Raw genomic sequence first — 57,181 nt, forward strand, 5'->3', positions numbered from 1 at the left:
ATCCCCAGGGGCTCCGCCCCTTCGACCCCGCCAAGGGGGCTCCGCCCCCTGGACCCCCGCTCCTCAAACGCCGGAGGGGCTGAATTTGCCCGGCCGGGGCTGGATTTCCAGCCCGTCCGGCGTTTGAGGACGAGGCCGCTCAGGCCGAACGGGGGTCTGGGAGCGGCAGCCCCCAGGGAAGGGATGGGACGGGTAGGGGCGGCGGGGGCGATCACTTGCGCGGTGGAGCCGCGTCCTCCGCGCCGCCCTCCAGCGGCGGAGCCGTCACGCAGCAGTGCGTGTGGCACTGGGCCTGACGGCACTCCGGCACGGGCCGCCGCACCGTCGCGTAGGCGAGGACCGCGCCCACCACGAGGACACCCGCGCACAGCGGCATCGCACGCCGGAAGGCGGAGCCGAAGGCGTCCGCCGAGCGGTAGGCCTCCGAGCCCATGCCGGTGAGCAGGGGCAACGCGGCCACGGCGAGGAGACTGGCCGCGCGGGCCGCCGCGTTGTTGACGCCGCTCGCGAGCCCCGCGTGCTCGGTGTCGACGGAGGCCAGGACCGTGGCGGTGAGGGGAGCGACCAGGGTGACCATGCCGAGGCCCAGGACCAGCAGCGCGGGCAGGACGTCCGTGACGTACGAGGCGTGCGGCCCCACCCGCAGCATCAGCAGCAGGCCCAGCGCGCACACCAGCGGTCCGACCGTGAGCGGGATGCGCGGGCCGATCCGTTCGCCCAGCTCGCCCGAGCGCGCCGACAGCAGGAGCATCAGCACGGTGACGGGCAGCAGGGCCGTACCGGCGCCGAGGGCCGAGTAGCCCGACACCACCTGGAGCTGGACCGCCGCCAGGAAGAAGAAGCCGCCGAAGGCCGCGTACACGCACAGGGTGACCAGGTTGACCGCGGTGAACTGCCGGGAGGAGAAGATCTCCAGCGGCATCATCGGGTCCGGGCGCCGGCGCTCGACGTACACGAAGCCCACCCCGGCCGCCAGCCCCGCCACGGCGATCACGGTCAGGAGCACCGCGCTCCGCTGCCCGGCCTCGATCAGCGCATACGTCACCAGGGCCAGGCACAGGGCGCCGAGAGCGGCGCCGAGGACGTCGAAGCGGCCGTGGGCCCGCGGGTCCGCGGACTCCGGTACGTGACGGACGGCGACCGGCACGCACAGGGCCGCGAGCGGCACGTTCAGCAGGAACACCCAGCGCCAGCCCGGCCCGTCCACCAGCCAGCCACCCAGGAACGGGCCGATCGCCGCGCCGATCCCGCCGAAGCCGGACCACAGGCCCACGGCCCGCCCCCGGTCGTCGGGGTGGAAGGAGGCCTGGATGAGGGCCAGCGAGCCGGGGGTGAGGAGGGCACCGCCGATGCCCTGGAGGGCGCGGGCGACGATGAGCACACCCGCGCTGGGGGCGATCCCGCACAGCAGCGACGCGGCCGCGAACCACACCACGCCCAGCACGAAGATCCGCCGCCGCCCGAACCGGTCGCCCAGGGCACCGCCGAGGAGGATGAGCCCGGCCAGCGTCACCATGTACGCGTTGACCGTCCACTGCAAGGCGGCCAGGTCGGCGTTCAGGTCGCGCCCGATCCACGGCAGCGCGACGTTGACCACGGTCGAGTCCAGCAACGCCATGCTGGAGCCGAGCACCGTGGTCAGCAGGATCCACTTCCCCCGCGGGGAGGCGAGCCTGACAGCCGTGTTCTCGCTGTTCGCGCTCGACGGCGCTGCCATGCTTCGGAGCATACGGAAGAGCCCGGCACCACAGGAGGTGCCGGGCCCGACCGAAGCGGACCGAATTACCCAGTCCGCTTACTTGATCGCTGCTTACCTGATCTTCGCTTACTTGATCTTCGTGCCCGTCGAGCGCAGGTTCTGGCAGGCCTCGACGACGCGCCGGGCCATCGACGCCTCGGCGACCTTGCCCCAGGTGCGCGGGTCGTACGTCTTCTTCGAACCGACCTCGCCGTCGACCTTCAGGACGCCGTCGTAGTTCTTGAACATGTGGTCGGCGACCGGGCGCGTGAAGGCGTACTGCGTGTCCGTGTCGATGTTCATCTTGACGACGCCGTTCTCCAGCGCGGTCTGGATCTCCTGCTCGGTGGAGCCGGAGCCGCCGTGGAAGACGAAGTCGAACGGCGACTCCTTGCCGAACCGGGCGGCGACGCCCTCGTTCAGCTCCTTCAGCAGCTCGGGACGCAGGACGACGTTGCCCGGCTTGTAGACACCGTGGACGTTGCCGAAGGAGGCGGCCAGCAGGTAGCGCCCCTTCTCGCCGAGGCCGAGGGCCTCGGCCGTACGGATGGCGTCGTCGACGGTCGTGTAGAGGGAGTCGTTGATCTCGTGCGAGACGCCGTCCTCCTCGCCGCCCGTCGGAGTGATCTCGACCTCAAGGATGATCTTCGCGGCGGCGGCACGGGCGAGCAGCTCCTGCCCGATCGCCAGGTTGTCGGCCAGGGTCTCGGCGGAGCCGTCCCACATGTGCGACTGGAAGAGGGGGTTCTCGCCGCGGGCGACCCGCTCCTCCGACACCGTCAGCAGCGGCCGCACATACCCGTCGAGCTTGTCCTTCGGGCAGTGGTCCGTGTGCAGGGCGACGGTGATGTCGTACTTCTTGGCGACGATGTGCGCGAACTCGGCCAGGGCGACGGCGCCGGTGACCATGTCCTTGCTGTGCTGGCCGCCGAGGAACTCCGCACCACCCGTGGAGATCTGGATGATGCCGTCGCTCTCCGCCTCCGCGAAGCCGCGCAGCGCCGCGTGCAGGGTCTGGGAAGAGGTCACGTTGATGGCCGGGTAGGCGAACCTGCCTGCCTTCGCCCGGTCGAGCATCTCGTTGTAGACCTCGGGAGTTGCGATGGGCATGTCCGCTCCTCTATGTGCGGGTCGCGTACTGCTTGTCCAGCTGTACGGCTCTTCTGCTGCTTACGGCCCTGACCTGGACCTGGGGAACCTGGCGAACTTGGGGATGCGACGTCCTCGTCCCATCTTTCCAGACGTGGCCGGACGCTCCGGCCAAGGCGTCCCGATGTGTCCGCCGCCCTCGGCGCCCGCCGTCCGCGACGCCTTTCAGTCCAGGCCCAACTCGTCCTTGGAGTAGGCGAAGAGGTACGGAACCCCGGCGCCCTCCTGGATCTTCTCGGCGGCGCCGGTGGCCCGGTCGACGATGGTCGCGACGGCCACGACCTCGGCGCCCGCCTCGCGCACGGCCTCGACGGCGGTGAGCGGGGAGCCGCCGGTGGTGGAGGTGTCCTCGACGACGAGCACGCGCCGCCCCGCGATCTCGGGCCCTTCGACCCGCCTCTGCAGCCCGTGGGCCTTGGCCGCCTTGCGCACGACGAAGGCGTCCAGCCGCCGACCGCGTGCCGCGGCGGCGTGCAGCATGGCGGCGGCCACCGGGTCGGCGCCCATGGTGAGCCCGCCGACCGCGTCGAAGTCGAGACCTGCGGTCAGGTCGAGCAGCACCTCTCCCACGAGCGGCGCGGCCTCGCCGTCCAGGGTGACGCGGCGCAGGTCCACGTAGTAGTCGGCCTCAAGACCCGACGACAGGGTCACCTTGCCGTGCACGACGGCCTTGTCCTTGATCTGCCGCAGCAGCGTGCCGCGTGTGCCCTGCGGCGTTACTTCGTCGACCTCACTCATGCGGCTCAGCTTACGAGCCACCTCACAGCCGCTGCCACGTCCAGGTGGTGGCGGCTTCGAGGGGCTCGATGGGGGTGACCAGGCGCGGAAGGGTGTTCAGACCGTTGGGCGGGCCCGTCTGCGGCTCGACGCACACGGCCTCGGGCTGTTCGTCGTAGACCACGACCCACTCCTCACGGCTGGTGACCTTCAGCTGGAGTTGTCCGGGCCAGGTGAGGGTGACGTCGACGCCGCCGGGCATGCCGAAGCAGTCGTCCCAGGGGCCGGGCTTGGGGTCGATGCGGTTGCCGGTGGGGAGGTGGTCGTCGCCGCGCTCCTCCTGCCAGGCGGCCGCGAAGTCGACCCGTACGTCCTGTCCGCCGCCGCCCAGGTTCCGGTTGAACCAGGGGTGCCAGCCGATCTGCGCCGGGAAGGACGAGTCGTACGTCTCCACCGACATGGTGAGGGTGAGGGCGTCCTCGGTGAGGTTGAAGACCTGGGTGACGCGGCCGGAGTAGGGCCAGGGCTCCACCAGGTCGTACGTGATGACGGCCTCGTCCCCGGTCACGCGGGCGGTGTGCCAGGCGCCGTCGCGGGCGGTGCCGTGGATCGCGTGCGGTGCGGCGTTGAGCGGCATCTGCTGGACGGCGCCCCCGCTCAGGAACCGGCCGTTCCTCGTCCGGCCGCACCACGGGACCATCGGGAAGCAGCCGAACCGTTCGCCCTGCCGGAGCAGTTCGGTCCCGGCGACCCGCAGCCCGCTCACCCGCCCGCCGTTGCCCGGCGCCAGGACAACCTCCGCGTCTCCCGCGGCCAACGTGATGTGTTCGTTACTCACGGCACGACCCTACGGGGTGCTCCCGACTCTGGGAACGCAGCCCCTCCGGCGTTCGAGGGGGAGGAGTGGGAGGCGGAGTGGATGAGGAGTGGGAGGAGGAGTTCAGCGGCGTCTGCGGAGGGCCCGCACCACGACGATGGCCGAGGCGACAGCGAGCGCGGCGGCCGGCGCGGCCCAGCGGAGCGCGGGGCCGGTCACGAGGGACTCGGGCGCCGGCACGGGAGCGTACCGGCCACGCGGCGGCGCGTGGTCCACCTCCTCCGCGCTGCGGCCGATCATCGTGCGCCGCGCGTGGGCGGCCTCGGCCGGGGGCTCCTCATCGGCGAAGGCCCCGGCCACGGCCCCGGCCACGACGTCCTCCTCGGCCGGGAGAGCGTCCTCCATGCGGGGGGCTGGGGTCGGCGGAGCGTCTTCCTTGGGCTCCTGCTCGGGTTTCTCCCCAGGTTCCTGCTCGGGTTTCTGCTCGGGCTCCTGCTCGGGCTCCTGCTCGCGCTCTGCCGGGGCCGACTCCCCCAGTCTCTGCGCGAAGCGGGTCAGGAGGCGCGTGGCCGCGGTGGTCACCGCCTCGTCGGCCAGTTCCGTGATGCGGCCGTCGGCCGTCGCCGTGCCGCCGAAGGCGATCGTCGTGCCGCCCTCCGCCGGAGCGAGCCGTACCGAGAGGGCCAGCTTCACCGTGCCGCTGCCCCGGGCCTCCGCGGCGTCGCCCTCGATCGCGTAGGAGCCGTCGTCCTGTCCGGCGACGCGGAGCGAGCCACGGTAGGTGATGGTGTGGCCGGCGACGCGTACCTTCAGGCGCCCGGCCACCGGCGCCGTACCCGCGTCCTGCTGGAGACCGGGCACCGCCCGGGCCACCCGTTCCGGGTCGGACAGGGCCGCCCTGAGCTGCTCGACGGGAACCGGAACGAACACCTCATGCTCCATGTCAGCCGAGCCTACCCACGGGCCGCCCGGTCGCACCCGTACATACGCGTTTTCCTCCCGCGAGCGTCGGCGTCGGCGTCGGCATGGGCCTCAGTCGCCGTACCGCGGGTGCACCAGCGTCGACGGCGGCAGACCGTCGATACGGGTGGCGTCGGCCCGTCGCTCGGCCGCCAAGAGGTCCGCGGCGGTGAAGCGCCCCGTATGGGTGAGGGGAGCCGTGGCCGTGGCCGGGGCCGGGGCCGACGCCAGGATGAAGCCCCAGTCGCGCGGGCCCCGGGAGGCGCCCGACGTACGGTCCGGTCCCGCCGCGAAGGACGGGGCGCGGCCGTCCACGCAGTACGGCGTCGTGTGCAGCCCGGCCGCCCGTACCGTCGCGTCGACCGTCCAGAAGACGCGTGGCCGCGACGTCACCGGCCCCGCGTGCACCACCAGGCGCCCGCCGTCCGCGAGGACCTTGCGGGCGAGGCCGTAGAACTCCTGCGAGTACAGCTTCGTGCTGGCCGTGATGCCCGGGTCGGGCAGGTCGGCGACCACGACGTCGTAGGCCGCCGGGCGGGCCTTCCGCAGCCAGTCGAAGGCGTCGGCCGTGAGGACCCGCACGCGGGGGTCGTCGTAGGCGTGGTCGTTGAGGGCGGACAGGGCGGGGTCGGTGCGCGCCAGGCGGACCACGCCCGCGTCGGGTTCGACGACGTCCACGCGGCGCACGCCCGGGTGGCGCAGCACCTCGCGTGCGGTGAGGCCCTCGCCTCCGCCGAGGACGAGGACGCGCGCCTGGGGGCCGTTCATCGCGGGGTGGACGAGGGCCTCGTGGTAGCGGCGCTCGTCGCGGCCGCTGAACCGCAGGCGGCCGTCGAGGAAGAGGCCGAGGGGGCGGCCCTGGGCGCCGCCGGTGAGGACCACCTCCTGCACGCCGGTGTGCAGCGCGACCCGTACGTCCTCGCCGTACAGCGCCTGCCGCGCGGCCCGTTCGAAGTCGTGGACCAGTACGGCGGCGGTGGCGAGGAGTCCGAGGACGACGGCGTTCGCGAGGAGCAGGAGCCAGCGGCCGCGGCGGCTCAGGTCGCCGCGGAACAGGCCGAGGACGAGGGCGCCGCCGGCCACCGCGTTCACCGCGCCGGTGAGCACCGCGCTGGACAGCTGGCCCAGCCAGGGCAGCAGCAGGAAGGGGAACGCCAGGCCGCCGACCAGGGCGCCCACGTAGTCGGCGGCGAAGAGGTCCGCGACCGCGCCGCCCGCGTCCTGGCGGCGGATGCGCTGGATCAGCTCCATGAGCAGGGGGACTTCGGCGCCGATGAGCAGGCCGATGGCGAGGGAGAAGGCGACGAGGAGGTGGCGTGGGCCGTCGGCCCACAGTCCACCCCAGTCACCGGTCCAGGCGAACACCGCGTACACCGCCATGGCGCTGCACCCGCCGGTCAGGGCGAGGGCCGCCTCGATGGCGCCGAAGCCGGCCGCGGCGAGCCGGCGGAGCCGTTTCGCGGCGAGGGAGCCGATGCCCATCGCGAACACCATCACGGAGACGACGACGGAGGCCTGGGTGACCGAGTCCCCGGTCAAGTACGAGGCGAGCGCGACGAGTTCGAGTTCGTACACGAGTCCGCAGGCCGCGCAGACGAACACGCACGCCAGGACCAGGAACCGGCCCGTGCCCGTGCGGACCGGCAGCCGTGCCTGACCGCTGTTGCCGCTCCTGGACGGTGGTGCGCCGGGGGGTGCGGGGGCGTGCGGTTCGATCACGCTAGGGAACGCTACGTCACGCCTGCGGCGCGCTTTGTCACCCACACGTGTGGAAGTAGCGCCTGGTGAGGGTGATCGGGTTTGCGTGGCGCTGTGTGGCGGTGGCTGGGGGCTGCCGCCCCCAGACCACCGCTTGCCGGCCGGAATGGCCTCGTCCTCACGCGCCGGACGGGCTGCTGGTTGCCTGGCTGGGCCGAGGAGGTGCTGCCGCCTGCACCCGTACGCCCACCCTCGTCCGCGTCGCCACCAGTTGGCCGTCCTGCGGGTAGGCGTGCCAGGTACGCCAGTGGACCTGTCCCTCGTGCCGCTGGGCGAGCAGCGCGGTGAACGCGTGCGGGCTGCCGGGGAAGACGCCCGCGAGACCGTGGGGGTGGTCGGAGACGAGGGCCAGCAACTCCTGGGCGCGTCCGGCGAAGGAGCCGGGCGAGAGGACCTCCACGCGGGCCGCGAACTCGTACTCCCAGTCGCCGACCCGCTGGGTCACGCCGAGGGGGAGGGGCGCGCTGGAGCCCGCGATGCACGCGACCGTCTCCGAACAGCCGCCCCGCTCCTCTTCCAGGAGCACCTGGTGGGATGCGCCGAGGAGTCTCAACTGGAGCTTGGCCCCTGCGAGTTCCAGATCGAGGGTGGCGAGCGCGGGTAGCGGCTCACGCCCCAGGGCCCAGGCCAGGTCGGCTGCACGTGTGTCGGTGTAGGAGGTGTTCAGGGTCGTGAGCATGGGTCAGCTCCGCAAGCACGCAAAGAAGGAGTGGGGAACGGAGTGGGGGGTTCCGGCGCGCCCCGGCCGGCACCGGGAGACGGGCCCGGTCAGCCGGATCGGATCAGTCAGATCAGGTGAGGACGCCCAAGTCGTGTGTCCGATTCAATCCGATCAGCCCGGTCAGGCCTGTCGGGTGAGGACGTCCGGGGGCTGCGTTGGTGATTTATAGGGAATCATGAACTGTGCCGCTACCACCGCGTCTTTACCCAATTTTGTAGGGTTTCCACCCCACCGAGGGCTGCACAGCTCAACTGTTCAACCCGGCGTACGCCCGGCGCGTACCGAATGCCACGCGCGCTCCCGTGTGGGCGGTGAGCGCCATCGGACGCCGGCATGTCCGCACAGCCACGCACAACGGCGAGCGCCCGCCGGGGGTGTCGTCTCCCGGCGGGCGCTCGTTTCTGGGTCCGGACGCGTGCGCGCCTGCTCGTTGTTCGCCTCAGGGGCGCGCGGAGCTCGGCTGACCCCTGTCAGCTGCCTCCGCCGCACCCGCCTCCGCCCCCACCGCCTCCGCAGGAGGACCCGCCACCGCAGGACGAGCTGCTCCCACAAGAGGAGGAGCTCCCGCAGGAGGAGCGGCTCCCACAGGACGAACCAGCACTGTTCGACGAGCTCGAACCGGTGCCGCCCGCCCACCAGCTCTGGGACGAGCCCGACCGCCGGGTGCGGCTCCGCCGCTTCGCCGCGACCGCCATCACGATGCAGAAGACCGCCAGGATGATGCCGATGAAGGTCACGAGAACCATGGCGCCACCCTCCTTTCATTCCCCCGAAGCGGCCCCCCTTTGCCCCCCGTGGGCTCGGACCGGTCTCCGCTTCTGTCTGCGCTTCTGTCTGCGCTTCTTGTGTGACGGTCCGATTCCCGGCCACTCCACGGGCCAAAGCAGAGTTGAGGAACTTCTGAGGCTCCACTTGCGAGAAAGGCCCCTGAGCTGCGCTTACGGCCCCAGGGCTGCCTAGACCCCTGTCGTCGGACTCCCGTCTGCGCTCCCCGAGCGGCGCCCAGGTGCGGGGGCCGGACGCCGCTCATTGGGTCATTTGCTGGGGCAGACCGCGCTGATCGCCTGCAGGGTCGAGATGTTGTTCTGGAGCCCGTCGGAGGCCGCCAGGGCCGCGATGACGTCAGGGTGAGGGGGGTACTTCACGTTCATCCGTTCGTCGTTCTCGCGCACATCGGCCGCAGTCTTGGCGTCGAGGTCGTCCGCGTGCCGGTTGAGTCTGGATCGAATGTCCGCCTCGGACGCCTCCGTAGCAGCGGCCCTGAGCCCCGAGGTCAACGCCCGGGTCTCTTCCGCCAGTTCGTCGTACGTACGCGTCTTGCCGCCGGTGTCGTACGCCTCCAGCGCCGCGTACGCCGGTTCGCAGCCCGCAGGCATGTCGTTCGCATTCGCCACCACGACTGCCGTGGTCGCCGCCACCACCACAACACCGGCGGCCACGGAGGCACCCGTCTTGGTGGAGACGGTGGCGACGATCTTCCCGAAGAAACCGAGTGCCTTGCCGCTCTCGACCGCGGCCGCCCCGAGCGCCGGGGCGAGCAGCACCGCGGCGGCCGCGGTGGTGCCCGCCTTGTCGCCGTCGAGGAGGTCGCGGATCAGCTTCTCGGCCATGTCGTAGAACTTGACGTCCTTGGTCAGGCCGCCCCGCGCGGCCGCCATCCGCCCCAACACATAGAGCTGGAGCGCCAGTTGACCGCGCCCCTCGGTCAGGGCCCGGGGTCCGGCGACCCGCACGAACCGTGAGGCGAGCGCCCACTGCTCCTCGCGGACCAGGGCGCGGGCGACGGCCAGGAAGAGGTACGTGTCCGGCTCAGGGCCTGACGGTCCGTCCTGCTGCGCGAGCGCCGCAAGCAGGCCCTCCGCCGCGGTGGTCGCCGCGGCCGGAGCCCACTCCTGACTGTGGACGGCCGCGGCGGCGTCCTCGGTGATCCAGTACGTCCCGTCGAAGTGCTTGACCAGGCGCCGGTCGTGCAGCTCCGAAGCGGCGGTGCCGTCCTGTGGATCGCCGGTGACCGGAGCGATCCAGGCAGCAGGGAGCGCCGTGCCGAACGTCGCCAGTGCGATCAGTACACGACGCGCAGGCTCGCTCAGGGCGACGGCCAGCGCTTCCGCCTGGCGTCGTGGACTCAGCAGCGCCGGGTCGACGGGAGCCGGATCGTCCCGCGGTTCGTCGGCCCCGCGGGCGCGCCGCTCCCACTGCTCGGAAGCCTTGATGAACTGGGCGTACTGGCAGATCCGTTGAGGCGAGCCGCCCGACTCGTCCCACACGTGGTCGAACTGGAGCTCCAGCAGCCCCGTCGGGCCGAGCGGGAGCCCCACTTCGGCGCTGAGCAGTTCGATGGCGGCGGTACGCGACAAGGGCCGGACGAGATGGGCCGCGTCGGTGTCAGGCAGCGTCGCGTAGGGAGACGTGAACAGGAACGTGCAGCCGGGGAAGGTCTCAAGGAGCCGCGTCAGATCGCTCTGCGGCAAGGCGCAGTCGACGACGGTGACGTGGGTACCGGAGAAGTCCGCGGCGGCCACGGCCGCACGCAGCTGCGTCTCGTCGACGGCCCGCAGAAAGTGCGTACCGAAGAACGCCCCGGCAAGCCGCCCGTACAGCGCCTGGAGCGACTCCTCCTCGTCCACCCCGGTGCGCGGGTACAGGACGTGGCCCCTACGTCCCTGAGCGGCCAGCTCCCGGTGCACCGCCGCGGCCACGGCCTTCTTCCCGACCCCCGGCTTCCCGTGCAGCTGCGCGCTGGAGCCGCCGATGAGCTGCGCGACCACGTCGTTCACCAGTGCGTCCCTGCCGAACAGCTTGTTCCGGCCCGCGGCCGGCAGCGGTGGCGGCTGCTGCGGGGTGAGGTCGCGGAGGCTGGTGATCTCGACGAGGGCGTTCCCGTCGTAGATGACGTTGATGGTGTGGGAGCCGGTGGTGACGATGCCTTTCACGTCGCCGTGCACGACGACTGCTGTGTGGGCACGGTCGGCCTTGGCGCGGCCACCGGCGGCCTTCGGGGCATCACTCCTGGCCGTCGGCCCGGCGGCGCTGGGTTCGTGCGTCGGGTACGGGGGGACCGCCGGCTTCTCCGGCACCTTGCCGCCGCCCGTCACGGGCGCTGGATGTTCATCGCACCGTCTCCGGTCGAGACGATTCCTGAGACGTTCCCGCTCACCGCCACACTTCCGGCTCCGCTGCTCCGAGCCGGTCCGGGCGCGGGGAGCAGTGCAGCGATCTCGGCGACGAGCGCGGGGTCGGCCGCGAGGGCTCGTCTGATCTGCAGGCGCAACGCGGCCAGCGCGTCCGGATCGTCGGGATCGGCGGCGAGGTCCGTCACGGCCCCGTCGATCGCGGTCGGATCGGCGGCGCCGCCCCGAATACGGGCGAGCAACCGCCGGCCGAGGAGCACGGTGGCTCCTGCCGCCTCGTCCTCGACCCGTCGCAGCACAGCAGCGCCGTACACGGCCACCGCCGCTCCCGCGGCCGGAACGATCTGACCGAGCATGGCTTCGATGTTCGACACGTACACCCCCGTCTGATGACGCGTTCACTGAGTTCTGATGGCGCGGGCACTGAGTGAAGTGGCCCTTGGAATCCATGTGTTCACCAGTACAGCCCCTGGCGCGTCACCGTGCCAGCCGAAACGCCCAACCACAGCGAAGCCACTGCCGACGACCCGCCGCCGCGGCGACGAGCAACGACAACCAACGAACGTTCCCCCGCTGCTCAGCGGCCATGACCTGGATGCCGCCGCAGGTGCTCGTCACCGAAGGAAGTTGAGGAACTCCAGAGCTTCGGCGCAGGATGACGCCCATGACCTCCAGTTCCCGCAGCGCCCGTCCCCCGCTCAACCGCCGACTCGCCGAGTTCGGGACGACGATCTTCGCCGAGATGTCGGCGCTGGCCGTCCGCACCGGGTCGATCAATCTGGGTCAGGGCTTCCCCGACACCGACGGCCCCGACGAGGTCCGGGAAGCGGCGGTGCGGGCGCTGCGGGACGGGCGCGGCAACCAGTACCCGCCGGGCCCCGGGGTCCCCGAGCTGCGCACCGCGATCGCCGCGCACCAGCGGCGGCGGTACGGGCTCACGTACGACCCGGACACGGAGGTACTCGTCACGGCGGGCGCGACCGAGGCCATCGCCGCGGCCCTGCTGGGCCTGCTGGAGCCCGGCGACGAGGTCGTCGCGCTGGAGCCGTACTACGACTCGTACGCGGCCTGCATCGCGATGGCGGGCGGCAGGCGGGTGCCGGTCACCCTGCGGCCGGGCGACGGCTCGTTCCGGCTGGACCTCGACGAACTGCGGGACGCCGTCACCGACCGCACCCGGCTGCTGCTGATCAACACCCCGCACAACCCCACCGGCACCGTCCTCACCCGCCAGGAGCTGACGGCGATCGCCGAACTGGCCGTCGAGCGCGATCTGCTGGTCGTGACGGACGAGGTGTACGAACACCTGGTCTTCGACGACGCCGAGCACCTGCCGCTGGCGACCTTCCCGGGGATGCGGGAGCGCACGGTCACCATCGGCAGCGCGGGGAAGTCGTTCTCGTTCACCGGCTGGAAGGTGGGCTGGGTGACGTCCACACCCGAGCTGGTGTCCGCCGTCCGCTCGGCGAAGCAGTTCCTCACGTACGTCTCGTCGGGGCCGTTCCAGTACGCCGTCGCGGAGGCGCTCGCGCTGCCGGACGCGTACTTCGCGGCGTTCCGCGCGGACATGCTGGCCAAGCGGGACCTGCTGGCGGCCGGGCTCACGGAGGCCGGGTTCGGGGTGTTCCGGACGGCGGGCACCTACTTCATCACCACCGACATCCGGCCCCTCGGTGAGAGCGACGGCTTCGCCTTCTGCCGGGCGCTGCCGGAGCGCGCGGGCGTGGTCGCCATCCCGAACGCCGTCTTCTACGACCACCGCGAGGCGGGTGCGCCCTTTGTACGGTTCGCCTTCTGCAAGCGCGGGGAACTCCTGCAAGAAGCCATTGAGAGGCTGCTTACGCTGCGGAAAGACTGACGCGGGGTGGAGTCTGGGGTCTTCTGCGCACCAGGGCCTGTCCGGCGGATCGTGCCGGACAGGCCCTGGTGCCGAGGCGGGCTCAGCGCTTGAGCGTGAAGGTGAAGTCGCCGGAGAGCTTGCCGCTCAGCCGGACCGCGGAAACGAGTTTCCCGTCCGTGATCAGTCCCTCGACCTCGGCCCGTGAAAGACCGCATCCTTCAGCGATCAGCCGTACCGGCCGGACAGGAATCCGCGCGGCGAAGCGGACCGAGACGTCGATCGCCTCGGTTGCCTCGGTCGCCTCGGTCGCCCCGGTCGCCTCGGCGTCCAGGTGATCCGATCCGCCGGTGTCGAGGCGCCAGGCGTTGTCCCAGTCGAGGGCGATGCGGTTACGGCGCCGCACGACCGGGTCCTGGAGCAGATCGGCTGCCAGGCCGGCGTCGTTGTCATGCAGCCGGTCCAGCAGTTCAGGTCGTACGGAGCGCACGTTCGTCCGCTCCAGGACCGTGAGCTTCGCGGTTTCCCCGCAGGCGGTACAGAGCACGAGGAGCCAGGCGTCGATGAGCTTGTGGTGGGCGTTGACGCGAAATTTTCCGTTCGGCCGGAAGCGCTCGGACGCGCACGTATGGCAACGGCGGAGAACGAGCGGCAGGCAGGTGGGCATGACCACCCAGGTGTCGAGCACAGAAGTACACCGGTTTCAGTGAGAAGTCCGCAGCAAAAAGCAGCGCGGCGCACATGCGCGACGCGCGACAGATCAGCGCTCGGGAGGTCTCACACGGTGTACAACGGCAGGCCCTTCACTGGACGACGTGGTTCGGCAGCACGGTAAGGGCGCACAGCGGCGCTGCTCCACTGGTTTTCCGGAGCCTCACCTGGTTTTCCGGAGCCTCACCGCGCTCCGGGGTCTAAGCTCGCCCGATGACCTTGGAATGGGAACAGGTAATCGTTCACTCGGAAGATCCGGTGGCCTTGGGGCAGTGGTGGGCCGAGGCTCTCGGGTGGGTCGTCGTGCACTCCTCTGACGACGAGTTCGAGATCCGCCCGGAGCCGGATCGCCTGCCGGGGCTGGACTTCGTCCGGCTCGATGAGAGCAAGAAGGCCAAGAGCCGACTGCATCTCGACTTCAGGCCCGATGACCAGGACGCCGAGGTGGCTCGTCTGGTGGCTCATGGCGCCCAGCGTGTGGACATCGGCCAGGGCGATCAGTCGTGGGTCGTGCTGGCCGACCCCGAAGGCAACGAGTTCTGTGTTCTTGGCCAACGGCGTCAGTAGCTCAGTAGCTGAGCACACCGGCTGAGCACACCCACTGAGCACACCAAGGGACATCGGCGAGGCCCTTTGGCCGGACGGGGGGACCTCTGGTGGTGGAATCCGAGACCCACTGGCGTGTAAAGCTGGCAAATCGGATTTAAGGGACGCATGGTTCCGATGTGACCCACGTCAGCACCCTGCCGGCCCCCGCCCAGGAGGGCGGCCGACAGCACCCTCAGGATCGGCACCCCAAGGATCACGTCCGCTCCGCGGCGCGACCGCATCCGGCCGTCCTCGCCCTCGGGCTCTTCCTCGCCGCCCGGCTCGCCGGTGTCGCCGTCCTCACCGCGACCGCCTGGGCCTACGGCAAGAACCCGCTGCGGGTGCTCGGACGGTCCTGGGACTCGGACTGGTACCTGGGGATCGCGGCGCACGGTTACGGACGGATCGAGTACTTCGCGCCCAAGGTCGCCAGCGACTACGCGTTCTTCCCGCTCTACCCGGGGTTCGTACGGGTCGTCACCGAGATCACCCCGCTGAGCGGCGGCGCGGCCGGGCTGCTCGTGTCCTGGACGGCCGCCGGGGCCGCGGCCTGCGGGCTGTACGCGATCGGACACCGGCTGTACGGCCGTGCGGTCGCCACCGCGCTGGTCGTGCTGTGGGGGCTGCTGCCGCACTCCGTCCTGCTGTCCCTGGCGTACACCGAGCCCGTGCTCACCGCCTGCGCCGCCTGGTCGCTGTACGCGGTGCTCACCGGGCGGTGGGTGTGGGCGGGTGTGCTGGCCTCGCTGGCGGGCCTGGCCCGGCCGAACGGGATCGCGGTGGCGGCCGCGGTGCTCGTGGCGGCGGCGTACGAGGTGGTGCGGCGGCGCGGGCGAAACGTTTCCCACAGCCTGTGGACGGGCGCCGCGCTCGCGCCGCTCGGGTGGTGCGGATACGTGCTGTGGGTGGGGTCGCGCACGGGCGATCCGCTCGGCGGGTACTTCGCGGTGCAGCGGCGGTGGGGCTCACGCTTCGACTTCGGGGTGGGCGCCCTGCGCTTCGCCCGGCACCTGGTGCTCCACGGCGGGCGCTTCGTGTTCCCGATGACGTTGCTGCTCGTGGCGGTGGCGGTCGTGCTCTTCGCGTTGCTGGTGGTGGACCGCGCGCCCCTGGTGCTGGTGGTGTACTGCGGCGTCCTGCTGCTGATCACGATCGGCGGCTCGGGGTACTTCGCCTGCAAGCCGCGCTTCCTGCTGCCGGCGTTCCCGCTGCTGCTGCCGCCGGCGCGGGCGCTGGTGCGGACGGCGAGAGCCCGGCCCTGGCACGCGACCGTGGTGGTCACCGCCCTGGCCGGGCTCTCGTTCGTTTACGGCGCGTTCCTGGTCGTGGTCAACCACACGCCTTTGTGACGACTGATCGGCAGACCGTTCGTCCTGCTCGTCTTCCTGATCGTCTTCCTACTCGTCTTCGTCGTCCGGCTTCTCCGCGCCGTCGACCTCCTCCGCGAGGCCGAGCTGCTCCACGAGCCACTTGTCGAACTCGATGGCCGCCCGCACCCAGCTCACGGTCGACGACACGAAGTGCTCCAGGCTGACGCCGGTGCCGATCAGCAGCTGGGCCTCGCCGATGAGACGGACCGTGCCGTCGTCGTGCGTGTGGCTGTACACCTTGGGCCACAGCGTGCGACGGTTCCAGTCGTCGATCGTCTCCAGCAGCGCCGGCTTCTCATTGATCTTGTGCGGCCGGTCGTAGAACGTCCGTACCGAGAAGACCTGCTGATCGCCCTCGCCGCGGAACATGAAGTACGTACGGAACTGCTCCCACGGCGCCGCGAGGTCACCCTCGTCGTCGACGACGTACTTCAGCTCCATCTGGTCGAGGAGCTGCTTCACGAGGTCCTGATCCGGGACGACGGGGCCCGCCGGTCCTTGGGGCTGCGGCTCGGGCTGGCCCCCGAAGTTCGGAATCGAGGACGGGTCGATGGACATACTTGAAGACTCCTGCGGTCGTCTGGCTCGTCCGGCCAACGCTGAGACCAGACGTACACAACCCACCCTCTCTCTCTTGCCCCCCGACCGGCAACCTCTTCGCCCGACGTGCCTGCGCTGTGTGACGGATCAGCCACGTGGGCGCCGCATTCCGGCGCTCCCTGGCGTCCGGGGCGCCGTGTGCCGGCGCCCCGGACGTTCGCTCCGGACGGTCGCTCAGGACGTTCGCTCCGGGCTACAGCGTCTTCCCCGTCGCAGGCCCGACGATCAGGCCCGAGCCGAAGGCGTCGACCCTGACCGTGTCGCCGTCCTTGACCTCGCCCGAGAGGATCTCCTTGGCGAGCCGGTCGCCGATGGCGGTCTGGACGAGACGCCGCAGCGGGCGTGCGCCGTACGCCGGGTCGTTGCCCTCGTCCGCGAGCCAGGCCAGGGCCGCGGGCGTGACCTCCAGGGCGAGCCGGCGCTCGGCGAGCCGCCCGGCGAGGCGCTCGATCTGGAGCTGGGCGATGCGTTCCAGCTCCGCCTTGTGCAGCGCCGAGAACACCACGAGGTCGTCCAGGCGGTTGAGGAACTCCGGCTTGAAGGAGGACCGCACCACCTCCAGCACCTGCTCCTTCTTCTCCTCCTCGGACGTGAGCGGCTCCACGAGGAACTGGCTGCCCAGGTTCGAGGTGAGGATCAGGATGGTGTTGCGGAAGTCGACCGTCCGTCCCTGACCGTCCGTCAGCCGCCCGTCGTCCAGCACCTGGAGGAGGATGTCGAAGACCTCAGGGTGGGCCTTCTCGACCTCGTCGAGCAGGATGACGGAGTACGGCCGCCTGCGCACGGCCTCGGTCAGCTGGCCGCCCTCCTCGTAACCGACGTAGCCGGGCGGGGCGCCGACGAGCCGGGCCACGCTGTGCTTCTCGCTGTACTCCGACATGTCGATGCGGACCATGGCCCGCTCGTCGTCGAAGAGGAAGTCCGCGAGGGCCTTGGCGAGTTCGGTCTTGCCGACACCGGTCGGACCGAGGAAGAGGAAGGAGCCGGTGGGGCGGTCGGGGTCGGAGATGCCGGCACGGGACCGTCGTACGGCGTCACTCACCGCCCGTACGGCCTCGGTCTGCCCGATGAGGCGCTTGCCGATCTCGTCCTCCATGCGCAGCAGTTTCTGCGTCTCGCCCTCCAGCAGGCGTCCGGCGGGGATGCCGGTCCAGGAGGCGACGACGTCGGCGATGTCGTCGGAGCCGACCTCGTCCTTCACCATGGTGTCCTTGGAGGCCTCCTCCTCGGCCTCGGAGGCGGCCTCCAGCTCCTTCTCCAGGGCCGGGATCTCGCCGTACAGCAGCTTGGAGGCGGTGTCGAAGTCACCGTCACGCTGGGCCCTCTCCGCCTGCCCGCGCAGTTCGTCCAGCTTCTCCTTCAGCTCACCGACACGGTTGAGGGACTGCTTCTCCTTCTCCCAGCGCGCGGTGAGCCCCCGCAGGCCCTCCTCCTTGTCGGCGAGATCGCGGCGCAGCTTCTCCAGCCGCTCGCGGGAGGCCGCGTCGGTCTCCTTTTCGAGGGCGAGCTTCTCCATCTCCAGCCGGTCGACGGCGCGCTGGAGTTCATCGATCTCGACCGGTGACGAGTCGATCTCCATACGGAGCCGGGAGGCCGACTCGTCGACGAGGTCGATGGCCTTGTCGGGCAGGAACCGGGAGGTGATGTACCGGTCGGAGAGGGTGGCGGCGGCGACCAGCGCGCTGTCCGCGATCTGTACCTTGTGGTGGGCCTCGTACCGTCCCTTGAGCCCGCGCAGGATGGCGATGGTGTCCTCGACGGTGGGCTCGGCGACCAGCACCTGCTGGAACCGCCGCTCCAGCGCCGGGTCCTTCTCGATCCGCTCGCGGTACTCGTCGAGGGTCGTGGCCCCCACCATGCGCAGCTCACCGCGGGCGAGCATGGGCTTGAGCATGTTGCCGGCGTCCATCGCGGAGTCGCCGCCGGCACCGGCCCCCACGACGGTGTGCAGCTCGTCGATGAAGGTGATGATCTGCCCGTTGGAGTCCTTGATCTCGGCGAGGACGGTCTTCAGCCGCTCCTCGAACTCGCCCCGGTACTTGGCACCGGCGACCATCGCGCCCAGGTCGAGCGCGACGAGCCGCTTGTTCCTGAGGGACTCGGGCACGTCGCCCTTCACGATGCGCTGCGCGAGCCCTTCGACGACGGCGGTCTTGCCGACGCCGGGCTCACCGATCAGCACGGGGTTGTTCTTCGTCCTCCGGCTGAGCACCTGCACGACCCGCCGGATCTCCTGGTCGCGCCCGATGACGGGATCGAGCTTCCCGTCCCGGGCGGCGGAGGTGAGGTCGGTCCCGAACTTCTCCAGGGCCTTGTACTGGCCCTCGGGGTCAGGGGTGGTCACCCGGCGTCCTCCCCTCGTCTTCTGGAAGGCGTCCTGCAACTTCCTGGCGTCCGCTCCCTGCCGCACGAGCACGTCGCCGGCCTGGCCGCCCTTGGCCGCGATCCCGATGAGCAGGTGTTCGGTCGACAGGTACTCGTCACCGAGTTCCCTGGCCCGCTCCTGCGCGTCGGCGACCACGGCGAGGAACTCGCGGTTCGGCTGGGGCGGCGAGACGCTGGACCCGGTCACGCTGGGCAGTCCGGCGAGGACCTTCTCCGCGCCGGCCCGCACGGAGGCCTGGTCGGCGTCGACGACGGCCAGCAGGTCGATGATGTTCTCGTTGTCCTGCCCCTGGAGCAGAGCGAGGAGCAGGTGGGCGGGGGTGAGGTCCGGGTGCCCCTCGGACACGGCCCGGTTACTGGCCGTGTTGATCGCGTCCCGGCTCCTGTTGGTCAGCTCGGCGTCCACGTTCGCTGTCTCCTCCTCGCGTCAGTCAGCCGTCGGCCCGGTGTCAGCCGTCCTCCACACTGACTTGAGCAACGTACACAAAGTTGAGTCTATTCCACTCAAGGCGATGTGCGGGAGGCTTCGGAGCACTGGGTTCACCCTGATGACGGCCCGCCCGGACGACAGCACGGAACGGCAGCACGGACGAGAGCACGCCCATGCTGCCGTTGGCGTTACATACGGTTACATACGATCCCGGGGCGCGACTGACTCGGGGTGATCGCGTTTCGAGGACGCGGGGGCCACCCGACGGAGCGCACAATTCCAGCCACCGTCGGCATCGGCGGATACCCGGAGATTTCACCGTAAACCTGCAGCGGCGTCACCGTGTTCAGGTCACGGTGACGCCGCTGCCGGGGGGAAGCGCCTGAGCGATTTACAACGACGGGGGAATCGCGTCAGGCACTGCGGGGGGTGGCTTGGATGCTCGCGGAGGCCGGAGCCTCCGCTTCGGCCAGCTGGTGGTCACGCTGGTCGAGGTTCACGAAGATCATTCCGTACCGGATGGCACACCGTACGGGCTGCGGCGCACCTCGCGGTCGCCGCAGACACCGGTACGCCCGCACGTCCTCGTCCTCATCGCGGGTGACCACGACCGGCTCACCGAACACGGTCACCATCAACGAGTCACCGCTGTGGGGGATGGCGGTGGCCAGGTCGATGAAATGCCAGCCGGAACGGTAGGCGGTGGCCATCTCCCGGCGGAAGGAGCGGTCGTCGGGAGGGATGCTCATGCGTCCGCGTCCTTCGGCGCTCCGATGGTCCATCCGCTGTCCTCGGCGCCCTCGGCCTGAATCACCGTCCAGCCGCTGTCCGCGGGAGGGCCGGTCCAGCCGCTGTCGGCCTCAATGCTGGTCCAGCCGCTGTCGTCACCGTCCGACTGGGTTGCCCTTTCAGCACCCCCCACGACAAGACCGGAGCCCTCCAGGGTGCCGAAGGTCGCAGCGATGGAGAAGACTGCGGCAAGCACTGAGCCAAGCATTCTCACGCGCATCGTCGGCTTCGTCCTCACTTGATGGAATCTTCTCCCCCGTGCCACAAGACGATGGCTCATTCAGGCACGTCAATGCCACAGGAGCGATGCATCATGTTCCTGCATGTTCAGGACCCTGGGGGGTGGAGATTTGCCTAGAAACGACTCAGAACCGACACATCCCCATGCCGTCACGGAGTTGTGTGACGCAGGAACCGGTCTTTACACCCACGCTCTGCGTTCCGGGCGTATCAACCGAGCCGAAGTGGAGTCGGCGGCCCCGTGTCTCCTGGAGTTCGCGCTGCTGCACCCGGATCCCGACGACGCGAACTGGCTGCGTCCGGTTCCGCCGTCGATCGCGCTCGCCCAGCGGCTGCATCCTCTGGAACGCGAGATACAGGACCGAAGGCGTCAGAGCATAGAACTGACCGATGCCTTCGATCCGTTCATCGCGCTCAGCACACAGAGCCAGGCGAGCATCCACGCGATCACCGTGCTGGAGGGTTTCGACCGGATCAACGCGGCGCTCAACTCCGCCACGGCCGAGTGCCACACCGAGATGCTCACCATCCAGCCCGGCGGCGGTCGCCCCGCGGACGCCCTCGTGCAGGCGCTGGAGCGCGACAGGCCCCTCACCGACCGCGGGGTCAGCATCCGCACGCTGTACCAGCACACCGCCCGCCACAGTCCGGGAACACTCGCCTATGTGGACCTGATGTCCAGCGGCAAAGTACAGGTACGCACCCTTGAGGAACTCATCGAGCGACTCATCATCTTCGACCGGACCGTGGCCTTCATCCCCGCCAGCGACGACCGGCGGGTGGCACTGGAGCTGCGTCACCCGGGACTCGTGGTCTACCTGAGGAAGGTCTTCGAACAGCTCTGGCAGCGCGCGACCCCCCTCACCGAGGAGCCTCCGTACGAAGTCAGCGGGGACGGCATCACCGGCGTGCAGCGCTCCATTGCCAAGCTCCTCATCGAGGGTCACGTCGACGAGGCCATAGCCCGGCGCCTCGGCATGAATGTCCGCACCTGCCGAGCCCACATCGCCAAGCTCGCCACGGCCCTGGGCAGCGGCAGCCGGGCCCAGCTCGGCTATCTCATCGCCCAGTCGGGGATCCTGGAGCAGGATCACTGACCCTCGGAGGGAGGGAAACCCACGCGTGATGAAGGCGCACAAGGCGCACAGTGCGGAGGACATGTGCCAAGCCGGAACGGATCTGTACGCTCGCGCCCTGCGCGAAGGGCGGGTTTGTTGTGAGGACGCCGCCGGCATCCCGTGCCTGATCGACTTCGGGTTGCTGCACCCCAACATCGAGGACATGCGCTGGCTGGAACCCGTGGCCCCGGCCGTCGCCCTCCACCGGCTCCTGCGCAACGTCGAGGACCACATCGCCGACGAACGCCGTCGCGGGGTCCGTCTGGCCGAGGCCTTCGAACCGCTGATGCGGATCGACGGCCGCCCTACGGCCGCCGCCCAGGCATCGCCCATCACCGTCCTCAGCGGCAAGCCCCGAATCAACTCCGCCATCTCCGAGGCCATGGCCGATGCGACGCTGGAGCTTCTCGCCATCCAGCCGAACACCGGCCGCAGCTCCGAGGCCGAGGCCACCTCCCTGGAGCGGGACAGGGCCCTGCTGGACCGCGGTGCCCGGATCCGTACCCTCTACCCCCACACCATGCGTCACTCGATGTCCATCATCGCCCGCTACGAGGAGCTGACCGGCGACATCGAAGTCCGCACCCTGGACGAAGTGACCGACCGGCTCATCGTCATCGACCGCAGGGTCGCCTTCATCCCCGCCGCCAGGGACCGCTCACTCGCCCTCGAAGTGCGCCAACCCGCCCTGATCGACTACTTCTTCGTCACATTCGACCGTCTCTGGCGCCTGGCCACCCCGATGTACCCCGAGGCCGTCCAACCACCCACCGTCAACGGCATCACCCCCCGTCAACGAGCCATCGCCGCCCTCCTCATCGAAGGCCACACCGACACCGCCATCGCGGAACGCCTCGGTATGAACGTCCGCACCGTCCGCGTCCACATCGCCAAACTCGCCGCGACGCTCGGCAGTGAAAGCCGGGCCCAACTCGGCTATCTCATCGGCCGGTCGGGGATTCTGGAAGCGGAGCGACGGCAGGAGCGTTGAGCGGGAACGGCTCCTCCCCGGTGCCGGAGCGCGGCGGACCGTCCAGCCCCGCCTGCGCGATCCGCACCCCCAGCTGCGTACGGCTGGCCGCGCCCAAGGTCTCCGAGAGCCGCGCGATATGGGCCCGGCACGTACGGACGCTGATTCCCAGCCGTTCCGCGATCACCGCGTCCTGGTGGCCCTCCGCCAGCAGGGCCGCGATGGAGCGCTCGCGATGGGAGATGCCCTCGATGCCGGTCGCGGGGATCGGGGACGTCAGCGGTACGGCCAGGCGCCACAACCGCTCGAAGACCGTGACCAGGTACTCGACCAGCGCGGGATGGCGGATCTCCAGGGCCATCGTGCGGTCCGCGTTCGCGGGGATGAAGGCGACCGTGCGGTCGAAGACGATGAGGCGTTCCACGACCTCGTCCAGCGTGCGGGCCTCCGCCGCGCCGCCCATCAGCTCCATGTAGCTGTGCAGGCCCTGCCCGTGGCGCGCCACATGCGTGTAGAGGTCGCGCATACGGACGCCCCGGCGACACATCTCCAGTCCCCGGTGCAGCCCTTCGCGGAGTTCGTCCTCGCGGCGGATGCCGCCCGGCTGGACCGCGAGCACCTCCTGCGTGCACGCCTCGGTCGCCTCGTCCATGGCGGCACGGATGCGCTGGAGCCCGTCCAGGACGCGGATCGCCGTGCTCTCGGCGGGCGGCTGCACCCGGCCGCCGTCGAGGCCCGCGTACCAGCCGACGGCCGCGACCGCCGTCCCCACCCGGGCCTGGCTCGCGCTGACCTCCTCGTCGACGGACCGCAGGAGCCGGGTCATCACCTCCAGCGGGGACGTGGGCACCAGCCGGTCCATGTCGTCGGGGTCGGGGTGCAGCAGGGCGAGTTCGACCAGGCAGGGCACGGCCTCGGCGTCCTCGCGCGGCACATGACCCATGCGTACGGCTTGGGAGTACACACGGTCCCCCGCCTCGCACAGCCGGTCGGCTCCGTGCGGGTGCTCGTCCGTCCCGTGCCCGGCCATGACCTCATTCACCCCTGGGTCGCGTCTTCCGCAGCGCAACTATGCGCGGACGCCTCCGGCTCCGCAACACGACCCCACCGCGTCACCGTTCCTCTATCCGTGCATCAGGTCACGATATGTCCACCCTCCGCCCCACCTCGTTGCAGCAAGTTGGGGGTGTGCGTGCGCGGCCAGGAGTGCGATCGTCATTGTGGATCACCGGAGCGTCATACAACGACCGATCAGTGCCTGACGGATCCCGTAACCTCCGCGACCGATTGCAAGCTGATACTGACCTATCAACGGGAAAGGTGTGCACCACTGTGACCAGGTGGGACGGCAGCCAATTGTCCGACAGGGCCGCGGGCGGGGGCCCCACGAGCCTGAGCGCACCAGTGGCCGTCCAGCGACTACCCGCCGTCGACGCACTGCGCGGATTCGCGCTGCTCGGCATTCTCGTGGTGAACAGCACGCAGATCATGAATCCCTATATGTCCGAAGGGATTCGCGAGCCCGGTGCCGCTTTTGTGGACGAGATCGCCATGTGGCTGGTGACGGCGCTGGCGGCCCACAAGTTCTACCTGTTGTTCTCGTTTCTGTTCGGCTACAGCTTCACCTTGCAGGTGGCCTCTGCCGACCGGGACGGAGTGAACTTCGTGCCACGCTATCTGCGTCGGTCACTGGGACTGCTGTTGTTGGGCATGGGGCACGCCGTGCTGCTGTACAACGGCGACATTCTCATGGCGTACGGCCTCCTCGGGCTGGTCCTCCTGTGCGCCAGGCGGATCACACCGGGAGCCGCCGCAAGGGTTGCCGGCTGGGTCTACGGAGCATTCGGTGTGATCCTCACCGCGGCGGGCGCGCTTGCCGCATGGGCAGGTGAGGAGAGTGGAACGAACCAGGCGGAGGTCGCGAAAGCCGTGGCGGCATATCGCGGCGACGCGGGCACGGTCCTCCAAGCGAACCTGGACCGACTGCCCGATGCCGTTCTCGGCATTCTCATCATGGCCCCCGGAGTGCTCGCCGCTTTCTTCCTCGGACTGGCCGCAGGCAAACGGAACCTGCTCGCCCACGCTCGCACACACCGCTCTCAGCTGGTTCGGATCGCCACCATCGGACTTGTTGTCGGAGTCCCAGGGGCCGTCTTCTTCGCCTCGGCCTCGCAAGGACCTCTCGGTGAACGATGGCAGTTCCTGGGGATCGGCGTGGGAATGCTGACGGCCCCCGCGCTGTCGGCCGCGTATGCCTGCCTGCTGCTGCTCCTGCTGCGCTCGTCATGGGGAGACCGAACCGCGCGGCTGCTCGCCCCGGCCGGCCGCATGGCGCTCACGAATTACCTGACACAGTCCGTGATCATGGCCTTCGTGGCCACCGCATACGGCCTGTCGCTCTACGGGCGTATGGGTACGGCTGCACTCATGGTGCTCGTGGCCGCCATATATGGTCTCCAACTCGCCATCAGCTCGGCGTGGTTGAGGCGTTTTCGGCTTGGGCCCGCCGAATGGCTGCTCCGAGCAGTCACCCTGGCTGGGCCTCCGGGAGAGCGGGCACGCCCCTAACGGCCTTGTCGTGGGAGGCCCGGCCCGGCAGGCCAGGGGCTCTACTTCAGCAGCCCGATCTCCTGGCACGCCGTCCGGTACTCGGACGTACAGATCTGCTTGACCGTGTAGATGCCGTCCGCGACCACCGTGTCCTTGATGTTGTTCCTCGTCAGCGCGACCACGGAGACCAGCTGGGCGGGGACGTTCTCGGTGGTCGGGGAGTCGACGCTGTCGCGGGTGAGGGCGTCGAACTCGATCGTGCGGCCCTGGACCTTGGCGACGGCCATCTCGGCGGCGGCGTTCGCCTCCTGCGGGTACGACTTGTACACGCTCATGTACTGGTCGCCGGAGACGATCCGCCGCACCGCGGCCAGCTCGGCGTCCTGGCCGGTGACGGGCGGAATCCCGGAGGCGCCGGTGGTCTTCAGCACGTCGATGACGGCGCCCGCGATGCCGTCGTTGGCCGCGTAGACCCCGGCGATGTTGCCGAGGCCGACGGCCGCGACCGCCTTCTCCATGTTGGCCTTGGCGTTCTTCGGGTCCCAGTCCTTGGTGTCGTACTCCTTGGCGATCTCCACCGCGTCCTGAAGTTCGGACATGGCTCCGGCCTTGAACTGCGCGGCGTTCGGGTCGGTGGGCGCGCCGTTCATCATGATGATCTTGTTCGCGGAGGAGTTCCCCAGCTTTTCGACGAGGGCGCGGCCCTGCACCTGGCCCACGAGCTCGTTGTCGAACGAGATGTACGCGTCGATGGGCCCCTGGGCCAGCCGGTCGTACGCGATGACGGGGATCCCCGCGTCCTTCGCCTTCCTCACTCCGCTCGCGATGCCCTTGGCGTCGACGGCGTCCACGACCAGGATGTCGACCTTGTCCGCCACCATCCGCTCCAGCTGACGGTTCTGCGTCGTGGCCTTCCCCTCGGCGTTGGCGTACTCGACCGTCCCCTGGCCGCCCGTCAGCTCCGCGACCCTCTTCGCGAAGATGGGGTGGTCGAACTGCTCGTACCGCGCGTTCTCCTTCTCCGGCAGGAGCAGCCCCACCGTGATGTCGTCACCCTTCGTGGGGCTCGCCCCGCTCTCGTCACCGATGCCGTCCACGACGCCACAGGAGGCGAGCGACAGAGCCGCGGCGGACATGGCCACGGCGACAGCGACGGTCGTGCGAGCGGGGGCGACACGACGTCTTCGAGTACGGGGGGTACAAGCGGTACGGGTGTTCACATCAGGTGCCTTCCGGGCGAGGAGGCGTCATTGTGAACTTATGTTCTTCGTTTTGCGGGCCGAGAAAAGGGCGATCCACCGAACTCCACAAGCGGAGTCGGACATTTCTCCCTGGTTGGCCGACTTTCGCCCAGGTCAGGCCTCCAGCCACTCCCGCAGCAGCGCCTCCCGCTCCTCCCGTCCGAGCGTGCCCTCGACGACGTGCGTGCGCCCCCACTCCAGCAGCGCCGACACGTCCGCGATGCCCGTCACGAACCGCTGGAGCAGCGTGACCGACAGGTCGTACTCGGACTCGGCGTACCCGCGGGGCGCGGCCCCGTACACGTCCAGCTCGGTGGTTCCCTCCGCGGTCTCGACGTGGACCTCGAAGACGGGCGGAGCGTCACCGATGCCGCCGAGCACCAGGCCCGCCACGTCCAACGCCGTGTCCACCGCGTTGCTCACCGCCTTCCACCCCGAGGCCTTGCTCCGCACAGGCGCGAGGTGCACACCGACGGACCGCACATCCGCCCATGCCCAGTGGCCCTCCTGATCGGTACCGAGCGCCTCCACACCGTCGGTCGTCAGCCGCACGCCCTTCCCGTACCCGGTGGGCTCCGCCCCGACGTACACGGACTTCTCCGTGATCCAGAACAGTCCGACCATGGCCATGGGTGCCTCCGGGGGGTGTGGCGTACGCGTAACGCCTGGGGAGACACACTTTCGGGGCCGGACGGTTCGGCCCAGCCGCCTCTTCGCGCTACTTCTCGGCCCTTGCTGGTCCGGTGATCGCCTCGGTGATGGCGAAGCCCTTCGCCGGGCCTTCGGGGATGATGACTTCGGTGCCGTAGGGGGCGCGGTGGATGTCCCCCCAGTCGGCAGCGTCAGGGCGAGGTCCGGCGAAGAGGGTGACGGCACCCTGGCCGTCATAGTCATCGATGATCACGTACACGGGGATACCGGCGCGGGCGTACTCGCGGCGCTTGCGGACGCGGTCACGGTCCTGGTTGCGTTTACCGGGAGAGACGACCTCGACGATGAGATGCACAGAGTCGGCCCTGACTCCCATGTCGTCCTCGTCGCCGAACGGCTCCGTGTGGGGCGCTACGCCTCCGGAGTGCTGCCCGGCATGCTCGTCACCAGCGTCGGCTGCGGACTGGCTCTGCCCGCCCTGACCGTCGCCGGGCTCACGGACACCACCGAGGAGAACGCCGGGCTCGGCTCGGCCCTCCTGAGCTCCGGCCGACCACGGGAACCGTACGTAGCCCACCGCCGGGCGTCCACCGATGTACGGGGCCGGTACAACCAAGCGCCGCTTCCAGGAGTCCTGATGGGCGGCGGCCCTCCCCTGGGCCGCCGCCCATCAGGACGGGGAGCCCATGAACCCAGCCAGAGCCACGACCGCCACCGCGGTCTTACTCTTCACCGCAGGCAGTCTGCTGACCGCCACCGCAGCATCCGCGTCCGCCGCCGTGAGCTGCGCGTCGCCCGTCTACAAGCGGCAGTTCTACGCCAACACCACCTTCTCGGGCACCCCGAAGAAGACGGACTGCGACTCGGTGATCGACCAGAACTGGGGGACGGGAGCCCCTGCCTCCGGCCTGCCCAAGGACAACTTCGGCGTCCGCTGGACCGTCACCCGGGACTTCGGCTCCGGCGGGCCCTTCGCCCTGCCCGTCGAGTCCCGTGACGGCATCCGCGTGTACCTCGACGGCGCCCGCAAGGTCGACCTCTGGAAGAACGTCTCCACCACCCAGAAGAAGACCGGCAACATCACCGTCCCCAGCGGCAAGCACACCCTCCGCGTGGACTTCGTCAACTGGACCGGCGCCGCGAACGTCAAGTTCGCCTACCAGCCCCGCACCTCCGCCGACGCCGACACCGTCAAGCCCCTGGTCCCCACGGGAACCGCGGTCGCGTACGACGGGGCGAGCGGCCAGGCGAAGGTGACCTGGTCCAGGAACAAGGAGATGGACCTCGCCGGGTACCGGGTCTACCGGCGTCTGAAGGGCACCTCCTTCGGGAGCAGGCCCCTCGCCACGACGACCGGCACCTCGTACACCGACGCCACCCTGCCCAGGACCGGCGAGACCTACTACTACGAGGTCCGCGCCTACGACAAGGCCGGCAACGAGTCCACCGGCACCGCCGACCAGCCCGTCACCACCGTCGACACGACCGCACCCGGCGCCCCGCAGGGCCTCACGGCGACCTCCACCAAGGCCGCCAACTCCCTCTCGTGGCAGGCAACTTCCGGAGCGGCCTCGTACGAGGTGTACCGCGCGGCGGACGCCGGTGGCACGTACGAGCGCATCGGGACGGTCACCTCTCCCTCGTACACCGACTCGACGGCGGCGGCCGACGTGCCGCTCGCGTACAAGGTGCGGGCGCTGGACCCGGCCGGGAACGCGTCGGCGTACTCGGCGGTCGTGTGGGCGACCCGGGACACCGTCGCGCCGCTCCCGCCGCAGAACCTCACGGTCGTCTCGCAGGACGAGGGCGGGGTGACGCTGACCTGGCGGAGCGGCGGGTCGGACGGGACGAAGTACGTCGTCCACCGGGCCGAGTCGCAGTACGACGAGCTGGTCAGACTGGGCGAGACGTCCACCCTGACGTACCGGGACACGACCGGCGAGGCGGGTCTCCCGTACCAGTACTACGTGACCGCCGTGGACGCGGCCGGGAACGAGTCCCGGCGGGTCATGACCACCGCGACGAGGCCCGTCGGCCCGAGCAGCGCGCCGAGGGCCCCGACGTGGGGTTTCGCCGGCGTCGTGGACGACCGGCTCATGTTGGAGTGGAACCAGGGCGGGGAGGTCCCCGTCGCCGAGTACACCGTCTACCGCTCCCGCACCACTCCCGTGGACACGACCGACCCGGCGAACTTCTTCGGCACGTACTCGGGGAAGCGGCTGGAGACTCCGGTGGCCGACGATGAGAAGGACTACTACTACGCGCTGGTCGCCACGTCCCCGAACGGAGTCCGCTCGACCCCCTCGTCCTCTGTCCTGCCGTCGGTGAGCGAGGCACCGCTGCCGTACCCGCCCCAGGTGGACGAGGTGTTCGCCGGCGACAGTTACGCCCGGCTGACCTGGCTGACCCCACCGACCAGCCCGGGCCAGCCCAGCATCCTCGGCTACCGCGTGTACCGCTCCACGAGCCCCGGTGTCACCAAGGACAACTCCGTGGTGAGCCCCCTCGTCCGTGACCTCACCGAGTACACCGACCCCGGCCTGGCCAACGGCACGACGTACTACTACGCCGTCGCCACGGTCGACGTGCAGGGCCTGGAAGGGCCCCTGTCCGCGGAGGTCTCGGTGACACCGCACGCGTAGAAGAACACCCGTAGAAGAAGGGGTTCATGTGAAAGGGGCCCGGAGGTTCGGCTGAACCTCCGGGCCCCTCGATCGTCCCAGGACCCTCAGTCCGAGGACTGCTGTCTCTTCGGCCGCCACACCACCAGCGCGCTCGTCTGCTGGACCTCCTGGTACGGGACCAGGTCGCGGCGGTACGAGGCGTGCACCGCGGCCTCGCGCTGGCGCATGGCCGCCGCCGCGCCGTCCAGGGCCGACTCCAGCTCCGCGACGCGGGACTGGAGCGCGGCGACCTGGTTCTCCAGCTCGATGATGCGCTTGATGCCGGCGAGGTTGATGCCCTCGTCCTGCGACAGCTGCTGCACCTGGCGGAGCAGCTCGATGTCGCGGGCAGAGTAGCGACGGCCCCGGCCGGCCGTGCGGTCCGGCGAGACCAGGCCCAGACGGTCGTACTGGCGCAGGGTCTGCGGGTGCAGGCCGGAGAGCTGGGCCGCCACCGAGATGACGTAGACCGGGGTCTCCTCGGTCAGTTCATACGGATTCCGCCGACGGCCGTCCATCACCCTCAAGCTCCCTTCGCGGCCTGGAACAGCTCCGCCCGCGGGTTCTCACCCGCGGTGGCTGCGCGATACGCCTCAAGCGCGTCACGAGCCTTCCCCGTTACGTCCTTGGGGACACTCACCTCAACGGTGACCAGGAGGTCCCCGCGGGTGCCGTCCTTGCGGACCGCGCCCTTGCCCCGGGCGCGCATGGTGCGTCCGTTGGGCGTGCCCGGCGGCAGCTTCAGGGTGACCGGCGGCCCGCCCAGCGTGGGGACGCGGATCTCGCCGCCCAGCGCCGCCTCCGGATACGTCACCGGCACCGTCACCGTCAGGTTGTCGCCCTTGCGGCCGAACACCGGGTGGGCTTCGACGTGCACCGTGACGTACAGATCACCGGCCGGGCCGCCCCGCTCGCCGGGCCCGCCCTTGCCGCGGAGCCGGATGCGCTGACCGTCCGTGACACCGGCCGGTATGCGCACCTGCATCGTCCGGGACGACTTCGCCCGGCCGCTGCCCTGGCAGTCCGGGCAGGGGTGCTCGGCGATGAGCCCGCGGCCCTTGCAGTCCGGGCAGGGGTCGGTCAGCGAGAAGCCGCCGCCCGAACCCCGCGCCACCTGGCCGGTGCCGACGCAGGTCGGGCACACCCGCGGTGTGCCGTTCTTGTCGCCGGTGCCCGAGCATGCCTTGCAGGGAGACTGCGAGGTCATACGGAGCGGAACGGTCGCGCCGTCCACCGCCTCGGTGAAGCTCAGTGTGACCTCGGTGTCGATGTCCTGGCCGCGCCGCGGCTGCGTACGCGTGCCCGTGCTCGTGCCGCCGCGGTTGAACAGTCCTCCGAAGACGTCACCGAGTCCGCCGCCGAAGCCGCCCGCTCCCGGTCCTCCCCCGCCCTGGGCGCCGCCTCCGAAGAGGTCGCCCAGGTCGAAGTTGAACGAGCCGCCGCCCGCGCCCGGGCCCGGACGGAAGCCACCGTTGCCGAACAGGGCGCGCGCGTCGTCGTACTCCTTGCGCTTCTTGGGGTCACCCAGGACGTCGTTCGCCTCGGAGATCTCCTTGAAGCGCTCCTCGGCCCTGGCGTTGCCCTTGTTGGCGTCCGGGTGGTACTCGCGGGCGAGCTTCCGGTACGCCTTCTTGATCTCGGCCTCGGTGGCGTCCTTGGGAACGCCGAGGACCTTGTAGAAGTCCTTCTCGATGAAGTCCTTGGTGCTCATCCTCGACGCCCCTCCTTCCTTGTTGGTTCAAGCTCAGCCCTCGTCCGGGCCACCGCTCTCCTTGTCGTCGGCCGTCTCCGCGGAGTCCTGCGAGTCCGCCTTGACGGTCTGGGCGCCGGGCTGCGGTTCGGCCACGGCCACCCGCGCGGGGCGGATGGTGCGCTCGCCGAAGCGATACCCGGGCTGCAGAATCGCCACGCACGTCGTCTCCGTGACGTCCGGTGCGTAACTGTGCATCAGGGCCTCGTGGATCGTCGGGTCGAAGGGCTCGCCCTCCTTGCCGAACTGCTGCAGACCCATCTTCGCCGCGACCGTCTCCAGCGACTCCGCGACGGACTTGAATCCGCCGACGAGTTCGCCGTGGTCCCGGGCGCGGCCGATGTCGTCGAGCACGGGCAGGAGCTCGCTCAGGAGGTTCGCGATGGCGATCTCCTTGACCGTGATCCGGTCGCGCTCGACGCGGCGGCGGTAGTTCTGGTACTCGGCCTGGAGCCGCTGGAGGTCCGCGGTGCGCTCACCGAGCGCGGTACGGACCTGGTCGAGCTGGGCCACCAGCGCAGCCTCTGCGCCTGCGTCCCCGGTCGGGGCCGCCCCTTCCTGGGGGGCGGCCTTCGACTCGGCGTCGTCGGGGGTCGCGCCGGAGGGGACGTCGGGCTGCTGCGGCGACGCGGCCTGCGGCTGCTCGTCGAAGCCCGGGGTCTCCTCCGTCACGCGGCACCGTCCTTCCGGTCACGCGGCTCGTCCACGATCTCGGCGTCGACGACGTCGTCGTCAGCGGCCTTGGCACCGGCGCCGGCACCGGCACCCGGGGCGTCGGCGCCCGCGGCGGCCTGTGCGGCCTGGGCGTCGGCGTACAGGGCCTGGCCCAGCTTCTGGGAGACGGCGGCGACCTTCTCGGTGGCCGTACGGATCTCGGAGGTGTCCTCGCCCTTGAGCGCGGTCTTCAGCTCCTCGACGGCGGCCTCGACCTCGGTCTTGACGTCACCCGGGACCTTGTCCTCGTTGTCCTTGAGGAACTTCTCGGTCTGGTAGACGAGCTGCTCGCCCTGGTTGCGGGTCTCGGCGGCCTCGCGGCGGCGGTGGTCCTCCTCCGCGTACTGCTCGGCCTCCTGGCGCATCCGGTCGACCTCGTCCTTCGGCAGCGAGGAGCCGCCGGTGACGGTCATCTTCTGCTCCTTGCCGGTGCCGAGGTCCTTCGCCGTGACGTGCATGATGCCGTTGGCGTCGATGTCGAAGGACACCTCGATCTGCGGCACGCCGCGCGGGGCCGGCGGCAGACCGGTCAGCTCGAACATCCCGAGCTTCTTGTTGTACGCCGCGATCTCGCGCTCGCCCTGGTAGACCTGGATCTGCACGGAGGGCTGGTTGTCCTCGGCGGTGGTGAAGATCTCGGACCGCTTGGTCGGGATCGTCGTGTTCCGCTCGATGAGCTTGGTCATGATGCCGCCCTTGGTCTCGATACCGAGGGACAGCGGCGTCACGTCGAGGAGCAGAACGTCCTTGACCTCGCCCTTGAGGACACCGGCCTGGAGCGAGGCGCCGATGGCGACGACCTCGTCCGGGTTCACACCCTTGTTGGCCTCCTTGCCGCCGGTCAGCTCCTTGACGAGCTCGGCGACGGCGGGCATACGGGTGGACCCACCGACGAGAACGACGTGGTCGATCTCGCTCAGCTGGATGCCCGCGTCCTTGATGACGTTGTGGAACGGCGTCTTGCAGCGCTCCAGCAGATCGGCGGTGAGCTGCTGGAACTGGGCGCGGGTGAGCTTCTCGTCGAGGTGCAGGGGGCCCTCGGCGGAGGCCGTGATGTACGGCAGGTTGATCGAGGTCTCGCTGGAGGAGGACAGCTCGATCTTGGCCTTCTCGGCGGCCTCACGGAGGCGCTGGAGGGCCATCTTGTCCTTGGCGAGGTCCACGCCGTGGCCGGCCTTGAACTGCTGCACCAGGTAGTCGACGACGCGCTGGTCCCAGTCGTCACCACCGAGGTGGTTGTCGCCGTTGGTGGCCTTCACCTCGACGACGCCGTCGCCGATCTCCAGGAGCGACACGTCGAAGGTGCCGCCACCGAGGTCGAAGACGAGGATCGTCTGGTCGTCCTTGTCGAGGCCGTAGGCCAGGGCGGCGGCGGTCGGCTCGTTGACGATCCGCAGGACGTTGAGGCCCGCGATCTCACCGGCCTCCTTCGTCGCCTGACGCTCGGAGTCGTTGAAGTACGCCGGGACCGTGATGACCGCGTCCGCGACCTTCTCGCCCAGGTAGGCCTCGGCGTCGCGCTTCAGCTTCTGCAGGATGAAGGCGCTCATCTGCTGCGGGTTGAAGTGCTTCCCGTCGAGCTCGATCTTCCAGTCCGTGCCCATGTGGCGCTTCACGGAGCGGATGGTCCGGTCCACGTTCGTGACCGCCTGGCGCTTGGCGACCTCGCCGACGAGCACCTCACCGTTCTTGGCGAAGGCGACGACGGACGGCGTGGTCCTGGCGCCCTCGGCGTTGGTGATGACGGTGGGCTCACCGCCCTCCAGAACGCTGACGACGGAGTTAGTCGTGCCCAGGTCGATGCCGACCGCACGTGCCATTTCGATTCCTCCAGCTGACTTGAGTGGAACGGACTCAAGCATGCATGACGCTCGCCGCTGGGTCAACAGACCTGAGTCACTACGACTCAACTCTTATCCGTTCCTTACGCGCAACAAGGCCCTGACCTGCCGCTTCCCCCGCCGAGCGATGGACGACGACCCGCCCTCACGGGTGACGCGCGACGCCGTCCGGGGTCTTCAGTCGAGGCGGGCGCCACCGGCCCAACCCGGGGCCAGTCGATATGCACCACTATGGGGTGAACAGGTACGCCCCAAAGTACGCCCCGAGGCACGCGCACCAGAAGCCCACCCGACATCACACCCACCCAGGCGCGCCCTCAGCGACGCAGATCACCACACCGCTGACTACAGTGCGGCACAAGAAGTGGGTAGTCTCAGACGGACTGCATAAGTTACCGCTTAGTAATGAGCTCCGAGGCTAACGACGACGTCCGCCTCGAAGAAACCCTCGCAGGCCCGAGGAGCCCCCAAATGCAACTCGCCGCGATCATCGTGTCGCTGGTACTCGCCGTGGTCGGCGTGGCGCTGTTCGGCCGTGCCATCGCGCAGATCTACCGGTTCGTCCGGCTCGGCCAGGACGTTCCCGCCGGTACGCGCACCGACGACTGGAAGAGCCGCACCCTCACGGTGGCGAGGGAGTTCCTCGGCCACACCCGGATGAACCGCTGGGCCGTCGTCGGCGTCGCCCACTGGTTCGTCGCCGTCGGCTTCTTCTCCCTCGTGCTGACCCTCGTCAACGCCTTCGGGCAGCTCTTCAGGGCCGACTGGGTTCTGCCGCTCATCGGGCACTGGCTGCCGTACGAGATGTTCGTCGAGTTCATCGGCACGATGACCACGCTGGGGATTCTGACCCTCATCGTCATCCGGCAGCTGTCCCGGCCCGGACGCGCGGGCCGCAAGTCCCGGTTCGCCGGCTCCAACACCGGTCAGGCCTATTTCGTCGAGTCGGTCATCCTCATCATCGGGCTCGCCATCATGACCCTGCGCGGCCTGGAGGGAGCCCTCGCCGGCGTGGGCCACTACGAGGCCGCGTACTTCGCCTCGTACCCGCTCGTCTCCGCGTTCTCGGGGCTCGACACCGGCACGCTGCAGAACCTGGTCTACCTCACGGCGATGATCAAGATCGGGACGTCCTTCGTCTGGATGATCACCGTCTCGCTGATGACCGACATGGGTGTCGCCTGGCACCGCTTCCTCGCCTTCCCGAACATCTGGTTCAAGCGGAACGCCACCGGTGAGACCGCTCTCGGCGCGCTCCTGCCCATGACCTCCGGCGGCAAGCCGATCGACTTCACCGACCCCGGCGAGGACGACATCTTCGGTGTCAGCCAGGTGGAGCAGTTCTCCTGGAAGGGCCTGCTGGACTTCTCCACGTGCACCGAGTGCGGGCGCTGCCAGTCCCAGTGCCCGGCCTGGAACACCGGCAAGCCGCTCTCACCCAAGCTGCTGATCATGTCGCTGCGCGACCACGCGCACGCCAAGGCCCCGTACCTGCTGGCCGGCGGCGGCAAGACGATGGAGGGCGAGGAGAAGGCGAGCGAGGAGCAGCTCAAGGACGTGCCCGCGGCGGCGCTGGCGGAGGCCGAGCGCCCGTTGATCGGCACCGTCGAGGCTGCGTCTGACAGCGGCTTCGCCGCGGGCGGCGTCATCGACCCCGACGTCCTGTGGTCCTGCACCACCTGCGGCGCCTGCGTCGAGCAGTGTCCCGTCGACATCGAGCACGTCGACCACATCGTCGACATGCGCCGCTACCAGGTGATGATCGAGTCCGCCTTCCCGTCCGAGGCGGGCACGATGCTCAAGAACCTGGAGAAGAAGGGCAACCCCTGGGGCCTGGCCAAGAAGCAGCGCCTTGAGTGGACCAAGGAAGTCGACTTCGAGGTGCCGGTCGTCGGCAAGGACATCGAGGACCTGTCCGAGGTCGACTACCTCTACTGGGTCGGCTGCGCCGGCGCCCTCGAAGACCGCGCCAAGAAGACGACGAAGGCGTTCGCCGAACTCCTCCACATCGCGGGCGTCAAGTTCGCGATCATGGGCGGCGACGAGAAGTGCACCGGTGACTCGGCGCGGCGACTGGGCAACGAGCCGTTGTTCCAGGAACTGGGCATGGAGAACGTCGCCGCGCTCAACATGGCGTTCGGGGAAGACGACGAGGACGAGTCGACGAAGAAGCCCAAGTCCGCCAAGAAGATCGTCGCCACCTGCCCGCACTGCCTCAACACCCTCGGCAACGAGTACCCGCAGCTCGGCGGCGACTACGAGGTCATCCACCACACCCAGCTGCTCCAGCACCTCGTCGACGAGGGCAAGCTGGTCCCGGTGACCCCGGTCGAGGGCCTCATCACCTACCACGACCCCTGCTACCTGGGCCGCCACAACAAGATCTACACGCCCCCGCGCGAGATCATCGGCAAGGTCCCGGGTCTGCGCAACGAGGAGATGCACCGCCACAAGGAGCGCGGCTTCTGCTGCGGCGCGGGCGGCGCGCGGATGTGGATGGAGGAGCGGATCGGCAAGCGCATCAACAACGAGCGCGTCGACGAGGCCCTCTCCCTCAACCCCGACATCGTCTCCACCGCCTGCCCCTTCTGCCTCGTCATGCTGACCGACTCGGTCAACGGCAAGAAGAACGATGGCAAGGCGAAGGAGTCCATCCAGGTCGTGGACGTCGCCCAGCTGCTCCTCGACTCCGTCAAGACCCCGGCCACGGACGACGACGAGCCCCCGGCGGGCTCGGCCGACACGGCGAGCGAGCCGGAGCCGCAGCCTGTGAAGTAGCCGCGGTCGAGACGTAGCCGTAAAGACCCGCACACGAACACATAACGGAACACGCCATCTCCTCGCCCCTGCCGGAGAGGTGGCGTGTTCTCGTACGGATGACGGCCGCCCTTACTGCACCGCTCGGGCATGTGCATGATGGCTCGGAGGGTGTCATCGGTGCGGATGAGGTGAATGAACGGTGCGCGGGCGAAGAACAGGTCCAGGTATGCGTGTGACGGCGGCCCTGACGGCCGCCTGCGCTCTCCTCGCCGCCTGCGGCTCCGGCCGGAACAGCGACGACGAGGGCTCGGCGAAGAAGCCGGGCCCGGTCCCCGTGGCGAAGGGGCACGCGCGGGTGCCCGTGCCGCGCGGCGACGGCAGCGAGATCGCCGACGACTTCAACGGCGACGGTCACCGTGACCTGGTCCTGAACGACCTCGTCAAGCGGCAGAGCCACGAGGACGACGCGGGCATCGGGATCGTGTACGGGACGCGGGGCGGACTGCGGCCGGGTGCACGGCAGTTGATCTCCCCGGCCAGGCAGGGCGCCGCCACGAAGGGGCAGCTGCCGGCCGTCTTCGACGCCGAGGAGAGCTGCGACCTGGACGGGGACGGCTTCACCGACCTCGTCGTCTCCACCGACCCGCCGTACGACGGGCAGGGCCGGCCTCCCGTGCCGCTCCAGATCCTCTTCGGCTCGCCGGGCGGCCTGACCGGCAAGGCGGTCAAGCTCACCGTCCCCGCGCGGGCCCGCGCCGGCAACGACTGGCCCGACCAGCCCGTGTGCGGCGACTTCGACGGCGACGGCGCGAACGACCTCGTCCTGCACGCCTCCGAAAGTCAACTCACCTATCTGCGCGGCCCGTTCACCCGCAAGGGCGTGCCGCGTGCGGCCGGACAGCCGCTCGTCGCGCCCGGCAACGTCCCCACCCGCCCCGCGGTCGACGTCAACCGCGACGGCTACGACGACCTGCTGGTCCGCGAGGGCGGCGACGTGTCCCCGTCGAGCGTCGTGTACGGCGGCCCGAACGGCCCCGCCCGCACCGGCTTCGCCCTCCCCGCGGGCGCCGACGTCTCCTTCGGCCGCTTCGGCCGGACCAAGGCCGCGCTGGACGCCGCGATCGGCTCCCAGGGCGGAACGTCCCTGCGGTACGACCTGACCGGCCCGGGAGCCACCGTGCGCGGCACGCTCGACGTACCCGGTACGGTCCTCGCCGCGGGCGACTTCGACGGCGACGGGTTCGACGACCTCGTCTCCAGCGGCTCGGAGCTGCGGGTCTTCCGGGGCCGTACGAGCGGGCTGTCCGCCTCCGCCGTCGTCACCGTGAAGCCACCCGCGACGGGCACGACCCGCGTCCTGGCGGTAGCCGACCTCACCGGGGACGGGCTGGCCGACCTGGCCGTACGCACCTACCGGGGCGAGACGAAGGACACGGTCGCGGTGTACCCGGGACGGGAAGAGGGGGTGGTGGCCGCCGAGCCGCAGGTCACCTTCTCCACGGCGGAGTTCCTGGAGAGGAGCGGCTGACGGCCCACGCCCCGGGGGGAGCGGCTGACCACCCGGAGGGCGCCCCGCCCCAGCAGCCGCAGAAATTCCTCGAACTCCCGTACAACCCTCCCGCATCTCCACGAGTCTCCTGTTAGCCAACCGTTCCGCGACACCCGGGCGAACTCCGGGCAAACAGGAACGGGACCGCACCCCATTGACTGTGGACGCCCTGCCAGGCGTCCCGCATGCAGCAGGAGATCCCCGCATGCACAAGCACATGCGACTCGCCCTCGCCACGGCCTCCGCGGCCGCGCTGACGGGCGGTCTGCTCACCTTCTCGGCCGCGACGGCGACGGCGGCCGACTCGGTCCACCACCCCGTGGCGGACTTCAACAACGACGGGTACGGCGACGTCGCGTACTCGGCCGGCAACGCCACCGTCGGCGGCAAGCAGGGCGCCGGCCAGATCGTCGCCCTGTACGGCTCGGCGAGCGGCGTGACGGCCACCAAGCGCACCACGATCAGCCAGGACACCACCGGCGTGCCCGGCAGCGCCGAGACCAACGACGCCTTCGGCTGGATGAGCGCGTACGGCGACTTCAACGGCGACGGCTTCGACGACCTCGCCGTGTCCGCGTACCTGGAGGACGTCAGCGGAGACACCGACGGCGGCACGGTCGCGGTCCTCTGGGGTTCGTCGAGCGGCCTGTCCGGCGGTACGACGATCGCGGACCCGGCGCCCTCCTCCCACGACCGGTGGGGCAAGTCCCTGGCCGCGGGGGACTTCGACGGCGACGGCACGGAGGACCTCGCGGTCGGCTCGACGTCGAGCACCATCTACGTGTTCAAGGGCGGTATCAGCAAGTCCGGTGCGGCGGGCGGCCGTTACGCCGTCAAGGCGCCCCTCATGTCCGGCACCGGCGCGGGGCCGTTCATGCTCACCGCCGGTGACGTCAACGGCGACAAGCGGACCGACCTGATCGTCGACGGCTACGAGACCGACAGCGCCGAGGGCTGGAACGCCAACTACTACGTGCCCGGCACGGCCTCCGGTCTGAGCGCGTCGTCCGCGCGGAAGCTGAAGCCCGGCGTCATCACCGGCATCGGCGACGTCAACGGCGACGGCTTCGGCGACATCGTGACCGGCGAGGAATGGGACCCGTCCAACGACCCCGAGGTGCCGTCGGTGCCCGAGTCCGCCACCGGCGGCAAGGTCCACATCATCTACGGCTCGGCCGACGGCCCGGCCGAGGCCACCGCCGTGACCCAGAACACCGGCAACGTGCCCGGCACATCCGAGCGCGGCGACTACTTCGGCAGCGAGCTGTCCCTCGGCGACATCAACGGCGACGGCTTGGCGGACCTGGCGGTCGGCGCGCCCGGCGAGAACCTGAACGGCGTCGTCAACACGGGCGCGGTGACGGTCCTCTACGGCTCGGCCTCCGGGCTGAACACCGCCTCCGGCTACCAGTACTTCGCCCAGTCCACCGCCGGTGTCCCCGGCTCGGACGAGAAGGACGACTTCTTCGGCAACGAGGTGAAGCTCACCGACGTCACCGGCGACGGCAAGGCGGACCTGACGGTCGGCGCGTACGGCGAGAACGACGGCAACGGCTCGGTGGTCTACCTGCCCTCCAACGGCTCGAAGATCACGGCGACGGGGTCGCGCTCCCTGTCGACGTCCGCGGTCGGCGTCTCCACGGACGCGTACCCGGCGTTCGGCGGCAACGCCGCCAGCTGACCCACAGCACCTGCGAGTCGGGCCCGCACCCACCCGGGTGCGGGCCCCACGCACCTTTGAACCCCCCTTGGAACCTTCCTTGGAGCCCTCGTTGCGCAAGCGCACCCTCCTCCTGGCCGCGACCCTCACCACCGGCCTGCTCACCGCCCTCCCGGCAACGGCCACCGCCGCGCCCTCGGGCCTGACCGGCGACTTCAACGGCGACGGCTTCCGTGACGTCGCCATCGCCGCGCCCGTCGCCAAGGTCGACGGCAAGTCCGGCGCCGGCTACGTCGCGATCGTCTACGGCACGGCGAGCGGCCTCGACACCGCCAAGAGACAGATCATCAGCCAGGCCACCACCGGTATCCCCGGCGTTCCGGAGTCGTACGACTACTTCGGCGACCGCCTGACCACAGGCGATCTGGACGACGACGGCTACACGGACCTGATCGTGGGCGTGCACGGCGAGCGGATCGGCTCCACGGACGAGTCGGGCGCGATCACGGTCGTCTGGGGCGGCGCGGACGGTCTGAAGACCGCGACGGACATCTCCTCGCCGCTCCCCGAGAACCGCAACGAGCTCGGCTGGTCCGTGGCGGCCGGCGACTTCGACGGGGACGGCGACACCGACCTGGCCGCGGCGAACATCGCCTACCCCGAGCTGAACGTCTTCCAGGGCCCGATCTCCCGCACGGGCAAGGCGACGGGCCTCGTCGGCATCGACACCTACGAGCAGACCGGCATCAACGCCGACAAGCTCTTCGCGGGCGACGTCACAGGCGACGGCACGACGGACCTCCTCGTCATGGGTCAGCAGGAGATCACCGACGGCTACCGCACCCGCAGCGTCCTCTACAAGGGCTCGGCCTCCGGCCTCAAGGCGGGCAGCAAGGTCGCGGGCGGCTACGACGCGGTCATCGCGGACGTCGACAAGGACGGCTACGGCGACATCGTCACCGGCAACTTCATGGAGAAGTCCACCGACGAGCCGAACGGCGGTCTCGGCGGCGCGGTCACCGTGACCTACGGCGCGTCCACGGGCCTGAGCTCGCGCACCCCGGTCCGTATCACCCAGGACACCACGGGCGTGCCCGGCACCGGCGAGAAGGGCGACGGCTTCGGCTGGAGTCTGTCGGCCGGTGACGTGAACGGCGACGGGTACGCGGACATCGCGGTCGGCATCGAGAACGAGGCGGTCGGCTCGGTCTACAAGGCGGGCTCGTTCGCGGTCCTGCGCGGCTCGGCGTCCGGTCTGACGGGCAGCGGCGCCAAGGTCTTCCACCAGAACACGACGGGGGTCCCCGGCACCGCCGAGAGGCTGGACAACTTCGGCAGCGCGGTCCACCTCACCGACACCGACGGCAACGGCCGCGCGGAACTCCTGGCGAGCGCGGCGGGCGAGAACGACGGCGCGGGTGCGGTGTGGCTCTTCAAGTCCACCACGTCCGGCATCACCGCCACGGGTTCCAAGTCCTTCAACAGCACGACGCTGGGCGGCCCTTCGGGCCTGACGTACTTCGGCGACGTGCTGGCGGGCTGACCGCTGTCGCCCAGACAGCTACCGCCCAGACAGCTGCCGTCCAGACCGCTGCCGCCCAGTAGCGCACGCCCAGCCGTCAACTGCTCGCGGCGCCCCCTTCCGCCCGTCGGCCCCGCACCTCTCGGGTGCGGGGCCCGTCCCGACCCTGGAGTCTCGTTGCGCACGCGCCCGTTCCTCCTGGCGGCAGGCCTCCTCGCCTCCGTCCTGACCCCGCTCACCCTGGCGGCGCCCGCCGCCCACGCGGCGACCGCCGCCGCCCCGTACGACTTCAACGGCGACGGGTACCGCGACCTCGCGATCGGCGCGCCGGGTGCCACCGTCGGCGGCAAGGCGAAGGCGGGGGCGGTGTCCGTCGTGTACGGCTCGTCCACCGGTCTGAAGACCACCAAGTACCAGACGTTCAGCCAGAATTCGACCGGTATCCCGGGCACCGCGGAAACCGGGGACGCCTTCGGTACGGCAGTGACGTCGGCGGACCTGAACACCGACGGCTACGCGGACCTCGTCGTCGGCGCGCCGGGCGAGGACACGCCCGGTGACGTCGACAACGGCACGGTCGTGATCATCTGGGGCGGCTCGTCGGGCCTCTCCGGCGCCCGCACCCTCATCAACTACAGCACCATGGGGGACACCTACCGCTACGGCCAGGCCCTGGCCGCCGGGGACTTCGACGGCGACGGGGACGACGACGTGGCGGTCGGCGGCACCGGCCTGTTCAGCATCTGGATCGTCGAGGGCACGTTCACCAAGTCGGGCGACTTCGCGGGCGGCAGGGGCTCGGGCCTGAGCTACGGGCCCAAGCCGTTCAGCACGACGTACGGCGTCGAGTACCTGTCCGCGGGCGACATCAACGGCGAAGGACGGGACAGCCTCGTCCTCCACGGCCGCGCCAAGGGCACGGACGACGCGCTCACGGCGGTGGCCGACGCCGGCATCGACAACTTCGCGGACTGGCTGGAGTACGTCCCGGGCGGCTATGTCTCGGCCGTCGGCGACGTCGACAAGGACGGCTACGCCGACCTCGTGATCGGCAACCAGCGCGAGCCCGCCGCCGACCCCTCCGGGGCGCTCGGCGGCAAGGTCACGCTCGTCCACGGCGCCCCCAAGGCCGAGTGGGTCGACGCCCGCTCCACCTCCGCGTTCACCCAGGCCACGAACGGCGTCCCCGGCACCGCGGAGTCGGGCGACGGCTTCGGCAAGTCGGTGGCCCTCGGCGACATCAACGGCGACGGCTACGCCGACCTGGCGGTCGGGGCGGCGTACGAGTCCTTCTCCGGCGCCGAGGACACCGGCACGGTGACGATCCTCTACGGCAACGCCACGAACTTCTCGGCCTCGGGTGCGGTCTCTCTCTCCCAGTCCACGCCGGGCGTCCCCGGCACCGCCGAGTCCAACGACCGTTTCGGTGGCCGGGTCCTCCTCTCCGACGTGACGAAGGACGGCAAGGCGGACCTCACGGTCGCGGCCCCCAACGAGAACGGCGGCGACGGCGCGATCTGGTCCTTCAGGGGCGCCTCCCCGTCCACCGCGTCGTCCTTCGGCCCGTCCACGACCGCCGTCTCCACCTCGGGAGCCCCGGCGTTCGGTACGACGCTGGGCGGCTGACGCCTCTGCCCCTCGACTCCCCCGGCCCTCGACTCCCCCGGCGCCCCTGACACCTCTGACGGCAGGCGGAAGGAATCTGTCGCCGACTCTCCAGGAGACACACAGACATGAAGAGACCCACTCGCGCCGCCCTGGCCACGGCGACGGCGGCGGCCCTGACCGGCGGTCTGCTGACCCTGGCCACGGCCGCCCCGACGAGCGCGGCCGCGGCGAAGTACGCGGACGACTTCAACGGTGACGGTCACCGCGACTACGCCGTGTACTCGTACGGCCCGGTCGGCGACAGCAAGGGCGGCGGCGTCCTGGTCACCTTCGGCACGGCCAACGGGCCCGGTACGAAGACCCAGTTCATCGACCAGGCCAGCCCCGGCGTCCCCGGCGCCGACGAAACGGACGACTTCTTCGGCGAGGTCCGCACCGCTGCCGACTTCAACAACGACGGCTACGGCGACCTCGCGGTGACCGCCACCGGCGAGGACGTCGACGGCCGTAAGGACCAGGGCGCGGTCACGGTCCTCTGGGGCAGCACGGACGGCCTCTCGGGCGGCCTCACCATCCCCAACAAGGGCCCCAGGCAGTCGTACGCCCGCATGGGCTCCGACCTGGCCACCGGCGACTTCAACGGCGACGGCAAGGCGGACCTGGCCCTCGTCAACGCCGCCAAGACGTACGTCTACCGGGGCTCCATCAGCAAGTCCGGCGTCCACGGCACGGTCAGCACCCTGGACAAGGAGTCGTCCAGCTTCTCCTCCACCGCCGTGATCGCGGGCAAGGTCGACAAGGATGGCAAGACCGACCTCGTCATCATCGGCGACGTCGTCACCGGCACGTACATCGCCTCGGACGCCTGGTTCATCAAGGGCGGCGAGGTGAAGCTCTACCCCGGCAACACGCTCCGCCTGGAGCGCGTCGACGGCAACGGCGGCATGGCCGACCGGGGCGGTGACGGCGTGATCAACGACTTCAACAAGGACGGTTTCGGCGACATCGCCATCGGTACCCCGCTGTACGACAAGTGGAAGGGCCGTGTCTCGGTCTGGTACGGCTCGTCCTCGGGCCCGGACAAGAGCGCGCGCTTCACCCAGTCGACCTCGGGCATCGCAGGCACTCCGGAGGCAGACGACTCCTTCGGCGACTCGATCTCGTCCGGCGACATCAACGGCGACGGCTACCGCGACCTCGCGATCGGCGTCCCCGGCGAGGCATTGGGCGGCCGTGAGTGGGCGGGCGGCGTCGAGGTCCTGTACGGGCGCGCCTCCGGTCTGTCCGCCACGGGCTCGCAGTGGTTCGCCCGCGACACGACAGGCGTACCGGGCGACCTCCAGTCCGACGATTCCTTCGGCAACGCGGTGCGTCTCCGCGACACCAACCGCGACGGCAAGGCCGACCTGTACGTGCAGGGTGCGTACGGCTCGCTGGTGCTGCGGGGCTCGTCGACGGGGGTCACGACGTCGGGCGCCACGGCGGTGGAAGGCGAGACGGTCGAGGGGATGCTTCAGTAACTGCTTCAGCAGCCGTCGCGTAGGTGACGTATGAGGGCGGCGAGTCCGGTGCCGGTGGTTTCTATGACGGTGCCGGGCTCGTCGCTTTCGCGGAGGAGGCGGGTTTCTCGGGTTGCGGCGAGTTCGAGGCAGTTCGCCGCGTCACCGCCCCCGGAGTACGAGGACTTCTGCCATGTGATGTCGTGTGCCATGCCCTGGCCCCTCACAAATCTTGTACGAGTCGGTGGATCAATTCTCGGGTCTGTACGACCCCAAGCGCGGCCGCCTCGACCTTGCGGAGCGCCTCGCGGTAACGGGCGAGCTGCGCCTCTGCATCCAGGAAAGCACTGCCGTGTTGGTTGTCCACCACCACGGTGTCCAGCCGGGGCACCGGTCCACCCGCATACGTCGCCGGGGCGACAACACTGGCGAAACCGTCGACGTCGAAGGGCACAACACGCATAGTGACGTTGGGCAGCTCGGACCTTTCCAGGAGCCACAACAGCTGCTCCCGCGCAACCTTCCGGTCAGCCGCCCTAATCCGTAGCGCGGCCTCATGGATCAACGCCTCGTAGCGCAAGCCCGCCAGGACCTCCTGTCTCCGCAGCCGGAACTGCACCCGTGTCGCCAACTCCTCCTCCGAGAGCTGCGGCACCGACCCTGCGAACATCGCCCGTATCTGATCCTCGGTTTGGAGCAGGCCCGGAATGTACATGCTCTCGAACGTCGTCAAGTGCGCTGAATGAACCTCCAGTTCAGCCAGGTCCAGGTACCCGTTCGGCACCCGCCCTCGATACTCGTCCCACCAGCCACGCCCCCGCTCGGTGGCCATCGCCACGAGCGCCTCAACGAGAGCGGCGTCATCGCACGCGTACTGACTGGCCAGGTGTCGTACGCGCTCGGCACTCACCCCAACCCGGCCCGCCTCCGTCATGGAGACCTTGCTCTCGGCGATACCCGCTGTCCGGGCCGCCTCCCTGGCCGTCAGTCCCGCCCGCTCCCGGAGCTTACGCAACTCTGCCCCCAGGCGCTGCTGGCGCGCGGTGACGATGCTCCTCGCTGGCATGAAGCCCTTCCTTCCCGGCAGTTGGGCGGACCAGTATTCCAGTTCAGCTTGACCAGGGTGATACACCACCCATACCGTCAGTGACGCAACGACCACTCTCCGGTGCGGAAGTGCATCGCCTCACCCTGCCACGTGGCGCGACGGAGCCACCGCCGGAACCCCCTCACAGCCACCAGGAGACCCCCATGCCACCCCCCTGGGAGTACACCCTCTGCATCCCCAACGACCCCCGAGCCATCCGCATCAGCCGCCGTACCCTCCGCGACATCCTCACCGCCCACGACCTCCCCGCCCTCATCGAACCCGCGGAGCTCCTCGCCTCCGAGCTCCTCTCCAACGCCGTCCGGCACACCGCGGGGCCGGCCGCCCTCAAGATCAGACGGTCGGGGCCCTCGTTCCGCCTGGGCGCCTGGGACACGGACTCCGCGCCCCCGGCCACGTCACCCGCGGCCCTCTGCGACGAGCACGGACGCGGCCTCAACGTCGTCGACGCGTACGCCGACGACTGGGGCTGGTTCAAGGTCAACGGCTCCGGCGGCAAGTACGTCTGGTGCGAGCTCAGTTGTGACCGCTGAACTCCCGCCCTGTCGGCCTAGCTGAAGTCCCGGAAGAAATACCAGCTGGCCACACCAACGCACAGCCCCTGGGCAGCGATCGGCGCCCAGAGAGGCACCTGAGCCGCGAGGATGCTCACCTGCGACACATCCCATCCGGCAACCGGGTTGACCCAGAGGCCCAGCCCGGCGGCGGGTGCCATGAGCACGAGCTTCAGGACCCGGGTTCGCTATGACCTGGGCAGCCGACGAATCCCTCTCAGGTCCAGCACCACCCATCCACCGGACAGCCAGCCGAACGCCGCATACAGCAGGGCGGACCACCAGAGGGCGTGCTGCGGATCAGGGGCGGCCATCCCGAACCCGACGAGCGCCGTGAAGTGGAGGACGCCGAAAAGGAAGGTGCTCTTGCCCGCCGCGCCCCGCCAATCCCGGGTGGGGACAACCCAAAAGACGGCCATGCAACGTATTCTCGCCGGTCTTGTGGCTCATCAACCCTCGCCGGTGCAGGCCAGGGATGCGGCGACTCATCGCTGGAGATCACACCCGCAGCCCCGCCGCCCGCACAACCCCGCACAACCTCCAGATGTCACACAGGTGAACCGAACGGAACCGCCGGACTCACGGAACCGCCGGACTCACGGAACCGCCGGACTCACCCTTCCACTTGAAGCCCCTGGAGCCCACGTGCGCATACGGACCCACGCCTTGGCCGCCGCCACCGTCGTAGCGGCGGCCACCGCCACCCTGACCCTCGCCCCGAGCGTCCCGACGGCCACGGCCGCCGCCCCCGCGCCCACAGTCAGCGACCTCAACGCGGACGGCTACGCGGACCTGGCCGTCGGCGTCCCCGACGCCACGGTCGACGGCAGAACCAAGGCGGGTTACGTCAACGTCGTCTGGGGCGGCCCGAAGGGCCCCGGCGCGCACGGCAGCACGCGCGTCAGCCAGGCCCGGCCCGGCGTCCCCGGCACCCCGGAGACGGGCGACCGCTTCGGCGCCGCCGTGGCCGTGGCCGACGTGGACGGCGACGGCGTGGCGGACCTGGTGATCGGCACCCCCGGCGAGGACGTCACCGGCTCCGGCACGGACGCGGGCACGGTCGCCGTCCTGCGGGGCGGGAAGGGCGGCCTGAGCACGGCGGGTCGTACGGTGGCCAACGGCCCGTCGGCATCGGCGGCGTACGGGAAGTCCGTCACCGCGGCCGACCTGACGGGCGACGGCGCGACAGACCTGGCGATCGGCGCGACGGACACGGTGGTGCTGGCACCGAACAGCGGGCCCCGCTCCACCGTCGTCACCTCCCCCATGGGCGGCCGCGCCCCCGCCCTCGCCACCGGCGACTTCGACAACGACGGCACGGCGGACCTGGCGGTGGCGTACTGGACGAGGAACCAGCCCTACACCCAGTCGCACGTCCGCCTGTGGAGCTGGGAGCCCTCCGAATCCCGCCTCCTCAACATCTGGAACACCGACAACGCCGGCGTCACGGCTCTCGCCTCCGGCGACTTCGACGGCGACGGCCACGACGACCTGGCCCTCGGCGAGTGCCGGGAGATCGCCGACGAGAACATCGACGACCCGTGCGGCCCCGAGGAGTACGCGAAGGGCGGCGGCATCCACCTCCACTACGGCGACGCCACGCGCTTCAGCGCGCGGGAGCAGACCCTCAACCAGGACACGCCCGGCGTGTACGGCCGCGCCGAGGCCGGCGACCGCTTCGGCGCCTCGCTGGCCGTACTGGACTGGAACGGCGACGGCCGCGACGACCTGATCGCGGGCGCCCCCGGCGAGGCGATCGGCACGCGCGCGGGCGCCGGCGCGGCAACACTGCTGCTGGGCTCGGCGAGCGGCCTCGTCGACCAGTCCGGCGAGGCGACCACAGCGGCGTACAACCAGAACACCCCCGGCGTCCCGGGCATCGCGGAGACGGGCGACGCCTTCGGCACGGCCGTGGCGACAGGCGACTACGATCACGACGGCACCCCGGACGCGGCGATCGGCACCCCCGGCGAGAACGAGAAGTCGGGCGGAGTCTGGCTCCTGCCGGCCCTGTCGCCCACTGGCTCCTCCGCCATCACCCCGACCCGCCTGGGCCTCCCCTCCCCGTCAACGGCACTCTCGTACGGCAGAACCCTGAGTAGTCACTGAGTCACTTCTGACAGTCCCTTAGGGGATGTCACAGCTCGGCCGCAAAGGTGTCCCCGTTCCTCGGTGCGCGCCACGTCACACCCCGGGACCAGGTACGTTCGAAGGCGTGGCTGGATTCAGGATCGGACGCGGCCGGAACAACGGCGCTCCTCAAGCGCGACCGCACAACGCCCCGTACGGACAGCAGGCCCCACAGGGAGGCCCGTCGTACGGCTACCCACAGGCGCCGCAGCGACCTCCGCACGGCGGGGGTCAGCCGTACGGCGCCCAGGGCGGCCCCGGCGGCCAGTCGGGCTGGCCGCAGGCGAACGGCGGGCACCACGGCGAGCCGGAGTACTTCGGCGACGGCGGCGGCCACGGCTACCCTGCCCCGCAGGCCCCGGGCCACGGCCACGACCCGTACGCGGCCAACAACCCGGGCCACACCCAGGCGTTCTCCGTCGGCGAGGACCCGTACCACCAGAGCGCCCCCTACCGCGCGGGCCAGGCCCCGCCCCCGGCGGCGGGCCCGCGCCTGCGCTGGAAGGAACTGCTGCGCGGCATCGTGATGTCGCCGAACCAGACCTTCCTCGTCATGCGCGACTACACGATGTGGGGCCCGGCCCTCATCGTCACCCTCCTCTACGGCCTGCTGGCCGTCTTCGGCTTCGACGGCGCCCGCGCGGACGCAATCAACGCGAAGCTGTCGAACGCGATCCCCATCGTCCTGACGACAGCGATCGCCATGGTCGTGAGCACGTTCATCCTGGGCGTGGTGACCCACACCCTGGCCCGCCAGCTCGGCGGCGACGGCGCCTGGCAGCCCACGGTCGGCCTGTCCATGCTGATCATGTCCATCACGGACGGACCGCGCCTGGTGGTCGCCATGTTCGCCGGCGGCGACGCCCCCTTCGTCCAGCTCCTCGGCTGGGCCACCTGGGTCGCCGCGGGCGCCCTGCTGACCCTGATGGTCTCCAAGTCCCACGACCTGCCGTGGCCGAAGGCACTGGGCGCGTCGGCGATCCAGCTGATCGCGATCCTGTCGATCATCAAGCTGGGGACGTTCTAGAACTACGCACGCCTGGATGCTCGGGTGCGCGGGAGCGCGCACTCCGGCTTCAGGAAGCGCGACCGTCCGTGGGCAGGTCCGTGGAGTCGACGCTCACCGTCAGCTCGTCCCCCTGCTTGACCTCGCGCTTCTTCGGATTGACGGCAACAGCGGTCGCCTGGACCGTGAAATCCTGTGCTGCCCTCGGCAGGGACAGCATCGGCGTGTACTTGTCATGATTGGTCTGGACCGCGTCGACCTGCCGCCGAGTCGGTGAGACCTGTATCTCGACGGTGTCCCCGACCTCCGCGCCCGTCAGCTTGCCCCAGACCGTACGGCACACCGAGCTGTACCGGATCTCCAGACGCATGGTGCCCGTCATGCCGTACTCCAGGGTCCTGGCCCCGGCCCCGCACCCGGTCGCCTTGGGGTCGAGCCCGTCACACCCCGAACCCGAACACCTGGGCGCCGACGACGCGCCGGCGGTGCCCAGGGCACCCGTGCCCGTGGCGCCTCCCGTGCCGCCCTCCGAGCCGCCGTCGCCGACCACCGCGGTCAGCAGCACGGACACCACGGCCCCGACGACGGTGACGAAGACGGACCCGATGATCGTCTGCGGCCCATGCCCACGCACCCACGCGACGACGCGTCCCAGGCGTCCCCCACGGGACCCATCAGCACCCCCGCCCGACCCCTCTGGTGGAGCACCCGAGTCCGGTAACGGACCGCCCGAGTCCGGTAACGGACCACCCGCCCTGTCCACCATCTCCGTCTCCCCCTTCTCCTGCCCGCTCGCCCTCCGCAGGCGTCCCGCACCGGCGCAACGGCGCACCGGTGCTCCATGCGGTTGGGCCCTTTCCCACCCCCTTCGCACACCACGCACGCCCCTACGACATCCTTGCCATTTCTCCCAACACCTGTACATTCAGGGCGGGTTGGTGCCACGAGAGGGCATGAGAGGGCACGAGCTACGCGTCGAGCACCTGCCCCGCCCGCTTCACCACAGGCGGCTCGACGCTCCACGGGAAGTTCACCCAGCGATCCGTACGCCTCCAGACGTACTCACACTTCACGAGGCTCTGCGGCTTCTCGTAGATCACCGCGGAACGCACCTCGGCGACGGTTTCGAGACAGAAGTCGTACACGAGCTTCAGCGTCCTCCCCGTATCGGCGACATCGTCGGCGATGAGCACCTTCTTGTCGGTGAAATCGATCGCGTTCGGGACGGGCGCCAGCATCACAGGCATGTCAAGGGTCTGGCCCACCCCTGTGTAGAACTCGACGTTCACGAGATGGATGTTCTTGCAGTCGAGCGCGTAGGCCAGCCCACCGGCGACGAAGACACCCCCGCGGGCGATGGAGAGGATGACGTCGGGCTCGTAGCCGTCGTCGGCGATGGCCTGGGCGAGCTCACGGACGGCGGTACCGAAGCGCTCGTAGCTGAGGTTCTCGCGGGCGTCGCTCATGTCGCCGCTCACACCTGCGTCCGATGGAAATTGAGGTAGGACCGGGACGCGGTGGGCCCACGCTGCCCCTGGTACCGGGACCCGTACCGCTCACTCCCGTACGGGGACTCGGCCGGAGAGCTGAGCCGGAACATGCACAGCTGCCCGATCTTCATGCCCGGCCAGAGCTTGATCGGCAGGGTGGCGAGGTTGGAGAGCTCAAGGGTCACGTGCCCGGAGAACCCGGGATCGATGAACCCGGCGGTGGAGTGGGTGACGAGCCCGAGCCGCCCGAGAGAACTCTTCCCTTCCAGCCTGGAGGCAAGATCATCGGGGAGGCTGATGACCTCATAGGTACTGGCGAGCACGAACTCCCCGGGGTGCAGGATGAACGGCTCATCCCCCTCCGGCTCGACCAGCCTGGTCAGATCCGCCTGCTCGATGGACGGATCGATGTGCGGGTACCGGTGGTTCTCGAACACCCGGAAGTAGCGATCGAGCCGCACGTCGACGCTCGACGGCTGCACCATGGTTTCGTCGTACGGATCGATCCGCACCCGGCCGGCGTCGATCTCGGCCCGGATGTCCTTGTCTGAGAGAAGCACGCCCCGAGGATACGCAAGACGCGCGGACCGCCCACAACGAGGACGACCCGCGCGCCTGCTCACTCCTTCTGCTACTGCGCCACCGCATACAGCCAGGCCACCGCGTGCCGCCCAGCCCCGGCTCACCGTCGAACCGCGACCTGCACGGCCTGCACGACTTACGCGACCTACCGCCGGCTACCGGCTATCGCTTCTCAAGCGTCACAGGTACGACACTGCGAAGCCGGGCACACCGCGGACAGCGGATCAGCCGGCCGGGGCCGAGTCGCTCGGCCTGCTGCATCGGGAACGAAGCGGTACTGAACACGTGCCCATCGGCACAACGGACGACGGTGCGTTCCATCAAGTCCAAGAGTCCCTTCCCCAAGAGCCGCGTCGGGCTCACTGCCCTGACGACGAAAGCCACATTACGGGATGAATGGGACGGCCCTCCAGGCGGCACCCCGACCGCGCACAGACCCTCTTCCCCGCCCCCACCGTACGCCCCAACTCCCGCCGGGCGCAGCCCCGTCCACCCCCACGAAACACTGACGGACCCCTCGGCTTCAGCACCGGGGGCCCGACATGAGGTAGAGTGACCGAGCGTTCCGACACCGGCTCCGGTCAGCTCCGGTCGGCGTCTTACGCGGGTGTAGTTTAATGGTAGAACATCAGCTTCCCAAGCTGAGAGCGCGAGTTCGATTCTCGTCACCCGCTCCATGATTGAGGCCCAGGTCAGAGACCTGGGCCTTGTTGTTGCGTACAGCAACTGCACGCCACGTGCCAGAAGTGCGCCAGGTCCGCACCATAACGACCAAGGAGAACGTGCAGGGAACGCCCCGAAACACCGCGCTGACACAACGAGATCAGATCTTCTCGGCCAACACTCGCGGATGCTCAGCGGCAAGCAAGCCGATGTCTTCGACGTCAGAGGTCAGGATCGTCACTCGGCCCGGATGCTGCAGCGCGGTCGCGCACAGCATGGCGTCGATGGCGTACTTGTGGCCGTGCAACCCGGCTCCGCGCAGCAGAGCGGCGGCGGACTGGGCGAGAGCCTGGGTCACCGGCTCCACTCGCAGGCGCGAGAGCGTCCACCGCAACGCAGCATCGTTGATCCTCGGATGGATCACCTCGACCAGCACCGCAGCCGAGGTGACGACCGGGAGGTCCGCGTCACGGGCTGCCGTCAGCCACTCGTGCACCTCCCGATCCCGCTGCACGGCCTTCGCCAGTCCCTCACTGTCCAGGACCAGAGCACCGCTCATGCAGCGGCTCCCTTTCCCGGCGCACCTCCGGTGAGCCGGGCACGCTTCGCTTCAACGGCCTCCGGGTCGGCCGGCCCGTGAACCTCCTCGAAGCCCGCGATCAGCTCGTCAAGGTTGTCTCGCTCGATCTGCCGTTGCGCAGCCCTCTCCAGATACGCCGACACACCTCGCTTGCCGACCCGCTCACGGATCGCGTGCAAGGTACCGGCGGTCAACGAGACGGAAATGCCGCTGCTGGGACCGTCGCCGGGCGGGAAGTCCGTGTCCTCATCCATGAGCCCACTATGGCATAAGAAATGCCATAGTGGGCCGCTCGGCAGGAGCCCACCGCATCCACCCGACACAGACCCCGTACGAACCGGTGATCGGCCCACGCGAAGGCTCCGCCGACCCGAGGCCGCATACCGCGACTCCCACCCACTGACCGTCCGCCAGCACACACCCAGCTGGGCGGCGACCTCCGTCACCGTCGAACCCGCCAGCACCGCCAGTACAACCCGGTATCTCTGCTCAACAACCGACAACTCCACCAGCGCCAATCCCGGCCTCCCCACACACGCCGCAACGACGCGCACAGAAAAGCCGAACACGGCCACTGTCAACCATCAACTGGGACCGAAGTGTCAAGCATCTACCGGGACCGGACAGCCCCGCACCGCCGACTGAGTTACAACTTTCTCTACGGGTTCAAGGCGGCTCGCTCCGCTCACCGCGCGCGGCCCGGCCCCCGGCCGGGCCGCCGCTCCTGTCTCCGCCCCGCTCCAGCCCGGCCGCCGCCCGTGCCGCGCACAGCAATCAGCCGCCTAGCTCAGAGAAGGGGTGCGTCGTGGCTGGGGCGGTCGGCTCCACGGCTTTAGGCAGCCACTTTGGCGCGAGCCTCGAAGATCATGGCCCCAACGTCGTGCTTTACCGGGCAGGTCCAAAGACTGCCCGACGCGCCGGAAGCTTACGGGGCCATGATCACTCGCCCCAAAGCAGCGCCACCCCAAAGCCGCTCCACCGACCTACGTTGCACCGGCTGGCCGTTAGCCTCGGCTCAACAGGCCGCCCTCATCAGGAGGCTCCGGCAGGCAGCGGAATGGCCGACCATCTCCCTCGATAACCAGCGTGCCGCTGCGGCCCGCGCTCGTCCACTCCAATTCGAGGCGCCATTCAACTTCGAAGGACGAGCTTGGGAACACCTCGAACAGTTCCGGGTCGCTGCTCGTTACAGTGAAAGGGAAGTTCGGTGCGGTGAAACCTCGCGGCACGAGAACCGGGTCATCTGCGTCCAGGTCAGTCATGAACCCTCGCACCTCTAGGACGCCCATGATCTCGCCAACTATGTAAGCTGGACGCGGAGGCTTGCGAGACACCACTACGGGACGCATCCTCTTCAACACCACGGCCTGCCGAGACACGGATTCCACCAGCACCCTCACCCCAACTCCTGGACTCCACATGCTCTCGGAGCCCTCCCGCTGGAACACAGTGTTGCTAGTGCGGAAGCATTCGACGGACGTCAGCACGGGTACGGCTGGTTGTTCCGTATCCCTGGCGTGCACAGTGATATTTCCGTGAAACGCTCCCGTCTGGATCACTGGCCCGTATACCTGCGCCTCGCCTGACAGACGGTTCTCAACATGAGGGTCTTCCTGATGCTCTGCGGATTGCTCAGGCACGCGCTCATCCCCTACGCGACGGTGTCCGGTGAGTTCAACAGATTGACACGATCGAGAGCCGTGCGGCATAAGGCCCAGGGACTCGATACCCACTGACCCAGCCTCTGCACCACCTGGCTGCGCACCACAACCGCACCAGATTGAGCGGGGAACGCCGGGGAATCACGGTGAGAGCAGAGGAGCTCAGCCAGGCCGCGCCCGTGCCGTTCGCCCTGGTCAACGCCCCAAGCAGCCCCAAATGCCCGCAGCTTCCCAAGCTGATGGCCCGCGCAGCCAGGAGACCACGAGGAGCTGTCAGCGTCAGCCAGTAGCCTGGCGACCGTCCGCCGTGGCGCGCTTGGAGGCCTCATGGAAGCTACTGCTCTCACCAGTCCCGGCCGACTGTGGTCGGCGCAGGAGGTCTTGGCGCGTCCGAGCCCCGTTCCAGCGATGGCAGGGGTCTACGGATGGCACTTCGAGCAGGCACCCCACCAGGACCTGGCCACCGGGCGCCTGCTCTACGTCGGCATAGCCCCGCGCTACATGGCGAACCGGACCAGCACGCAGAACCTGAGGAAGCGTGTGCGGTACCACTACCGAGGCAACGCAGCCGGTTCGACGCTGCGGCTCACTCTCGGTTGCCTGCTCGGACTTGAGCTTCGCCGCGTGGGCAGCGGCAAGCGCATGACCTTCGGCAAGGCCGGGGAAGCCACCCTCAGCCAGTGGATGGCGGAGAACGCCCGAGTGTGCTGGATCGAGCATGGCGAACCGTGGAGCATGGAGTCGGAGCTCATCTCTCAACTCGACCTGCCGTTGAACCTCGACCAGAACCGCCACAACGCCTTCCACGGCCGACTCAAGGAACTGCGAGCCCAAGCCCGTCAGCGGGCACGCGAGTTGTCCATCAGCGCATAGACCGTCGGACTGACATCAACGGCGGCGAACAATGGCGCACCGAAGCAACCGCAGCCGGATCGACGAGCGACCACCGAGCTCTGTTTCAGCACGCCGCACCGCAGCGTGATCGAACTCCTAAAGCGGTGGTCGGGCGGCAAGCTGATCGGTAGCAGGCGGCACGCCTACCCGAGAGCCGGAGCGGCTGCCACCAACATGCTGCTGCTTGAGCCCGTATCGGCGGCGGCCGTGGTGGGGTTGATGCTGGATTCCTCTGCGACCGTTGTCGCCCAGCAATCTCCCCAGGTCGCCGCCCAGTCGCCGGCAAGGTCGCTGTTGGGGTCGAGATCCTCGGGCTTGCCTGTGATGCCGTACGCGTCGAGGAGTCGTCGCTCGACTCCGAACGGTTCTCCTAGGGGGAGCGCGGGGTACTCGCTGATCCACCGCCTGAGGATCCGTCCTCGTTCGGCGATCAGCCACGCCTCCCCGTCGTTCTGCTCACTGTGGAAAAAGAGCTGGGCCCTGCCGAAGTGCGCGCTCAACTCCTGGCACAGGTCAGTGATATGCCTGGTCTGCTGCGGATAAGGCAGGCCGAAGTATGGCCCGACGACCAGGGTCCACCCCTGCATCGGAGGAGTGACGACGACTGTGGCGAACGGCTCCTCCTCGTCGTGTGCCACCTCGTCGATGAGTGCCACGCCGTCGGTCCAGGCTGTCTCCCGTACCTCCGTCAAGCCGAGGGCCTTCAACACCTTTGCCTGATCCAGGGTCTGAACTGCGAGCCATGAGAGCCAACAGGCGCGTATGAGTGGTGCGGAATCGGACGTCCCCATGACCTGCATCGTAGGTGCGTGGCCGCTCGGGGGCTTGAACAATCTCCGGCCCAGTTGAATGTGGGCCAAGTAGGGTGCCGCGCATGACCGCGTCCCCTGACCACGTCAGCAGCAGAGAAGATCTTGCGTGCTTTGTCCGGGCACTGCTCCGCAGTCAAGCTGAGGAGGGCGACTCGTGGGAGAACCAGGATCTCGCGGGGTTCCTGGAGGCCCTTGCTACTTGGATCGACGACGCGGACGGCTGGTACAGCAACGTCGGCCGCGAGTTGCCCGCCAACGGCGACTGGAGCTTCTTTGCCCGGGCCCTACGGGCGGCGACAGTGTACGAGTATGACTCGCACGCTTGGCCAACGTCAGACGAAGCACCGGACGGACGTGCCAGATGCGTGCCAGATCTCACGGGGAACCGCGGGAAACACCGGGGGCAAGTTGGCAACTACTCGGACTCCCCTTCAGATCCCCCGCAGGTCAGAACAGTTACCGCCTCCCAAAGACCCAAGCTGAGAGCGCGAGTTCGATTCTCGTCACCCGCTCCATGATGAAACCCCAGGTCAACGGCTTGGGGTTTGTTTTTGTCCAGACTGAATTGAGGCTGGCGCGCCCCTCTGCGTGCAGCAGGCGTATCGGGCAGTCGGCGGCACCTTCACCGTCCCGGCAGGAGCATGTGAGGGCGCCGCGGTCAGCGCACGAGGTGTAGCGGATGGTTGGCGCGATGAGCACGGTGACCTTGCGGATCTTGAAGCGCAGACAGCTCCGTGATCCGCAAGTGCCGTACTCCCCTCACGTTCGGCACCCCTTCGCGCCCAATGCGACCAAAACGGCGAACACGGCTCTCCCCTGCTTACCGGCGCACCGCCGTCTCTCGCGACACCTCCATGAGCTCGCCGCCACCCGGGACTGCGAGGACACCGAATCCACGCGTCCTGGCGCCTCCTGCCTGCCAGACCTGACCGGCGTACCAAGCACCGTGCTCAAGTTCCTCGGGCCAGTGACGTCGGCGAAGCGGATTCCGCGCGGACATGAGACCGGTCAACTCCTCGCCTTCGTGGTATCGCAGTTGGACGGGCACGCCCATGACGTCCTTGACACCGTCGGGCCGGTGCGCCGCGGAGATCAGCTGCCACGGATGCTGCTCGAGCACACGCCGGATGCGCTTCAGGGAAGCCATTACGTCGCGGCGCAGGTAGAGAAGAGTCAGATAGACAAATGACACCAGGACGATGCCGCCGGCAGCCCGTTCCTTGGCATTTTCGCTTGAGAGATTCCCAAAGAGCACGAAGTACGCCACCCAAGAGAGGGCATACAAGAAGTGCCAGATCCAGCGCCCTCTCTTCACTTTCCTCCGGGCCTGCTCCCATGCCACCCGGGTCTCAGGGTGGTCGAAAGCACATTTATGTAGAGGGGCATGCGCATCGGCAGGGCCTCCATCGGCCTGCGTGCCGAGTCTGTCGAAGGGAAGGCCCGCATCGCTGTCTTTCACAATTTCTCCTCGTATGTGGATTCGAAAGCCCAGGAGACCGCGATCGACACACCACTCTACTGGTATATAAGCTGCCGCCCGGCCGGGCAGCACAAGGGAAGCCCGCCTGTCCGCACTGCCCGCAATTCTCTTCTTCCGCCGCTATGGGGGGTACCAGGTGGGGGACCATTTCAAGGTCGACATCGATCAGTTGGACCGATTCGTC

General features: G+C 69.4%; 53 protein-coding genes, 1 tRNA gene and 1 pseudogene (1 of these 55 cut by a window edge). 20 read left to right on the forward strand and 35 right to left on the reverse strand.

The window, feature by feature from the left end:
- Window positions 1–211: 211 nt before the first annotated feature.
- From IE262_RS32630 to IE262_RS32670, 9 genes are all read right to left on the reverse strand, one after another.
- Window positions 212–1,717, reverse strand: a complete 1,506-nt coding sequence (locus IE262_RS32630) for an MFS transporter (protein ID WP_189878798.1) — start codon at window positions 1,715–1,717, stop codon at window positions 212–214.
- A 108-nt stretch (window positions 1,718–1,825) separates the two neighbouring features.
- The gene (gene fbaA, locus IE262_RS32635; RefSeq protein ID WP_189878800.1) at window positions 1,826–2,848 is read right to left on the reverse strand and encodes a class II fructose-bisphosphate aldolase; all 1,023 of its coding nucleotides are present in this window, start codon (window positions 2,846–2,848) and stop codon (window positions 1,826–1,828) included.
- Window positions 2,849–3,052: 204 nt separating this feature from the next.
- Complete coding sequence (gene pyrE, locus IE262_RS32640) at window positions 3,053–3,625, reverse strand: orotate phosphoribosyltransferase (protein WP_134034491.1); 573 nt, start codon at window positions 3,623–3,625, stop codon at window positions 3,053–3,055.
- 22 nt (window positions 3,626–3,647) lie between these two features.
- Entirely contained in the window at window positions 3,648–4,442 is a 795-nt protein-coding gene (locus IE262_RS32645) for an aldose epimerase family protein (protein WP_134034488.1), read from the reverse strand.
- A gap of 102 nt (window positions 4,443–4,544) precedes the next feature.
- Window positions 4,545–5,363 carry an SRPBCC family protein gene (locus IE262_RS32650; protein WP_189878802.1) on the reverse strand — a complete coding sequence of 273 codons (819 nt, stop codon included), beginning with the start codon at window positions 5,361–5,363 and terminating at the stop codon, window positions 4,545–4,547.
- Window positions 5,364–5,453: 90 nt separating this feature from the next.
- Window positions 5,454–7,100 carry a polyamine aminopropyltransferase gene (locus IE262_RS32655; RefSeq protein WP_189878804.1) on the reverse strand — a complete coding sequence of 549 codons (1,647 nt, stop codon included), beginning with the start codon at window positions 7,098–7,100 and terminating at the stop codon, window positions 5,454–5,456.
- A gap of 157 nt (window positions 7,101–7,257) precedes the next feature.
- Complete coding sequence (locus IE262_RS32660; RefSeq protein WP_134034478.1) at window positions 7,258–7,818, reverse strand: DUF2617 family protein; 561 nt, start codon at window positions 7,816–7,818, stop codon at window positions 7,258–7,260.
- 1,076 nt (window positions 7,819–8,894) lie between these two features.
- Complete coding sequence (locus IE262_RS32665; RefSeq protein WP_189878806.1) at window positions 8,895–10,955, reverse strand: hypothetical protein; 2,061 nt, start codon at window positions 10,953–10,955, stop codon at window positions 8,895–8,897.
- Entirely contained in the window at window positions 10,952–11,365 is a 414-nt protein-coding gene (locus tag IE262_RS32670) for a hypothetical protein (RefSeq protein ID WP_229877700.1), read from the reverse strand. Before IE262_RS32670 ends, IE262_RS32665 begins: the two co-directional genes overlap by 4 nt.
- Window positions 11,366–11,655: 290 nt before the next feature.
- Between IE262_RS32670 and IE262_RS32675 the strand changes: the two genes are divergently transcribed.
- Window positions 11,656–12,849, forward strand: a complete 1,194-nt coding sequence (locus IE262_RS32675; RefSeq protein ID WP_189878808.1) for a pyridoxal phosphate-dependent aminotransferase — start codon at window positions 11,656–11,658, stop codon at window positions 12,847–12,849.
- Between the two features lie 82 nt (window positions 12,850–12,931).
- Here IE262_RS32675 and IE262_RS32680 read toward each other — a convergent pair whose 3' ends face one another.
- Window positions 12,932–13,516: a DUF1062 domain-containing protein gene (locus IE262_RS32680; protein WP_189878810.1), complete on the reverse strand. Its 585-nt coding sequence runs from the start codon at window positions 13,514–13,516 to the stop codon at window positions 12,932–12,934.
- Window positions 13,517–13,752: 236 nt separating this feature from the next.
- Here IE262_RS32680 and IE262_RS32685 point away from each other — a divergent pair, with 236 nt between their 5' ends.
- Window positions 13,753–14,106, forward strand: a complete 354-nt coding sequence (locus IE262_RS32685) for a VOC family protein (RefSeq protein WP_134034463.1) — start codon at window positions 13,753–13,755, stop codon at window positions 14,104–14,106.
- A 158-nt stretch (window positions 14,107–14,264) separates the two neighbouring features.
- Entirely contained in the window at window positions 14,265–15,476 is a 1,212-nt protein-coding gene (locus IE262_RS32690; protein ID WP_189878812.1) for a putative hexosyltransferase, read from the forward strand.
- A gap of 48 nt (window positions 15,477–15,524) precedes the next feature.
- Here the strand turns inward: IE262_RS32690 and IE262_RS32695 are convergent, their stop codons facing one another.
- The 4 genes from IE262_RS32695 to IE262_RS32710 form a co-directional block, all read right to left on the reverse strand.
- The gene (locus tag IE262_RS32695) at window positions 15,525–16,055 is read right to left on the reverse strand and encodes a YbjN domain-containing protein (RefSeq protein WP_134034457.1); all 531 of its coding nucleotides are present in this window, start codon (window positions 16,053–16,055) and stop codon (window positions 15,525–15,527) included.
- A 235-nt stretch (window positions 16,056–16,290) separates the two neighbouring features.
- Window positions 16,291–18,888: an ATP-dependent chaperone ClpB gene (gene clpB, locus IE262_RS32700; protein ID WP_134034454.1), complete on the reverse strand. Its 2,598-nt coding sequence runs from the start codon at window positions 18,886–18,888 to the stop codon at window positions 16,291–16,293.
- Between the two features lie 437 nt (window positions 18,889–19,325).
- On the reverse strand, window positions 19,326–19,661 hold the full coding sequence (locus IE262_RS32705; RefSeq protein ID WP_134034451.1) for a Rieske (2Fe-2S) protein: 336 nt from the start codon (window positions 19,659–19,661) through the stop codon (window positions 19,326–19,328).
- Entirely contained in the window at window positions 19,658–19,897 is a 240-nt protein-coding gene (locus tag IE262_RS32710) for a hypothetical protein (RefSeq protein WP_229877702.1), read from the reverse strand. Before IE262_RS32710 ends, IE262_RS32705 begins: the two co-directional genes overlap by 4 nt.
- 127 nt (window positions 19,898–20,024) lie before the next feature.
- On the opposite strand from IE262_RS32710, the gene IE262_RS32715 reads away from it, so the two are divergent.
- Window positions 20,025–21,038, forward strand: a complete 1,014-nt coding sequence (locus IE262_RS32715; RefSeq protein WP_166681604.1) for a helix-turn-helix transcriptional regulator — start codon at window positions 20,025–20,027, stop codon at window positions 21,036–21,038.
- Between the two features lie 28 nt (window positions 21,039–21,066).
- Window positions 21,067–22,050, forward strand: coding sequence for a helix-turn-helix transcriptional regulator (locus IE262_RS32720; protein ID WP_189878816.1), 984 nt, complete (start codon window positions 21,067–21,069; stop codon window positions 22,048–22,050).
- On the opposite strand, the gene IE262_RS32725 is transcribed toward IE262_RS32720, so the two are convergent.
- Entirely contained in the window at window positions 22,001–23,059 is a 1,059-nt protein-coding gene (locus IE262_RS32725) for a helix-turn-helix transcriptional regulator (RefSeq protein ID WP_189878818.1), read from the reverse strand. The genes IE262_RS32720 and IE262_RS32725 overlap by 50 nt on opposite strands.
- A gap of 374 nt (window positions 23,060–23,433) precedes the next feature.
- Between IE262_RS32725 and IE262_RS32730 the strand changes: the two genes are divergently transcribed.
- Window positions 23,434–24,597, forward strand: coding sequence for a DUF418 domain-containing protein (locus IE262_RS32730; RefSeq protein WP_229877703.1), 1,164 nt, complete (start codon window positions 23,434–23,436; stop codon window positions 24,595–24,597).
- A 41-nt stretch (window positions 24,598–24,638) separates the two neighbouring features.
- Here IE262_RS32730 and IE262_RS32735 read toward each other — a convergent pair whose 3' ends face one another.
- The 3 genes from IE262_RS32735 to IE262_RS40635 all read right to left on the reverse strand — a co-directional run bounded on the left by IE262_RS32735 (window position 24,639) and on the right by IE262_RS40635 (window position 26,847).
- Window positions 24,639–25,799, reverse strand: coding sequence for a sugar ABC transporter substrate-binding protein (locus IE262_RS32735; RefSeq protein WP_373305199.1), 1,161 nt, complete (start codon window positions 25,797–25,799; stop codon window positions 24,639–24,641).
- Window positions 25,800–25,934: 135 nt separating this feature from the next.
- The gene (locus tag IE262_RS32740) at window positions 25,935–26,450 is read right to left on the reverse strand and encodes a hypothetical protein (RefSeq protein WP_189878822.1); all 516 of its coding nucleotides are present in this window, start codon (window positions 26,448–26,450) and stop codon (window positions 25,935–25,937) included.
- An 88-nt stretch (window positions 26,451–26,538) separates the two neighbouring features.
- Entirely contained in the window at window positions 26,539–26,847 is a 309-nt protein-coding gene (locus tag IE262_RS40635; RefSeq protein ID WP_189878962.1) for a Uma2 family endonuclease, read from the reverse strand.
- A 310-nt stretch (window positions 26,848–27,157) separates the two neighbouring features.
- Between IE262_RS40635 and IE262_RS40260 the strand changes: the two genes are divergently transcribed.
- Window positions 27,158–29,113, forward strand: a complete 1,956-nt coding sequence (locus IE262_RS40260; protein WP_189878824.1) for a PA14 domain-containing protein — start codon at window positions 27,158–27,160, stop codon at window positions 29,111–29,113.
- 86 nt (window positions 29,114–29,199) lie between these two features.
- Here IE262_RS40260 and IE262_RS32755 read toward each other — a convergent pair whose 3' ends face one another.
- Genes IE262_RS32755 through dnaK form a run of 4 tightly spaced genes read right to left on the reverse strand, consistent with a single transcriptional unit; the run spans window position 29,200 to window position 33,418 of the window.
- The gene (locus tag IE262_RS32755) at window positions 29,200–29,652 is read right to left on the reverse strand and encodes a heat shock protein transcriptional repressor HspR (RefSeq protein WP_134034430.1); all 453 of its coding nucleotides are present in this window, start codon (window positions 29,650–29,652) and stop codon (window positions 29,200–29,202) included.
- A 5-nt stretch (window positions 29,653–29,657) separates the two neighbouring features.
- Window positions 29,658–30,845, reverse strand: a complete 1,188-nt coding sequence (gene dnaJ, locus IE262_RS32760; protein WP_134034427.1) for a molecular chaperone DnaJ — start codon at window positions 30,843–30,845, stop codon at window positions 29,658–29,660.
- A 33-nt stretch (window positions 30,846–30,878) separates the two neighbouring features.
- Complete coding sequence (grpE, locus tag IE262_RS32765) at window positions 30,879–31,556, reverse strand: nucleotide exchange factor GrpE (protein ID WP_134034424.1); 678 nt, start codon at window positions 31,554–31,556, stop codon at window positions 30,879–30,881.
- Complete coding sequence (gene dnaK, locus IE262_RS32770) at window positions 31,553–33,418, reverse strand: molecular chaperone DnaK (RefSeq protein ID WP_134034421.1); 1,866 nt, start codon at window positions 33,416–33,418, stop codon at window positions 31,553–31,555. The genes grpE and dnaK overlap by 4 nt, the downstream gene beginning before the upstream one ends.
- A 492-nt stretch (window positions 33,419–33,910) precedes the next feature.
- On the opposite strand from dnaK, the gene IE262_RS32775 reads away from it, so the two are divergent.
- The 6 genes from IE262_RS32775 to IE262_RS32800 all read left to right on the forward strand — a co-directional run bounded on the left by IE262_RS32775 (window position 33,911) and on the right by IE262_RS32800 (window position 44,058).
- Window positions 33,911–36,217, forward strand: a complete 2,307-nt coding sequence (locus tag IE262_RS32775; RefSeq protein ID WP_189878964.1) for a (Fe-S)-binding protein — start codon at window positions 33,911–33,913, stop codon at window positions 36,215–36,217.
- Window positions 36,218–36,425: 208 nt separating this feature from the next.
- Window positions 36,426–37,727, forward strand: a complete 1,302-nt coding sequence (locus IE262_RS32780) for an FG-GAP repeat domain-containing protein (protein WP_189878826.1) — start codon at window positions 36,426–36,428, stop codon at window positions 37,725–37,727.
- A gap of 226 nt (window positions 37,728–37,953) precedes the next feature.
- Complete coding sequence (locus IE262_RS32785) at window positions 37,954–39,429, forward strand: VCBS repeat-containing protein (RefSeq protein ID WP_189878828.1); 1,476 nt, start codon at window positions 37,954–37,956, stop codon at window positions 39,427–39,429.
- Between the two features lie 91 nt (window positions 39,430–39,520).
- Entirely contained in the window at window positions 39,521–40,951 is a 1,431-nt protein-coding gene (locus IE262_RS32790) for an FG-GAP-like repeat-containing protein (protein ID WP_189878830.1), read from the forward strand.
- Window positions 40,952–41,107: 156 nt separating this feature from the next.
- Complete coding sequence (locus IE262_RS32795; protein ID WP_189878832.1) at window positions 41,108–42,556, forward strand: FG-GAP-like repeat-containing protein; 1,449 nt, start codon at window positions 41,108–41,110, stop codon at window positions 42,554–42,556.
- Between the two features lie 107 nt (window positions 42,557–42,663).
- A complete protein-coding gene (locus IE262_RS32800; RefSeq protein WP_189878834.1) occupies window positions 42,664–44,058 on the forward strand; it encodes an FG-GAP-like repeat-containing protein in 1,395 nt (464 codons plus the stop codon).
- Between the two features lie 5 nt (window positions 44,059–44,063).
- On the opposite strand, the gene IE262_RS32805 is transcribed toward IE262_RS32800, so the two are convergent.
- Both IE262_RS32805 and IE262_RS32810 read right to left on the reverse strand, forming a co-directional pair.
- Complete coding sequence (locus IE262_RS32805) at window positions 44,064–44,249, reverse strand: DUF397 domain-containing protein (protein WP_189878836.1); 186 nt, start codon at window positions 44,247–44,249, stop codon at window positions 44,064–44,066.
- An 11-nt stretch (window positions 44,250–44,260) separates the two neighbouring features.
- Window positions 44,261–45,103: a helix-turn-helix domain-containing protein gene (locus IE262_RS32810; RefSeq protein WP_189878838.1), complete on the reverse strand. Its 843-nt coding sequence runs from the start codon at window positions 45,101–45,103 to the stop codon at window positions 44,261–44,263.
- 185 nt (window positions 45,104–45,288) lie between these two features.
- Here IE262_RS32810 and IE262_RS32815 point away from each other — a divergent pair, with 185 nt between their 5' ends.
- Window positions 45,289–45,678 (forward strand): ATP-binding protein, encoded by a 390-nt coding sequence (locus tag IE262_RS32815; RefSeq protein ID WP_189878840.1) that lies wholly within the window; start codon window positions 45,289–45,291, stop codon window positions 45,676–45,678.
- 17 nt (window positions 45,679–45,695) lie between these two features.
- Here the strand turns inward: IE262_RS32815 and IE262_RS32820 are convergent, their stop codons facing one another.
- Both IE262_RS32820 and IE262_RS32825 read right to left on the reverse strand, forming a co-directional pair.
- Window positions 45,696–45,860 carry a hypothetical protein gene (locus tag IE262_RS32820; protein WP_189878842.1) on the reverse strand — a complete coding sequence of 55 codons (165 nt, stop codon included), beginning with the start codon at window positions 45,858–45,860 and terminating at the stop codon, window positions 45,696–45,698.
- Window positions 45,861–45,887: 27 nt separating this feature from the next.
- Window positions 45,888–46,118, reverse strand: a complete 231-nt coding sequence (locus IE262_RS32825) for a hypothetical protein (protein WP_189878845.1) — start codon at window positions 46,116–46,118, stop codon at window positions 45,888–45,890.
- A 226-nt stretch (window positions 46,119–46,344) separates the two neighbouring features.
- On the opposite strand from IE262_RS32825, the gene IE262_RS32830 reads away from it, so the two are divergent.
- The gene (locus IE262_RS32830) at window positions 46,345–47,808 is read left to right on the forward strand and encodes an FG-GAP-like repeat-containing protein (RefSeq protein ID WP_229877710.1); all 1,464 of its coding nucleotides are present in this window, start codon (window positions 46,345–46,347) and stop codon (window positions 47,806–47,808) included.
- 25 nt (window positions 47,809–47,833) lie between these two features.
- Window positions 47,834–48,856: a YIP1 family protein gene (locus IE262_RS32835; protein WP_189878849.1), complete on the forward strand. Its 1,023-nt coding sequence runs from the start codon at window positions 47,834–47,836 to the stop codon at window positions 48,854–48,856.
- A 49-nt stretch (window positions 48,857–48,905) separates the two neighbouring features.
- Here IE262_RS32835 and IE262_RS32840 read toward each other — a convergent pair whose 3' ends face one another.
- The 3 genes from IE262_RS32840 to dcd form a co-directional block, all read right to left on the reverse strand.
- A complete protein-coding gene (locus IE262_RS32840) occupies window positions 48,906–49,469 on the reverse strand; it encodes a DUF2690 domain-containing protein (protein WP_189878851.1) in 564 nt (187 codons plus the stop codon).
- Between the two features lie 334 nt (window positions 49,470–49,803).
- Window positions 49,804–50,301, reverse strand: coding sequence for a phosphoribosyltransferase (locus IE262_RS32845; RefSeq protein ID WP_134034380.1), 498 nt, complete (start codon window positions 50,299–50,301; stop codon window positions 49,804–49,806).
- Between the two features lie 8 nt (window positions 50,302–50,309).
- Complete coding sequence (gene dcd / locus IE262_RS32850; RefSeq protein ID WP_134034377.1) at window positions 50,310–50,885, reverse strand: dCTP deaminase; 576 nt, start codon at window positions 50,883–50,885, stop codon at window positions 50,310–50,312.
- A 625-nt stretch (window positions 50,886–51,510) separates the two neighbouring features.
- Between dcd and IE262_RS32855 the strand changes: the two genes are divergently transcribed.
- Window positions 51,511–51,584: transfer RNA gene (locus tag IE262_RS32855), tRNA-Gly, on the forward strand.
- A gap of 146 nt (window positions 51,585–51,730) precedes the next feature.
- On the opposite strand, the gene IE262_RS32860 is transcribed toward IE262_RS32855, so the two are convergent.
- The 4 genes and pseudogenes from IE262_RS32860 to IE262_RS32875 all read right to left on the reverse strand — a co-directional run bounded on the left by IE262_RS32860 (window position 51,731) and on the right by IE262_RS32875 (window position 53,412).
- Window positions 51,731–52,129 carry a PIN domain-containing protein gene (locus tag IE262_RS32860; RefSeq protein ID WP_189878854.1) on the reverse strand — a complete coding sequence of 133 codons (399 nt, stop codon included), beginning with the start codon at window positions 52,127–52,129 and terminating at the stop codon, window positions 51,731–51,733.
- On the reverse strand, window positions 52,126–52,404 hold the full coding sequence (locus IE262_RS32865) for a hypothetical protein (protein WP_189878966.1): 279 nt from the start codon (window positions 52,402–52,404) through the stop codon (window positions 52,126–52,128). Before IE262_RS32865 ends, IE262_RS32860 begins: the two co-directional genes overlap by 4 nt.
- A gap of 102 nt (window positions 52,405–52,506) precedes the next feature.
- A pseudogene (locus tag IE262_RS40265) lies at window positions 52,507–52,668 on the reverse strand (helix-turn-helix domain-containing protein); the annotation flags it as partial.
- A gap of 486 nt (window positions 52,669–53,154) precedes the next feature.
- Entirely contained in the window at window positions 53,155–53,412 is a 258-nt protein-coding gene (locus IE262_RS32875; protein ID WP_189878856.1) for a hypothetical protein, read from the reverse strand.
- A gap of 807 nt (window positions 53,413–54,219) precedes the next feature.
- Here IE262_RS32875 and IE262_RS32880 point away from each other — a divergent pair.
- Window positions 54,220–54,684 (forward strand): GIY-YIG nuclease family protein, encoded by a 465-nt coding sequence (locus tag IE262_RS32880; RefSeq protein ID WP_229877712.1) that lies wholly within the window; start codon window positions 54,220–54,222, stop codon window positions 54,682–54,684.
- A gap of 164 nt (window positions 54,685–54,848) precedes the next feature.
- Here the strand turns inward: IE262_RS32880 and IE262_RS32885 are convergent, their stop codons facing one another.
- A complete protein-coding gene (locus IE262_RS32885) occupies window positions 54,849–55,496 on the reverse strand; it encodes a hypothetical protein (protein ID WP_189878860.1) in 648 nt (215 codons plus the stop codon).
- Window positions 55,497–55,579: 83 nt separating this feature from the next.
- Here IE262_RS32885 and IE262_RS40740 point away from each other — a divergent pair, with 83 nt between their 5' ends.
- On the forward strand, window positions 55,580–56,035 hold the full coding sequence (locus tag IE262_RS40740) for a DUF7660 family protein (RefSeq protein ID WP_444545236.1): 456 nt from the start codon (window positions 55,580–55,582) through the stop codon (window positions 56,033–56,035).
- Between the two features lie 302 nt (window positions 56,036–56,337).
- On the opposite strand, the gene IE262_RS32890 is transcribed toward IE262_RS40740, so the two are convergent.
- Window positions 56,338–56,976, reverse strand: coding sequence for a hypothetical protein (locus IE262_RS32890; protein ID WP_189878862.1), 639 nt, complete (start codon window positions 56,974–56,976; stop codon window positions 56,338–56,340).
- Between the two features lie 157 nt (window positions 56,977–57,133).
- Here IE262_RS32890 and IE262_RS32895 point away from each other — a divergent pair, with 157 nt between their 5' ends.
- Window positions 57,134–57,181 carry the start of a DUF6317 family protein gene (locus IE262_RS32895; protein WP_189878864.1) on the forward strand. 279 nt of this gene lie beyond the right edge of the window, so 48 of the gene's 327 nt are visible here — the first part of the coding sequence; its start codon is at window positions 57,134–57,136; the stop codon falls past the right edge of the window.

Source organism: Streptomyces bluensis, assembly GCF_014650715.1.
GTDB lineage: Bacteria > Actinomycetota > Actinomycetes > Streptomycetales > Streptomycetaceae > Streptomyces > Streptomyces bluensis.

Coding starts and splice junctions, on each gene's coding strand:
- IE262_RS32675 (WP_189878808.1), top strand. CDS start 11,656: ATGACCTCCAGTTCCCGCAGCGCCCGTCCCCCGCTCAACCGCCGACTC.
- dnaK (WP_134034421.1), bottom strand. CDS start 33,418: ATGGCACGTGCGGTCGGCATCGACCTGGGCACGACTAACTCCGTCGTC.
- IE262_RS32775 (WP_189878964.1), top strand. CDS start 33,911: ATGCAACTCGCCGCGATCATCGTGTCGCTGGTACTCGCCGTGGTCGGC.
- IE262_RS32810 (WP_189878838.1), bottom strand. CDS start 45,103: ATGCCAGCGAGGAGCATCGTCACCGCGCGCCAGCAGCGCCTGGGGGCA.
- IE262_RS40635 (WP_189878962.1), bottom strand. CDS start 26,847: ATGGGAGTCAGGGCCGACTCTGTGCATCTCATCGTCGAGGTCGTCTCT.
- IE262_RS40740 (WP_444545236.1), top strand. CDS start 55,580: ATGACCGCGTCCCCTGACCACGTCAGCAGCAGAGAAGATCTTGCGTGC.
- IE262_RS32720 (WP_189878816.1), top strand. CDS start 21,067: ATGAAGGCGCACAAGGCGCACAGTGCGGAGGACATGTGCCAAGCCGGA.
- IE262_RS32820 (WP_189878842.1), bottom strand. CDS start 45,860: ATGGCACCCGCCGCCGGGCTGGGCCTCTGGGTCAACCCGGTTGCCGGA.
- fbaA (WP_189878800.1), bottom strand. CDS start 2,848: ATGCCCATCGCAACTCCCGAGGTCTACAACGAGATGCTCGACCGGGCG.
- IE262_RS32725 (WP_189878818.1), bottom strand. CDS start 23,059: ATGGCCGGGCACGGGACGGACGAGCACCCGCACGGAGCCGACCGGCTG.
- IE262_RS32780 (WP_189878826.1), top strand. CDS start 36,426: ATGCGTGTGACGGCGGCCCTGACGGCCGCCTGCGCTCTCCTCGCCGCC.
- IE262_RS32845 (WP_134034380.1), bottom strand. CDS start 50,301: ATGAGCGACGCCCGCGAGAACCTCAGCTACGAGCGCTTCGGTACCGCC.
- IE262_RS32755 (WP_134034430.1), bottom strand. CDS start 29,652: ATGGACGGCCGTCGGCGGAATCCGTATGAACTGACCGAGGAGACCCCG.
- IE262_RS32650 (WP_189878802.1), bottom strand. CDS start 5,363: ATGGAGCATGAGGTGTTCGTTCCGGTTCCCGTCGAGCAGCTCAGGGCG.
- IE262_RS32875 (WP_189878856.1), bottom strand. CDS start 53,412: ATGACTGACCTGGACGCAGATGACCCGGTTCTCGTGCCGCGAGGTTTC.
- IE262_RS32865 (WP_189878966.1), bottom strand. CDS start 52,404: ATGGATGAGGACACGGACTTCCCGCCCGGCGACGGTCCCAGCAGCGGC.
- IE262_RS32685 (WP_134034463.1), top strand. CDS start 13,753: ATGACCTTGGAATGGGAACAGGTAATCGTTCACTCGGAAGATCCGGTG.
- IE262_RS32630 (WP_189878798.1), bottom strand. CDS start 1,717: ATGGCAGCGCCGTCGAGCGCGAACAGCGAGAACACGGCTGTCAGGCTC.
- IE262_RS32860 (WP_189878854.1), bottom strand. CDS start 52,129: ATGAGCGGTGCTCTGGTCCTGGACAGTGAGGGACTGGCGAAGGCCGTG.
- IE262_RS32785 (WP_189878828.1), top strand. CDS start 37,954: ATGCACAAGCACATGCGACTCGCCCTCGCCACGGCCTCCGCGGCCGCG.
- IE262_RS32885 (WP_189878860.1), bottom strand. CDS start 55,496: ATGGGGACGTCCGATTCCGCACCACTCATACGCGCCTGTTGGCTCTCA.
- IE262_RS40260 (WP_189878824.1), top strand. CDS start 27,158: ATGAACCCAGCCAGAGCCACGACCGCCACCGCGGTCTTACTCTTCACC.
- IE262_RS32660 (WP_134034478.1), bottom strand. CDS start 7,818: ATGCTCACGACCCTGAACACCTCCTACACCGACACACGTGCAGCCGAC.
- IE262_RS32695 (WP_134034457.1), bottom strand. CDS start 16,055: ATGTCCATCGACCCGTCCTCGATTCCGAACTTCGGGGGCCAGCCCGAG.
- IE262_RS32715 (WP_166681604.1), top strand. CDS start 20,025: ATGTTCAGGACCCTGGGGGGTGGAGATTTGCCTAGAAACGACTCAGAA.
- IE262_RS32705 (WP_134034451.1), bottom strand. CDS start 19,661: ATGAGCATCCCTCCCGACGACCGCTCCTTCCGCCGGGAGATGGCCACC.
- IE262_RS32835 (WP_189878849.1), top strand. CDS start 47,834: ATGTCACAGCTCGGCCGCAAAGGTGTCCCCGTTCCTCGGTGCGCGCCA.
- IE262_RS32800 (WP_189878834.1), top strand. CDS start 42,664: ATGAAGAGACCCACTCGCGCCGCCCTGGCCACGGCGACGGCGGCGGCC.
- IE262_RS32740 (WP_189878822.1), bottom strand. CDS start 26,450: ATGGCCATGGTCGGACTGTTCTGGATCACGGAGAAGTCCGTGTACGTC.
- IE262_RS32815 (WP_189878840.1), top strand. CDS start 45,289: ATGCCACCCCCCTGGGAGTACACCCTCTGCATCCCCAACGACCCCCGA.
- pyrE (WP_134034491.1), bottom strand. CDS start 3,625: ATGAGTGAGGTCGACGAAGTAACGCCGCAGGGCACACGCGGCACGCTG.
- IE262_RS32880 (WP_229877712.1), top strand. CDS start 54,220: ATGGCAGGGGTCTACGGATGGCACTTCGAGCAGGCACCCCACCAGGAC.
- dnaJ (WP_134034427.1), bottom strand. CDS start 30,845: ATGAGCACCAAGGACTTCATCGAGAAGGACTTCTACAAGGTCCTCGGC.
- IE262_RS32825 (WP_189878845.1), bottom strand. CDS start 46,118: ATGGCCGTCTTTTGGGTTGTCCCCACCCGGGATTGGCGGGGCGCGGCG.
- IE262_RS32805 (WP_189878836.1), bottom strand. CDS start 44,249: ATGGCACACGACATCACATGGCAGAAGTCCTCGTACTCCGGGGGCGGT.